Raw genomic sequence first — 57,671 nt, 5'->3', positions numbered from 1 at the left:
CAGCAACAGTGCGTCGCCGGCCGCGATCCTGGCCGGTCAGTCGACCCCGGCGGTCGTGGCCAGTGCGCCGGTTCCGACGCCCGCGCCGACCCCGGCGCTGCAGGACAACCCGCGTCCGGCCATGCCCAGCGACGCCTCGCGCGTGAAGATGCGCGCCGGCATGCGTCCACTGGTGATCGCGATCGATCCCGGCCATGGCGGCCAGGATCCCGGCGCGGTCGGCCCGACCGGCAAGCGCGAAAAAGACATCACTCTGGCGGTGGCACGCGAACTGGCCCGCCAGATCAATGCAACGCCCGGCCTGAAGGCCTACCTGACCCGCGACAGCGACGTGTTCATTCCGCTGCCGATGCGCGCGCAGAAGGCGCGTGCGGCCAAGGCCGACATGTTCATCTCGATCCATGCCGATGCCGCCGAGAACCGGGCAGCAACCGGCTCGTCGGTGTACGTGCTCTCCACCAAGGGCGCCTCCTCGCAGCGTGCGCGCTGGCTGGCCGACAAGGAAAACGCCGCCGATCTGGTGGGTGGCGTGCGCCTGCAGCAGACCGAAGGCACCTTGGCCAACGTGCTGCTGGATCTGGCCCAGAGCGGTTACATGAAGGCTTCTGAGGACGCGGCCGGACATGTGCTGGGCGGCCTGAAGCGGATCGGCAAGAACCACAAGCCCAATATCGAACGTGCGAACTTCGCGGTGCTGCGCACCTCGGACATGCCGGCGATGCTGGTCGAAACCGCGTTCATCTCCAACCCGGATGAAGAGCGCCGCCTGATCGATCCGGCCTACCAGCGCCAGATCGCCGGCGCAGTGCTGGACGGTGTGCATACCTTCTTCAGCCGTCAGCCGCCGCCGGGCACCCTGTACGCTGCGCGCGCCCAGGCAGAAATCGATGCCGCCAGCACCGTGGCCGGCGGCAGCAAGTAACCCCTCCAGGCTGCACCGCCCGGCGCACGCTATCATCACGGGATGACGTCCGTTTCCCGAATTCCCTACGCTGCCACGCCTGCCACCTCCCTTGCCCGGAGGTGCGCATGAGCATCCGCCAACTCCCCGAGATCCTGATCAACCAGATCGCCGCCGGCGAAGTGGTCGAACGCCCTGCGTCCGTGGTCAAGGAACTGGTCGAAAATGCGCTGGACGCCGGTGCCACCCGCGTGGATATCGACCTGGAAGAGGGCGGTGTGCGGCTGATCCGCATCCGCGACGACGGCGGTGGCATCGCCCCGGAAGAGCTGCCGCTGGCGGTATCGCGGCATGCAACCAGCAAGATCGCCAGCCTGGACGATCTGGAATCGGTGGCGACGCTCGGCTTCCGCGGCGAGGCGCTGCCGTCGATCGCCTCGGTCAGCCGCTTCACCCTGAGCTCGCGCCGCGCCATCGACGAGCACGGTTCGGCCCTGCAGATCGAGGGCGGCCGGCTGGGCGAAGTCACCCCGCGTGCGCATGCGCCCGGCACCACGGTGGAAGTGCGCGAGCTGTTCTACAACGTGCCAGCGCGCCGCAAGTTTCTGCGCGCCGAGCGCACCGAGCTGGGCCATATCGAAGAGTGGCTGCGCTCGCTCGCGCTGGCGCGTCCGGATGTGGAGCTGCGCGTCTCGCACAACGGCAAACCCTCGCGCCGCTACAAGCCTGGCGATCTGTACTCGGATGCGCGCCTTGGCGAAACACTGGGCGAAGACTTCGCCAACCAGGCGCTGCGCGTGGACCACAGCGGGGCCGGCCTGCGCCTGCACGGCTGGATTGCGCAGCCGCACTATTCGCGGGCCAGCACCGATCAGCAGTACCTGTACGTCAACGGCCGTTCGGTGCGCGATCGCAGTGTCGCCCATGCGGTGAAAATGGCCTACGGCGACGTGCTGTTCCACGGTCGTCAGCCCGCGTACGTGCTGTTCCTGGAACTCGACCCGACCCGCGTCGATGTCAACGTGCATCCGGCCAAGCACGAGGTTCGCTTCCGCGACTCGCGCCTGATCCACGATTTCGTCTACCGCACGCTCAAGGAAGCACTGGCCGAAACCCGTGCCGGCATGACCGCGGCCGGCGCCCAGGTGCATGCCACCGAGAGTGTCGCTACCGCAGCGCCGGCCTACGGCCTGCCGTCCGCCGGCAGCACCGGCTATGCGCTCGCCGGCAACGGAGCAGGCGGCGGCCTGGGCGGCGACTGGCGCCCGCAGCAATCACCGTTGGGGCTGCGGGTGGCCGATGCGCCGTCCGCCTATGCAGCGCTGTATGCCGCGCCGGGCGGCACTGCAGCGGCCAGCAGCCTGCCGCCGATGCCGACCGACAACGGCCTGCCGGTGACCGCAGCCGACAGTGGCGTACCGCCGCTGGGCTATGCGATCGCACAGCTGCATGGCATCTACATCCTCGCCGAAAACGCCGAAGGCCTGATCGTGGTGGACATGCACGCCGCGCACGAGCGCATCGGTTACGAGCGCCTGAAAACCGCGCACGATGGCATGGGCCTGCATGCGCAGCCGCTGCTGGTGCCGATCACCCTGGCGGTGGGCGAACGCGATGCCGACACCGCTGAGCGCGAGGCCGAGACCTTGACCTCGCTGGGCTTTGAGATCACCCGCGCCGGCCCCGGTTCACTGCACGTACGCAGCATTCCGGCGTTGCTGGCCAATGCCGAACCCGAAGCGCTGCTGCGCGACGTGCTCACCGACCTGCGCGAGCATGGCCAGAGCCGGCGCATCGCCAGTGCCCGCGACGAACTGCTGTCGACCATGGCCTGCCACGGTGCGGTGCGCGCCAACCGGCGCCTGACCGTGCCGGAAATGAACGGCCTGCTGCGCGACATGGAAATCACCGAACGCTCGGGTCAGTGCAATCACGGCCGACCGACCTGGGCCCGTTTTTCGCTGGCGGAAATCGACCGCTGGTTCCTGCGTGGACGCTGAGAGGAAGGTCATGGGGAAGCGCTGGGGAGTGTGGGCGACTGCGTTGCTGCTGGCAGTGAGCATCTCGGGGTGTGGCGAAAAGAACGAGGCCGCACCGGCGAAGGTGGCGATCGATCCGGCCTTCGAGGCCGAACAGCAGCAGTGGCGCCAACAGCGCTACGAAGCGCTGCACGCCGCCGATGGCTGGACCAGCCTGGTCGGTCTGCACTGGCTGGAGTACAAGGCGCACTACATCGGGCATGGGCCGGGCAGCGGCATCCGCTTGGCGGTCGGCCCGGACAAGCTCGGCATGGTCGCGCGCGAGGGCAGCACCGTCTGGTTCACGCCGGAGCGTGGCGTGCCGGTGCGCGTGGAGGGCAAGCCGGTCACCGGCCGCATCCGCTTCTTCAGTGATCGCGATCCAACCCCGACAGTCATCGCCTTCGATGACGACAAGGGCCGGCTCAGCCTGATCCATCGCGGTGAGCGCTTCGCGCTGCGGGTCAAGCACGCCGATGCCCCCTCACGGACGAACTTCACCGGCCTGACGTACTGGCCGGGTGGTCCGGCCTGGCGCATCACCGCGCGCTTCGTGCCACATCCGGCCGGCAAGACGCTGCCGATCGTGGACATCACCGGCCTGACCACGAACATGCCCAATGCCGGCACGCTGGAATTCGAGCGCGATGGCCGCACCTGGCGGCTGGAGGCGATCGGCGAGCCTGGGCGCGAGCTGTTCGTGATCTTTGGTGATCGCACCAGCGGCCACGGCAGCTATCCGGCCGGCCGCTATCTCGATCTGCCCGCGCCCGACGCGCAGGGCGGGGTGGTGATCGATTTCAATCACGCCTACAACCCCCCATGCGCGTTCACCCCGTTCGCGACGTGTCCGCTGACACCCCCTGAAAACCGCCTGGACCTGCGTGTGGACGCAGGCGAGCAGGCGTACCACGCCCCTGAAGGAGAGGCTTGATGATCTCGATGTTGTCGCGTGTCGTGTCCCCGTTGCTGATCGCTGCGAGCCTGTGGGTCGGTACGGGCAGCGCCGAAGCGCGCCCGGTGGCGCCGAGCGCGCCGACAGCGGCCAAGGCCACCCCGCCCGTGCCGCTGCTGTGGAAGGTCACCGGCCCGGGCGACAGTCGCCTGTACCTGCTGGGTTCGTTCCATCTCCTGCAGCCCACCGATTACCCGCTGTCGCCGGACATCGACCAGGCCTTTGCGGCCTCGCAGCGGGTGGTGTTCGAGCTGTCGCCGCAGGACATGGAATCGCCGCAGTTGGCGCAGAAAATGGTGCAGGCCGCGATGCGCACCGATGGCTCGGAGCTGAAACGCGACCTGGACGCCGCGACCTGGACCAAACTGCAGGCCTATGCGCAGGAGAACAAGCTGCCGCTGGCCCAGTTGCAGGGCATGAAGCCGTGGTTCGTCGGCCTGACCATCACCCTGAGCCAGTTCACCAAGATGGGCCTGGACCCGGCGCTTGGGCTGGATCGCCATTTCATGACCCGCGCGGCCAGCGCAGGCAAGGCCACCGCCGGGCTGGAAGACATCGACACCCAGATCGCGGTGCTGTCGGGGATGACGGCCAAGGAGCAGCAGCAGATGGTCGCCGAGGCGCTTGAGCAGGCCGGCAAGGGCGACGAGATGGGCCGCAAGCTGCACGACGCGTGGCGCCGCGGCGACGACAAGCTGCTGTGGACCTCGATGGCTACCGAAATGCGCGGCCAGTACCCGCAGCTGTACAAGCGCATCAACACCGACCGCAACGATGCCTGGGTGCCCAAGCTGCAGCAGCATCTGCAGGCCGGGCAGGGGGGCACGATGGTGGTGGTGGGGACGTTGCACCTGCTCGGCAACGACGGTGTGGTCGAAAAGCTGCGCGCCAAGGGCTACAAGGTGGAGCGCGTCTGCACCGGCTGCGCCAAGCCCAAGCGCTGATGCGCGCGGCTGGAGGGCGATAGGGTCGACCGGATGGCGTCGATCACGTCGCCGGTCCCTGAAACGAGAAAAGGCGCGGCCCGAGGGCTGCGCCTTTTTCTTTACTGCGCCGAGCGTGGGCTCAGCGGCGGGTCTTGCCCGCGCCCGGTGCCGGCGTTTCCGGCTTCTTGCCGGTACCCGCACCCGTGCCCGCGCCGGTACCCGTTCCAGTGCCACCCGGACGGCCACCGAAGCCGCCGCCCATGTTGCGCTGGAAGTCCTGCCACATCTCCATGTTGCGCTCGGTCAGCTGGTTCATCATCGCCCAAGGGGTCTGGCCGAGGAGATTGCCCATCTGCTGGCGGAACTGCTGCTGCTGGTCCAGGAAGACCTGCATGCTGCGCTCCAGATAGTTGCCCATGAAGCCCTGCAGCGAGTCGCCATAGAAGCGGATCAGCTGGCTGAGCAGCTGGGTGGACAGCATCGGTTCGCCGTCCTGCTCCTGGTCGGCGATGATCTGCAGCAGCACCGAGCGGGTCAGGTCATCGCCGCTCTTGGCGTCACGCACCTCGAAGTCCTCACCGTCCAGGATCAGCTGGCGCACATCCTCTATGGTGATGTAGCTGGAGATTTCCGTGTCGTAGAGCCGGCGGTTCGGGTACTTCTTGATAATGCGGGTCGCAGCCATGAAGCAGTCACTCATCACAGTAGGCGCGCAGCATGGCGCAGTGCAGCAGCCTATGCAACCGCCATAGGTAGCAAGGGGCCGCATTTATGTTGCGCAACATGGAGTGCAGCATTTTTGGCGCTTACCACCCCATGTGGTGGCCGCCGTTGATGTCCAGGTTGGAGCCGGTGATCCAGGACGCTTCCTCGTTGACCAGGAAGGCCACTGCGTAGGCGATTTCCTCCGGCTTGCCGAGGCGGCCGGTGGGGATGTCGGCGATGATCTTGGCGCGCACTTCATCCGGCACGGCCATCACCATGTCGGTGGCCACATAGCCCGGCGAAATGGTGTTAACGGTGATGCCGAAGCCGGCATTCTCACGCGCCAGCGAAATGGTGAAGCCGTGCATGCCGGCTTTGGCGGCGGCGTAGTTGGCCTGGCCGTACTGGCCCTTCAGGCCGTTGATGGAGCTGATCTGGATGACCCGGCCCCAGCCGCGGCGGCGCATGCCCTCGATGACCGGACGGGTGACGTTGAACACCGAATTGAGGTTGGTGTTGATCACGTCGTGCCACTGGTCCGCGCGCATGCGGTGGAAGGTGGTATCGCGGGTGATGCCCGCGTTGTTGACCAGGATCTCGACCGGCCCCAGCGCCGCTTCGACCGCCTGCACCATGCTTTCGGCGGTGCCGGGATCGGACACATCGCCCGGGAAAATCGCTACGTCGCAGCCGCGCGCCAGCATCTTCTCGCGCCAGGCCCTGGCTTTGGCTTCGTCACGGTAGTTGGTGGCGACCCGATGGCCCTGGTCGGCCAGGCGTTGGCAGATGGCAGTACCGATACCGCCGGTACCACCGGTGACCAGTGCGACGCGAGATGTCATGAGCAGCTACTCCGAAAGGCAGGGCCAACAAGGGGGAAAGCGATTCTGCAACATCAGGGGGCAAAAGGGGCAGCCTCGCCAGCGGCGTGCAGGGGGGAAATGTCGCCCGGTGGCAACCGGTCCGGATCGAAGCCGGCGGCGGCCTGCTGAAGCCACCGGCCCACGTCATCGGCCCCTGCACCGATCGCCGGCTCCTGGCCCAGCTGCGCCCATGCCCGGCGCAGGGCCGGCAGCGGCCGGGCCGGATCCACTGGCAGCGCCGCCTCGGACTTGGAGAGCTTGCGCCCTTCCGGGCCGAGCAGCAGCGGCAGATGCAGGTAGCGCGGTGTCGGCAAACCCAGGGCCTGCTGCAGCAGGATCTGACGCGGTGTGGAATCGAGCAGGTCCGCCCCACGCACCACATCGGTCACCTGCTGCGCGCCATCGTCCACCACGACCGCCAGCTGGTAGGCCCAATAGCCGTCGGCGCGGCGCAGCACGAAGTCGCCAACCTCGGCGTGCACGTCCTGCACGATGCGGCCCTGCAATCCGTCATCGAACCCCACGACGCTGCCGGGCGGCACCCGCAGCCGCACGGCAGGCTGCGCACGCGCGGCACGGGCGACACACTGGTGGTGGATGCCGCCCTGAGCGGACAGCTCACTGCGGCTGCAGTGGCACGCAAACGCCTTGCCCTCGCGCAGCAGCCGGTCCAGCGCCGCCTGATACAGCGCATCGCGCTGGCTCTGATGCACGACCGGCCCATCACTGTTCAGGCCGAATGCCGCCAATGTGGCCAGTTGGCCGCTGACCGCGCCGGGCACCGTTCGAGGAGGATCGACGTCCTCCACCCGTACCAGCCAGCGGCCGCCCGCGTGCCGCGCGAGCAGCCAGCTGCCCAGCGCGGCCAGCAGCGAGCCGGGGTGCAGGGCGCCGGTAGGCGAGGGCGCAAAGCGTCCGCAATAGAAGGAATCAGACATGAACTATGAATCGTCGGTCAGTTTGCGACTTGAATTCAAGCTGAAGTCACCGCAGATTTGCATTCATCAACCTCCCATGAGCGTCCTTTTCCCATGTTCAGTCGCATTGCTCTCTTCCTGCTGACCAACTTTGCGGTGCTGATCCTGGCCGGCATCGTGATGTCGGTACTGGGCGTCAATCCCAACCAGATGAGCGGCCTGCTGGTCTTCGCGGCCATCTTCGGGTTCGGCGGCTCGTTCATCTCGCTGCTGCTCTCCAAGTTCATGGCCAAGCGCTCGACCGGCGCCGTCGTGATCACCGAGCCGCGCAACCCCACCGAACGCTGGCTGCTGGCCACCGTTGAACGCCAGGCCCGCGAAGCCGGCATCGGCATGCCCGAAGTGGCGGTGTACGAAGGCCCGGAAATCAACGCCTTCGCCACCGGCGCCAACCGCAACAAGGCCCTGGTCGCCGTCTCCACCGGCCTGCTGCACAACATGAGCGAAGACGAAGCCGAAGCCGTGCTCGGCCATGAAATCGCCCACGTCGCCAACGGTGACATGATCACCATGGCCCTGCTGCAGGGCGTGCTCAACACCTTCGTGATCGTCCTGGCCCGCATCGTCGGCGGCTTCATCGACAGCGCCCTGTCCGGCAACCGCGAAGGCGGCGGCCGCGGCTTTGCCTATTACATCATCGTGTTCGTCCTGGAAATGGTGTTCGGCCTGTTCGCCACCATGATCTCCATGTGGTTCTCCCGTCACCGCGAGTTCCGCGCCGACGCCGGTGGCGCCCACCTGGCCGGCCGCCAGAAGATGATCGCCGCCCTCGAGCGCCTCAAGGTCAACCACGGCCAGAGCACCCTGCCGACCCAGATCGCCGCCTTCGGCATCGCCGGCGGCGCCGCCAAGAAGCTGTTCATGAGCCATCCCCCGCTGGACGAGCGCATCGCCGCCCTGCGCGCCGCCAACAACACCGTGGTGTAACCCACACCGCAGTGCGCAGAACAGAACGCCCGGCTTCCGCCGGGCGTTTTTTGTTGGGCGAGCGCCCGCGATCAAAAAATGTCAGTGCCGTCCAATAGATGTCAGGAGCGTTGAGTTCTTCCATCCGCCACGCCAAGGTCTGTCGAGAGGTCGGCGGATAGCCCGGGCCAAGACCGTCAAGCGGCATGGATGCCGCTTGTCGAGCCCCCATGGACGGGTTTACGGCGTGTCTTGGCCCGGGCTATCCGCCGGCCTCAGCGCCTCAGCAATGGAAGCGCTGCCGCTGCCGTTGCCGCTGCCGTTGCCGTTACCGTTACCGTTACCGTTGCCAGCATTCAACAGCAGCCGACCAGCGGTCGGCACTACCGAAGCACGACTAGCCAGGCTCGCTATGACGCGTCCAGCACGTCGCACGATGACAGCCCACAAACAACAACGGCGCCCGAAGGCGCCGTCATGGTGCAGATCAGATCCAGCCCGATCAGAACTTCGCGTCGAACTCCGCCGCGTAGCCCGTATTGACCAGCACCTTCTGCAGCGCATCGCTGATCTTCACATTGCCAGCCACGATCTGCTGCGTCTCCGGACCACGGCTGTCCATACGGGCCGGCGTAGCACCCTTGAAATCACAGACCCGGCCACCGGCCTCACGGACCAGCAGCACACCGGCGGCGATGTCCCAGGCCTTCACACCGGCCTCGAAGTACGCATCGGCACGGCCACAGGCAACATAGGCCAGATCCAGCGCCGCCGACCCCGTGCGGCGCACGTCTTCGGCCTGCACCAGCAGCGCATCCACCGCCTTCAGCTGCGCGCTCGTGCGCTGACGCTCACGCGGTGCAAAACCGGTATGGATCATCGCGCCGCCCAGATCCTTGCGCTCGGCAATACGGATACGGCGGTCATTGAACACCGCGCCCGCACCACGGCTGGCGGTGAACAACTCATTGCGGAGCGGATCGAAAATCACCGCGTCGATCGGCTCACCGTTCTCGACCAGGGCGATGGACACGCAGTAATGCGGGAAGCCGCGCAGGTAGTTGCTGGTGCCGTCCAGCGGATCGATGACCCACATGTAACGGTTGACCGACTGCACGCCACCTTCCTCACCCATGATCCCGTACTCGGGATAGGCGCGCTTGAGTTCCTTGACGATGACCTTTTCCGCATCTGCATCGACTTCACTGGCATAGTCCATGCGGCCCTTCTGCACGACGTTCAACGCCTCGAGCTTGTTGATGTTGCGCAACAGGACGTTGCCGGCGAGGCGGGCGGCCTTGACCATGACGGTGACGGCGGGTTTCTGCATGGCGAAAAGCTCCCGTAAAGGCAGAGTAGGGGTTTGGCGGGGGAAAAGAGCGGTCCCGGCGCAGAGGCCGGTCGCACAGTTTACCATTTGTCGCTGTCCTGCTCGCATTTGGCCTGTTCATGTCCGTTCAAACCGCTCCCGCCCGCATCCGCTTCGTCCTGGTCGGCACCCAGCACCCCGGAAACATGGGGGCGGCCGCTCGTGCCATGAAAACCATGGGGCTGGGCCGCCTGGTCCTGGTCGCCCCGGAAAAACCGCTGGATGAAGAGGCCTTCCGTCGCTCGGCCGGCGCCGAAGACGTCCTCGGCGACGCGCCGGTCGTGGCGACCCTGGCCGAGGCCGTGGCCGACTGCCGCTTCGTGCTGGGCTGTACCGCCCGCTCGCGCCGGGTCCAGCTGGAAGAACTGCTGCCGGCCGTGGCCGCCCAGCGCGTACTGGCCAAGGCTGCCGAGCCGGCCGAAGTGGCCTTCGTATTCGGACGTGAGCGCACGGGCCTGACCAATGAAGAGCTGCAGCTCTGCCACGCCGCCGTGCATATTCCGTCCAATCCGGACTTCAGTTCCTTGAACCTGGCCGCCGCCGTCCAGGTGCTGGCCTATGAAGTGCGCATGGCCATCCTCGGGGCGGGCGATGCCCCCGTCGCCGCCCCGGCCGACCCCGGCTTCGGTGAAGCGCCGGCCAGCCATGCCCAGGTGGAAGGCCTGTTCGGCCAGCTCGGCGACACCTTGGATGAGATCGATTTCCACAAGGGCCGCGCGCCCGAGTCGGCCATGCGCAAGCTGCGCCGCCTGTTCCTGCGCACCGAGCTGAGCGAGCAGGAAGTGCGGCTGCTGCGCGGCATTCTGTCCGATGCACAGCGCATGGCGAGATTGGCGACAAATAAGCCCCTGTAAGCCGACGCAGTTCTCACTTTTTCGGGTAGTCTGTCTCGATTCCTTGGGGGGAGTGATGGGCTTGTCGGGACTGCGAAGGCTGCTGCAGAGCGTATTGCTGTGTCTGGCCATCGCCGCGACGACGGGGTCGGCGTGGGCCGGTCCCGCCCACGAACTGGTGCTGGGAAGGATCAGCGACGACCCGAAGTCTCACTATGCACAGCTGCAGCCCCTGCTGGATTACGTGATCCCGCGCATGCGCGATGTCGGCATTACCGAAGGCCGCATCCTGATGGCGCGGGACGCCCAGCAGATGGGCAGCTATCTGCGCCGCGGCCGGGTCGACTGGGTCACTGAAACCTCCGGCACTGCCGTCGCGCTGGGCCTGCGCAGCGGCGCCAGGCCGCTGCTGCTGACCGAACGCAGTGGCGTGCGGGAGTACCACACGGTGTTCTTCGTGCGCCGCGACAGCCCCATCCAGACCCTGGAAGATCTGCGCGGGCATACGCTGGCGCTGCAGAACGTGGCCTCCACCAGCGCCTACCTGGTGCCGGTGATGACGTTGTTGCAGCATGGCGAAACCCCGGAAATTCTGGCGTCGCTGGGCGACACGGCGGCACCGGACAGCGTGGGCTATGTGTTCGCGCGGTCCGAATCCAACATCGCCACCTTCGTCCACAAGGGCCTGGTCGATGCCGGGGCGGTGAGCAGCGTGGACTGGGCCGACGGCAAGCGTATCCCGGCCAACTTCGTGCGTGACTTCCGGGTCATCCACCGCACCGAGCCGTATCCACGCGCTGTGGAAATGGTGCGCGAAGGGCTCGACCCGCGGGTGCGTGACCGCCTGCAGGAGGTGCTGCTGGAGGCCGCCTCGGACCCGCAGGGACGCAGTGCATTGAACGTGTTTTTTGGTACCTCCGGGTTCCACCGGGTGGATGCACAGATGCAGCACCGGCTGGATGAATTGAAACAGGGCTTGACGCGCGTGCGGATGGAAGTGGAATGAGTCGGTTGGGTTCCGGAATGCAGGCAAAGTTCGTGCTTGCGATGAGCGGCGCGATGCTGGTGGTGGTGGCCATCGTGGCGGTGGTGCTGGGGCGTCAGGCGACGATGCAGGGCGAGGTCCAGCACCTCAGCGGCAACGTCATCCATGACCTGTTCGACCGCAGCGTGCGCAGCCGGGGTGAGGCCTTGGCGCGCGAGCTGTCCGATGCGCTGGCCAATCCGCTGTACTACAACGACCTGGAGCAGGTCGGCGCGCTGGTGCGCAACACCTCGCGGCAGCAGGTGGTGCGCTATGTGCTGGTGTTCGACGAGAATGGCCGGCTGATCCACGATGGCTCGGTGGACGTGCTCGAGTTCGGTCAGCCGATGCGCGATCCGCTGGCGAACGGTGCGGTCGGTGCGCGCGAGCTGGTCGTCCAGCAGTCGCCCAAGGTGCTCGACAACGCGATGCCGATCATGATCGGCAACCAGCGCATCGGCGGCGTCCGCGTGGGCATGGCGCTGGATGATGTCCAGGCGATGGAAAGGAAAGCCAACCAGACCCTGGGCGAGCGGCTGCAGCAGGTCGGCAAGCGGCATCTGGGCTGGCTGCTGCTGATGCTGGGCCTGCTGGTCGGCATTGGCGCAGTGGTGATCATCTATGTGCAGCGAACGCTGGTCACGCCGATCCGCTGGCTGGCTGGCGCCGCCCGCCAGATCGAGGCGGGCGACTACAACCTGCAGATGCGCCAGAGTCATCGCCAGGATGAAGTCGGCGAGCTGGTGCGGGCGTTCGGCCGGATGAGCCAGGCCATCGCCCGGCATGACCGTGAAGTGCGGCACATGGCCTATACCGACGCGCTGACCGGTCTGACCAACCGTCTGGCCTTCCGTGAGGCGCTGGATCACCGGCTGATGGCCGCGCGTGCGTCCGGGCATCGCCTGGGGCTGCTGTTCGCCGACATGGATGACTTCAAGCGCGTCAATGACACGCTCGGCCATGAAGCCGGCGATGAAGCGCTGCTGCAGTTCGCCCAGCGCATCAGCGCCGCCGTCGCGCAGGCCGGTGGCGATGAGGCCTTGCTGGCCCGCTTCGGTGGCGATGAATTCGTGATCCTGATCGGTGAAGGTGATGTGGCCGCCCGCGCCCGCGAACTTGCCGAACTCCTGGTGCGCGAGCTGGGGCAGCCGCTGGTCGTGCAGGGCAGGGAGCTGTTCCTGGGCACCTCAATCGGTGTGACCCTGTTCCCGGACGATGCCGCCGATGCCACCACGCTGCTCAAGAACGGCGACATCGCGATGTACCAGGCCAAGATGGCCGGTAAAAACTGTTACCGCTACTACAGCCGCGCCATGGATCACGCCGTCGAGCGCCGCGTGCACATGGAGCAGGAGCTGCGCGGCGCCTGGGAGCGCGGCGAGCTGCGGCTGGCCTATCAGCCGATCTACCGGACCCGCGACCGTCGCATGGTCGGCGTGGAGGTGCTGCTGCGCTGGCAGCACCCGACCCTGGGCACGATTCCGCCTTCGGTGTTCATCGAAGTGGCCGAGCAGAGCGGCCTGATCGAAGTGATCGGTCCCAAGGTGCTGCGCGCCGCCTGTACCGAGGCGGTGCAGTGGCCGTCAGGTGCCGATGGCGAAGGCCTGTTCGTCTCGGTCAACGTGTCACCGCGCCAGCTGCGCGGTGGCGAACTGCCGACCCTGGTCGCCGACTGCCTGCGCGACACCGGGCTGCCGGCGTCGCGCCTGCATCTGGAGCTGACCGAAACGGCGGTGATCGGCGATGAAATGCTGGCCGCCGCATTGCTGGACAAGCTGCACCGGACGGGCGTGAAGGTCTGGCTGGATGATTTCGGCACCGGCTTCTCCGGCCTGAGCCACCTGCGCCAGGTGCCGGTGGACGGGGTCAAGATCGACAAGAGCTTCGTGGCCGACATGCAGCGTGACCCGGACGATCTGGCGTTGACCACGGCGATCATCGCCATGGCCCATGCGCTGGGGATCACCGTGGTGGCCGAAGGCATCGAGCAGGAAGTGCAGTTCGATCTGCTGGCCCAGCGCGGCTGCGACCTGGCCCAGGGCTACTGGTTGAGCCACCCGGTCAGCGCCACGGACGTGGTGCAGCTGCTCGAGGCCGGCAGCTGACGCTAGACCGGGCGCTTGCTGCTGTCGCCGGAGATCTCGCGGACCAGCTTGGGGACCAGATAGCCGGACAGGCGTGCGGTCAGCTGTGCATGCAGGTCCTTGGCGGTGTCGTCGGCCACTTCGAAATGGGCGACACCTTCGACCCGGTCCACCTGATACAGGTAATAGGGCAGTACGCCCGCCGCGAAACTGCGCTCGCTCAACGCCTGCAGCGCCTCGATCGAATCGTTGACCCCGCGCAGCAGCACGGCCTGGTTGAGCAGGGTGGCGCCGGCCGCGCGCAGGCGCGCCATCGCAGCGTCCACGGTCGCATCGAATTCGTTGGCGTGGTTGGCATGGATCACGAACGCCACCGGCCACGGCAGCGAGGCGATCCACTGCACCAGCTCCTCATCCACGCGCTCGGGCAGGACCACGGGCAGACGGCTGTGGATGCGCAGGCGGCGCAGGTGCGGAATCTGCTTCAGGGCCTGGGTCAGCTCCACCAGCTTGTGGGTCGCCAGCGACAGCGGGTCGCCGCCGGACAGGATCACCTCGTCGATGTCCGGGTCCTGCGCGATCGCATCGACCGCATCGCGCCAGCCTTCGCGGGCCGCGTTCTCGGTGCCGTAGTCGAAATGGCGGCGGAAACAGTACCGGCAGTTGATCGCGCAGCTGCCGGTGGTGACCAGCAGGGCACGGCCACGGTACTTCTGGATGACCCCGGTGGCCTTCTTGGCCGCGCCATCGCCGACCGCGTCCAGGCTGAAGCCGGGCACGACCTTCAGCTCGTCGGTGATCGGCAGGACCTGGCGGAGCAGGGGATCATGCCGGTCGCCATGGCGCATCCGCGCCGCGAAGCCCTGCGGCACGCGCACTGCGAACTGGCTGGCCGCCTCGTCAGAGACCCCCAGTGCCACCGGATCCAGCCCCAGCTGCCGAAGCAGCTCGCGGGGGTCGCGGATCGCCTCGCGCCACCGTTGCTGCCAGCGGACGGGGGCGGCCAGGGGCGTGGCGGAAAGCTGCATGGAATGGGGGCCTGCGGTTATCATGTGGGTCAGAAATATCGAGTCACCCCACCGGTGTCGGTGGGATTTCCCATTCTATCCGGCTCGCCGCGCCTGCGCGGCGTTTGCCCATTCAGGAGTTTCAGCATGGCCACTGTTGGCATGAACGATGTCAAGAACGGGATGAAGATCCTGATCAACAACGAACCGGCCGTCATCACTGAGACCGAGTACGTCAAGCCGGGCAAGGGCCAGGCCTTCACCCGCATGAAGTACCGCTTCATCAAGTCGGGCCGCGTGGTCGAAATGACCATGAAGGCGACCGATGACGTGGAGAAGGCCGATGTTGTCGATACCAACATGGACTTCATGTACAGCGATGGCGAGTTCTGGCACTTCATGGACCCGGAAACCTTCGAGCAGGTCCAGGCCACCAAGGCCGGCATGGGCGGTGCTGACAAGTGGCTGAAGGGCGAGGAAGTCTGCATCGTGACGCTGTGGAACGGCGAGCCGATCTTCGTGCAGCCGCCGAACTTCGTGGAACTGAAGATCACCGAAACCGATCCGGGCGTCCGTGGCGACACCTCGGGCGGCGGCGGCAAGCCGGCCACCCTGGAAACCGGCGCCGTGGTCCGCGTGCCGCTGTTCGTCAACCAGGATGAAATCATCAAGGTCGACACCCGCTCGGGCGAATACTCCGCACGCGCAGGCAAGTAATCCGGGTACGCGGCAGCGCATTCGCGCTGGCGCTCCCACGATCCGCGCCGCGGATCGTGGGCCCCAACTCACCAGCATCCACACCCCGCCGCTTCGCGGCCGCCCCTGACTCAGGGGCCAGTCCTCCAGAAGCATCGCGGTAGCCGTCCAGCATGGGACCGGTCTTCTGAAGGTTCGAGGTAGGCCCTGCCGTAGGCTGACCTGTTTCTCCAGCAAAGTGAGCCCGCATGACCGACACCGCCCGCATTCCCGAAGCCTGTGACCTGTTGATCGAAGCCGGTTACGTGGTCCCGATCGAACCGCATGCGGTGGTGCTGGAAGACCATGCCGTGGCCGTACGTGGCAGTGAGATCATCGCGATCCTGCCGCGTGCGCAAGCGCGGGAGCGCTTTACGCCCAAGCAGACCGTGTCCCGCCCGGACGCGGCACTGATGCCGGGTCTGGTCAACGCGCATACCCACAATCCCATGACCCTGCTGCGGGGCGTCGCCGACGACCTGCCGCTGATGGTCTGGCTGCAGCAGCACATCTGGCCGGTGGAAGCGGCGGTGATCGGCCCGGAGTTCGTGGCCGACGGCACCACCCTGGCGATCGCCGAGATGCTGCGCGGCGGTACCACCTGCGCCAACGAAAACTACTTCTTCTCCGACGTCCAGGCCGCCGTCTACAAGCAGCACGGATTCCGTGCGCTGGTCGGTGCGGTGATCATCGATTTCCCGACCGCCTGGGCCAAGACCGATGACGAGTACTTCGCCAAGGCCGGCGAGCTGCACGACCAGTGGCGCAATGATCCGCTGATCGGCACCTCGTTCGCCCCGCACGCGCCGTACACCGTCAACGACGCGAACTTCGAACGCGTGCGCATGCTGTCCGACCAGCTGGACATGCAGGTGCACCTGCACACGCATGAAACCGCGCAGGAAATCAGCGACTCGATCAAGCTGCATGGCCAGCGTCCGCTGGCGCGTCTGGACCGGCTCGGCCTGGTCAACGACCGCCTGATCGCGGTGCACATGACCCAGCTGACCGAAGCCGAAATCCACCTGTGCGCCGAGCGCGGCGTCAGCGTGGTGCACTGCCCGGAATCCAACCTCAAGCTGGCCTCCGGGTTCTGCCCGGCCTGCGCGCTGCAGCGCGCCGGTGTGAACCTGGCGATCGGCACGGACGGCTGCGCCAGCAACAACGACCTGGACATGTTCAGCGAGAACCGCACCGCGGCGATCCTGGCCAAGGCCGTGGCCAACGACGCCACCGCGCTGGACGCGGCCACCACGCTGCGTGCGGCCACCCTGGGCGGCGCACGCGCGCTGGGTTTCGGTGACCGTATCGGCTCGATCGAGGTCGGCAAGCAGGCCGATCTGGTCTGCGTGGATCTCTCCGCGCTGGAAACCCAACCGCTGCACCATGTGCTCTCGCAGCTTGTCTACGCCGCCGGCCGCCACCAGGTCAGCGATGTCTGGATCGCCGGCCAGCCCAAGCTGGTCCAGCGCGAACTGGTCGGCATGGACACCGCCGCGATCGTCGCCAACGCCCGCCAGTGGCGCGAGCGTATCCGACACATCCGTGCTTGATGCATCAAGGATCCCCATGAACACCCCCCATGCTTCCACCAATTTCGATCAGGCCGAACTGGACAAGTTCGCCGCGCTCGCCAACCGCTGGTGGGACGTCGATGGCCCGCAGAAGCCGCTGCATGCGTTGAACCCGGTGCGCCTGCAGTACGTCGCCCAGCGCGTCACCCTGCGCGGCGCCCGCGTACTTGATATCGGCTGCGGTGGCGGCCTGCTCAGCGAAGCGCTGGCCAAGGAAGGCGCGGACGTCACCGCGATCGACCTGGCCCCGGAACTGGTCAAGGTCGCCCGCCTGCACGGGCTGGAGTCGGGCGTCACGGTCGACTACCGCGTGCAGGCCGCGGAAGACCTGGCCGCCGAACAGCCGGGCAGCTTCGATGTGGTGACCTGCATGGAAATGCTCGAGCATGTGCCGGACCCGGGCGCGATCATCGCCGCCTGCCACCGTCTGCTCAAGCCGGGCGGCCAGCTGTTCCTGTCGACCGTGAACCGCACCCCGGCCGCGTTCGCCGTGGCGATCGTCGGTGCCGAATACGTGGCGCGGCTGCTGCCCAAGGGCACGCACCACTACCAGGATTTCATCAAGCCGGCCGAGCTGGGCAAGTGGCTGCGTGAGGCTGATTTCAACCTGCGCGATGTCAGTGGCATGGCCTATGAGCCGTGGCGCAACCGTGCCCGCCTGAGCACGCGCACCGACATCAATTACCTGGCCCACGCGGTCAAGCCGGACGACGCGGCACGTGTCTGAGTTCAGTTTCCCGCCGGCGGTGCTGTTCGATCTGGACGGCACCCTGCTGGACAGCGCACCGGACATGCTGGCCACCGCCAACGCGATGCTGGCCGCGCGCGGGCGCGCGCCGATCACCCTGGGCGCGCTGCGCCCGGTGGTCTCCAAAGGCTCGCGTGCGATGGTCTCGGTAGCGTTTCCCGAGTTGGGGCAGGCCGAGCGTGATGCGCTGGTGCCGGAGTTCCTGGAGCGCTACGAAGGCCTGATCGGCCAGCATGCCGTGCTGTTCGATGGCATCGCCGGCATGCTCGACGCGCTCGATGCGGCCGGCTGCGCGTGGGGCATCGTCACCAACAAGCCCGAGTATCTGGCCCGGCTGATCGTGCCGCAGCTGGGCTGGGAACAGCGCTGCAAGGTGCTGATCGGCGGCGACACCCTGGCCCAGCGCAAGCCGCATCCACTGCCGCTGTTGGCCGCCGCCGAGCGCATGGGCATCGCCCCGGGCACCTGCATCTACGTGGGCGATGACGAGCGCGACATCGTCGCCGCCAACGCCGCGGGCATGGCCTCGGTCGCCGCGCTGTGGGGCTATCGGCTCGATGCCGACGATCCCATGGCCTGGGGCGCCGATACGCTGACCGCACGTCCCGAACACCTGCAACATGCCAAGGCGTGGCCGCTTCCGCGCACGCTCTAGCCTTTCAAGGAATACACCGTGAGTACTCCCAGCGCCCTGGACAGTTTCCTGGACAAGTGGCGGACCCGTTGGCCCGAGTGGCAGGTGGCCGAACGCTTCGTGCCCGAGAACCAGCGCACCCTGGTGGTGGCGTGGTTCTCGCTGCTGCAGGAGTTCGACGACATCCTCAATACTGCCGGCGACCCGATGCCCTCCGATGCCAAACTGGCGTGGTGGGGCGAAGAGCTGCGCAGCTGGTCCGCACAGCGCTCGCGCCATCCGCTGGGCCGCGTGCTCGAGCCGGTGCGCGCGCCGTGGGCGCAGCTGGCCGAGACGCTGCCGGATCTGATCGAAGCGCGTGCGGTGCCGGTCGATCCGGCGCAGGCGCTGCGCTCGCTGCAGGCGTATGCGGCCGCTGTGGCCGCGGTCGAGGCGGTGATGTTCGATACCCCGGCGCGTGGCGATGTCGCCACCCCGGTGCTGGTGCAGACCCTGGCCCAGCGCCTGCATGAGAGTGGCGTCGCGGCGATTCCGCGTTCGCTGCTGGCCGAGGATGACACTGCCGCGCCGGGCCGGTGGGCGCAGCAGCTGCTGGCCAAGTGGCCGGCCCGGGTTGCCGGCCCGCGTCCGCGCCGCCTGTACGCTGCGCTGGCCCGTGCCCGCCAGCAGACCTGGGCGCAGGACCGCCAGTACCAGGCCACGCCGATGCGGACGCTGTGGCTTACCTGGTGGGCTGCGCGAGGCTGAGCGTGCGTGCCGGCCAGCGGCCGGCACTCCGTTACTTGCCGCGTTCCAGCACCAGCAGCGGGTCGATGCGGGTATCGAACCAGTTCATGCCCCAGTGCAGATGCGGGCCGGTCGCGCGACCGGTCGCCCCGACAGCGGCGATCACCTGACCCTGCTCGACGCGGTCGCCGACGTTCACGTCGATGCGCGACAGGTGCAGGAAATTCGAACTGATCCCGAAGCCGTGATCCAGCAGCAGCGTGCCGCCGGTCAGATACAGGTCCGGGCCCGCGAAGGTGACCACCCCTGCCGCCGGTGCCTTCACCGGGGTGCCGGTGGGCACCGCGATGTCCATGCCGGAGTGGCCCGAACCGGGTTGGCCGTTATAGACGCGCGCATTGCCGAAGCGTCCGCTGATGCGGCCCTGCACCGGCCAGATGAAGGCCTGTGCGAAGTCGGCGCGATTGTCATCGCGGGCACGCGCGGCGGTGACCTGCGCCTGCTCACGCTTGATCCGCTCGGCAATCGCCGGCGGCGGATTGACCGTCTTCGGCGGCACGCCGTTGACGCGCTCGGTCGGCCAGTCGCGCGGGGTGACCGCGACACTGACCGTTTCACTGCCGCCGTCCGGGCGCGTCACCTGCACCTGCAGCGGACCTTTCTCATCGCGGCCGATACCGAACACCACGCTGCCGTACCCGCTCACGCGCAGGGTGCGGCCGCCGTACTTCACGACGCTGCCGGCCGGCACCTTGCCGATCACCATCGCGCCCTGCGAGGCGCTGGCCGGAAACACCACGCGCGCATCGGCCTGGGCCACGGCGGGCGAGGGCAGTAGACTGCCCATCGCCACGACGCCTGCGGCCGCCAGGGCCGCGCTCAACACCCGTGCCCGCATCAGCGGTCGAAGCTCATGCGCTGGCCGTTCGGCGAACCCACCAGCTTCTCGCCATCCCACGCCAGCTGCCCGTTGACCCAGGTCGAGGCGATGCGCGAACGGAAGGTGGTGCCCTCAAACGGCGACCAGCCGCACTTGGACAGCACGTCTTCGCGCTTGACGGTGAAGGGCACATCTTCGACCAGCACCAGATCGGCGAAGTAGCCTTCGCGCAGGTAGCCACGCTGACTGACGTCGAACAGCTGCGCCGGCGCGTGCGCGAACTTCTGCACGACCTGGGTGATCTCCAGCTTGCCTTCGTGCACCAGTTCCAGCGCGGCGACCAGCGCGTACTGCACCAGCGGCAGGCCGGACGGCGCCTGTGCATAGGGCTTCTGTTTTTCTTCCCAGGTGTGCGGCGCATGATCGGTGGCGAGTACGTCGATCACGTCATCGGCCACGGCGCGGGTCAGCGCTTCGCGGTCGCTGGCTTCCTTGATCGCCGGGTTGCACTTGATCAGGTTGCCCAACCGCGCGTAATCGCTGCGGTCGAAACGCAGGAAGTGGATGCAGGTCTCGGCGGTGATCTGCTTGCGGCTGCCATCGGCGCGGATCAGCGGGCCGCGCTCGAACAGGGCCAGCTCATCGGCGGTGGAGATGTGCAGCACATGCAGGCGGGTGCCGTGCTTCTTCGCCAGCGAGACGGCCAGCTCGGACGACTTCAGGCAGGCCTCGCGCGAGCGGATGTCCGGGTGCTGTTCGGCACTCAGGGAATCGCCGTACTTTTCGGCGTACTCCTTGGCCTTGGCATCGATCATCGGCGTGTCTTCGCAGTGCGTGATGATCGGCGTGGGCGCGTCGCGGAAGATCGCGTCGAGCGTTTCCGGGTTGTCGACCAGCATGTTGCCGGTGGAGGCACCCATGAACACCTTGATGCCCGGCGCGGTCTTGGGATCCAGCGACTGGATGTGGGCCAGGTTGTCGTTGCTGGCGCCCATGTAGAAGCCGTAGTTGGCGCGTGCGCGGCCGGCGGCGGCATCGTATTTGGACTGCAGGATCTCGGCGTTGAGCGTGGGCGGGTTGGTGTTGGGCATGTCCATGAAGCTGGTCAGGCCCCCGGCGACGGCCGCGGCCGATTCGGTCGCGATGTCGCCCTTGTGGGTCAAGCCGGGCTCACGGAAATGGACCTGGTCGTCGATCATGCCCGGCAGCAGCCAGCGGCCGGCGGCGTCGACCACGGTTTCGCCGGGGCGGGTCTCCAGGCCGGGACCGATCTGCGCGATGCGGCCATCTTCGATGCGCAGGTCACCCTGGGTGATGATGCCTTCGTTGACCAGGCGGGCGTTGACGATGAGCGTGGAGGACATTCAGTGTTTTCCTGTGCAGCGGCAGGTGGCGTCGTGCGCGGCGCGCGGTGGCACCTCGTCGATGCCACCGGGATGGAAGGGATGGCAGCGGCCCAGCCGGCGCGCGGCCAGCCAGCTGCCGCGCGCGGGGCCATGGGTGGCGATGGCTTGCATGGCGTATTCAGAACAGCTGGGCATGAAGCGGCAACGCGGCCCCAGCAGCGGGCTGATGAAGCGCTTGTAGAAGCGCAGCAGGGCGATGAGCAGGCGTGAGATCACCCCCCAATCTTATTCCAGTTGGCATGAAGGGCGCATTTGTCGCAGGATGGGGCGTTGGACCCGTCCGCACCCACGCGCGCGACGGGCCGCCCCGGCGGTGTCGCCGGGTCAGGTACCGAACTGCGCACGTTGGCCCGCCTGCCAGGCGGGCCGGTCGCACGCCTTGCGACTCCGGGGCTGAACGGAGTAGGCGGTGTGGTTGCTGCTGCTGGTCGGGTAGGCTATAAAGGCCCGCTTTCCCGGGCCCCGGGGAATCCAAGGAAGAGCGTTTCGTGGCTGCTAAAAAAACTGCAAAGAAGGCCGTCAAGGCCGCCAAGAAAACCGCCAAGCCTGTTGTAAAGAAGTTGGCGGCCAAGTCCGTTGCCAAGAAGCCGGCCGCCAAGCCGGCTGGCAAGCCTGCATCCAAACAACCGGCGGCCAGGACGGCACCCGTTAAAAAGGCGGCCAGCACGTCGCCGGCCAAGACCGTCAAGAAGGCTGTCGCCAAGAAGCCTGCTGCCAAGACGGTGGTGGCCAAAAAGACCGTCGCCAAGAAGGTCGTTGCCAAGAAGTCGACGGTCGCCAAGCCGGTTGCCACGCCCGCCAAGCGCGCGGCAGGCAAGCCGGTGAGCAAGGCGCCCGTCAGGAAAGCCGCTGCCAGCAAGACGGCAGCCAAGAAGACCGTGACGCCTGCTGTCGCCAAACCGGCGGCCAAGCCGGCACCGGCGAAGAAGACCGCAGTCAAGCAGGCACCGGCCACGCCGGCCAAGGCCAGCAAGACCGCCAGCAAGCCCGTGGCACCCAAGCCGGCCACCAAGCCGGTTGCAGCACCTGTAGTCAAGTCCGCACCGAAGCCGGCATCGCCGGCCCCGGCCAAGTCTGTCCCGGCCAAGAGCGCGGCCAAACCTGTTACCTCTCCGGCCTCCGCGCCGGCGCCGGTCGCAGCGGCCCCCGCCTCCAAGGCCCCGCAAAACAAGAATCCCGTGCCCGTTTCGAAATCGCCTGCAAAAACCCCCGCCAAGTCCGAGTCCGCCCCCAAGCCCGTGTCGCGTCCGGTCGGCAAGGTCGCCGTTGCCGTGGCAGCGCGCTCGTCCGCCCCGGCACCGCGCACCAAGGTCAAGGTGGTGGAATACAAGACTGACGAAGCCACCGGTCGTCCGATCCTGCCCGACGGTTACAAGCCGAGCGCGGAAGAGGAATACATGAGCCCGCTGCAGCTGGAGTATTTCCGCCAGCGCCTGCAGCACTGGCGCAATGATCTGGTGGAGGAATCCAAGCAGACCATCGCGAATCTGCAGGAAGAAGTGCGTGATATCGGCGATGAGGCCGAGCGCGCCACCCGCGAGACCGAGAACTCGCTGGAACTGCGTACCCGCGATCGTTATCGCAAGCTGATCGGCAAGATCAACAGCACGCTGAAGCGTCTGGAAGATGGCGATTACGGTTTCTGTGTGGATACGGGCGAAGAGATTGGCCTGGATCGTCTGGAAGCCCGCCTGACCGCTGAGCGCACGATCGATGCGCAGGAGCGTTGGGAGCATCTGCAGAAGCAGCAGGGCGACTGATCGCGCTGTTGGTTGTGCTGTTCTACGAAAAACCCGGCTTCGGCCGGGTTTTTTTTGGCCGTTCGCTTTTGGTTTGTGTTGGTTCGGGGTTGGACACGAAGGGCGTTGGCGCCTTGCCACTTGGCGTTTGAGTGGGTCGGGCAGCCCGGTCCGGGACCCGCCGTAAACCCATCCATGGGGGCTCGTAGTGCGGCTTGCTCGTGCGTGCAATCCTGCACGCACGGCAAGGCCGGGGTTGGGCGTCCTGCCCAACCCGTCCGGCGCATGCGCCGGACCCATGCCGCACACGGTCCCGGACCGGGCTACCCGACCCACTCCCGACAGGTTCATGGGTGGGCGGCAGGAAGAGCCTGGACTCCCGCTTCCGACACGCTGTGAGTCAGTTGCCAGGGTTGCCTGGGCCATCAGGAACTACCGAACGCTGGTCTGGATGCCTGTCCAGCGGTGCGCGCGATATCCACGCATGGCTTGAATCTACAGGCGAGGCGGGCGCACCGAGAATTACGCAATCTGCAATCCGCAATCCGCTGGCACCCGGAAGGAAAGCCGAAGCCGCAAGCCGCAAGCCGTAAGCCGTAAGCCGTAAGCCGTAAGCCGCAAGCCCTAAGCCGCAAGCCCTAAGCCAGCAGCTAACAGCCAAAAGCCAAGCGCTGACAGCCAACAGCTGCCAGCTGACAGCCATCAACCGGCGCCGTACGCCGTGAGTGATAAGCGGTAAGAGGCCGGGCATTTGCTGTTTGCCTGCCGCCGTTCGCTCTTCGCCGTTGATTCCGCGCAAGCAACCCACTGTCCATGGGGGGACGGGTAGCGCAGTGAAGGACCGTGTGCGGCATGGATGCCGCACTACGAGCCCCCATGGATGGGTTCACGGCGGGTCCTGCACTGCGCTGCCCGGCCGCCCAACCCCAGGCATAAGCAGGCGCCGACTCACAGCCCCGGCAACCCAACCGCGCAGCGCCAGCCAATCGGCCAACGGGCAAACGGCCAAACGGCCAACCAACCGATCAGCTGATCAGCCGATCAGCCAGGCAGGAAATCCATCAATGCAGATCGCGCAGATTCAACCTCCGCAGCGTCGGATTCTTCCAGGCCGTAATGCCCGCCACGCTCAACACCGCGAAGCCACCCAGCACCACCGCCGGGACCAGCCCCAACAGCTTGGCCATCGTGCCCGCATAGAACGCACCCAACTCATTCGACGAACTGATGAAAATGCCATTGATCGACGACACCCGGCCACGCATCTCCTCCGGCGTCGCCAACTGCAGAATCGTCGAGCGCACCACCACCGACACACCGTCGAACGCACCGTAGAACAACAGGATCGCCGCCGACAGCCAGAAATTCGACGACAGTCCGAAACCGATCACGCACAGACCAAAGCCGGCCACCGCGAACAACAGCACACGCCCCGCATTGCGCTGCAGCGGCCGACGCGCCAACCACAGCCCCACGCACACCGAGCCCAGCGCCGGTGCCGCGCGCAGCACGCCCAGCCCCTCCGGCCCATGGTGCAGGATCTCGTGCAGGAAGGCCGGCAGCATCGCCACCACCCCGCCGAGCAACACCGAGAACATGTCCAGCGCCATCGCCCCGACCATGATCCTGTTGCCCAGCACGAAACGGCCACCCTCGGCGATGCTCTTGAAGATCGGCGCCGCCGGACCGGTGTGCACCGGCTCGGAGACGCGCAGCGCCGCCAGGCAACCCAGCGCGATGAGCGACACGCCGACCGCCACGCCATAGGCAACGCCCTTGCCGCCCCACGCCACCAGCGCGCCGCCCAGTGCCGGTCCGACCACCATGCCGGTCTGGAAGACCACCGCGCCCAGTCCCGCGCCACGCGCGTACTGCGTGCGCTCCAGCACGCGGGCGAACAGTGCGTTGTAGATCGGCGAGAGGAACGCGCGGACCATGCCGGTCAGTGCGATCGCCGCATAGATCGGCCACACCCCGTGGAACGGCAGCCAGCCCTGCGCGACGGCGGTCAAAACCAATGCGGTCATCACCAGCCCGCTGCAGGCGACCATGCCCAGCCGGCGGCGGGGCAGGTGGTCGACCAGATAGCCGGCGAACGGCGCCACACAGAAGAACGGGAGCACCTCGGCCAGGCCGACCAGGCCCAGCGAGAACGGATTGCGGGTGACTTCGTAGATATGCCAGCCGACCGTCACCGCAACGATCTGGTAGGAGAGCATCGCGAAGATGCGGTACGCCAGCACCAGCGAAAAGCCCGGGCGGGCCAGCAGCTGCAGGGCGCTGTCCGGCTCCTGCGGATCGGCGGAGAGCGTCACGACTGCGCTTGAGCGGTGTCGCGGATGAAGGCCAGCATCGCCGCCACGCCGTTGCTGCGGGTCGGCGACAGGTGGCGCGACAGCCCGATGTCCTGGATGTAGCTCGGCTCGGTGGCCAGGATCTCGGCCGCCGAACGGCCCGAGTACACGCGCAGGGCCAGGTAGATCAGCCCGGAGACGATCGCCGAATCACTGATGGCGTGGAAGCGCAGCGCCTCGGCATTGCCGTCCGGCACGATCCAGACCATCGACTGGCAGCCGAGCAGGCGGTGCTCCTCGGTCTTCCACTCCTCCGGGAAGGTGGGCAGTTTGCGGCCGAGGTCGATCAGGTACTGGTAGCGCTCGGACCAGTCACCGAAGAAGGCGAATTCCTCGGCGATGGCGGCCTGGGCTTCAGCAGCGGTGGGTTCGAGCGGGAACGGGGAGGTGGGGGTCATGGGGGCTCCGGGCCGGTGTTCGCCGTCCGTGGGTGACCGTGCAATTGCGGGGGAGGCAGCCTGGCCGTCCGTGGCCGGGGCGATGTCATGGCAATGCCCAGTGGATCGGGCGGTGTCGGGTAGCGCCCGACGGTCAGCCGGGCGGTCTTTCAGCGCTTGCGCGACCAGCGCACGCCTTGAGCGGTGTCTTCCAGCACGATGCCCTCGGCGGCCAACTGGTCGCGGATCGCATCGGCGCGGGCGAAGTCGCGGGCCTGCTTGGCAGCGGCGCGTTCGTCGATCAGGGCCTGGATGCGCGTGCCTTCGGCGTCGTCAGCCGCTTCGCTACCAAACCACGCCGCCGGTGTCTGCTGTAGCAGGCCCAGGGCCAGTCCGGCGCCGAGCAACTCGCCCTTGAGGAGGGACAGCTGGGCCAGCGTATCGCCCTCGCGCGGCAGGTCCGGCCCGCCCGGAGGGGCGCTGGCGTGGCGGAGCTTCCTCACCAGATCCGGAAGGATCGCCAGCGCACGCGGCGTGTTGAGGTCGTCATCAAGCACCTCTTCGATGCTGGCCGGAATGGTCGCGGTGGCCGGGACCGATTCGAACTCGCGCAGGGCGCCGTACAGCCCATCCAGGGTGCGTACCGACTGCTCGATCAGCGCATCGGACCAGTCCAGCGGCTGCCGGTAGTGGGCCGACAGCAGCGCATAGCGCAGCGCCTCGGGGGCATGCTGGCGGACCAGATCGTGCACGCGCTCGATGTTGCCGATCGACTTGCTCATCTTGGCGCCGCCGAAGTTGAGCATGCCGTTGTGCAGCCAGAACCGGGCGAAGGTCTGCCCGCCATGTGCGCACTCGCTCTGGGCGATCTCGTTCTCGTGGTGCGGGAACTGCAGGTCCACACCACCGGCATGGATATCGATGGTCGGCCCCAGGTGCGCGGCAGCCATCGCCGAGCACTCGATGTGCCAGCCCGGACGGCCACGGCCCCAGGGCGATGCCCAGCCCGGCAGATCGTCGCTGGACGGCTTCCACAGCACGAAATCGCCCGGGTCGCGCTTGTACGGGGCGACATCCACGCGCGCACCGGCCAGCATCTCGTCCGGGTCACGGCGCGAGAGCTTGCCGTAGTCGGCGTAGGAGCTCACCGAGAACAGCACGTGGCCTTCGGCCGCATAGGCGTGCCCGTTGGCGATCAGCTGCTCGATCATGGTGACGATGTGCGGGATGTGCGCGGTGGCTTCCGGCTCGATATCCGGCGGCACCACGCCCAGCGCGGCCATGTCCTCGCGGTAGGCGGCGGCGAAGCGGTCGGTGATGGTGCTGATCGGAACCTGCTGCTCGCGTGCGGCCGTGTTGATCTTGTCATCCACGTCGGTGATGTTGCGGGCATAGCGCAGGCCGCCGAAGCGGCGCCGCAGCAGATCGGCCAGGACCCCGAACACCACCGGCCCACGGGCATTGCCGATGTGGACGTAGTTGTAGACCGTGGGGCCACACACATACAGGGTCGGACAGGTCGGATCGAGCGGAGTGAACGGTTCGAGCTGGCGTGTCAGGTTGTTGTGCAGGCGCAGGGTCATGAGGGTCTGGGGCGGGGATAAGCGGTCGATTTTAGAACGTGTCGGGGGCTTTGGGGGGATGTGGCCGAAGCGGGGCTGTCGGCGGGTATCTGACTGAAACGACACCGGTACACCTGTGGCGCTCGGGGCAACAGGCCCGCCGTTGCGGGCTTCCGGCCGGCGGGCCGGTCCGGACTATGGGCAGAAACGTCACGGACGGGTAATGTTCAGCCCCTTGTGCCTGCCACTGCCTACACTATCCCCCTTGTCCTTTTCCCTGTTGCCAATGAAATCCGCTTCGTTGTTGACGCTGGTCTGCGTGCTCGGAAGTGCCGCCTTCGGGGCGTGCGCCCAGGACAGTGAGGTGCGCAACCGGGTCGTGATCGTGGAGAACGTGAAGTTCGACTACGCCCAGGTGCTCAACGTGGAGCCCATCTTCCAGACCCTGCGGGCGACGCGCACCGAGGAACACTGCGAGCCGGTCTCCACCCGTACCCTGGCACCGGTCAACGTCACCGGCGAGGAGCCGCAGGAAGACAAGGGCCGCTTCGGCCGCTTCATGGATTCGGTGCGCTCGATCTTCCGCCGGGAGGATGGCAGTACCGACGAGAGCGCCTATCAGGAGACCGTCGTGGTCGAGAAGCCGCCGGCCAACACCGGGCCGCTGCTGACCCGCGATTGCAAGATCATCCCGGTCGGCCGCGAGTTCCGCCGCCCGATCGCCTACGACGTGGACTACGTCTACAAGGGCACCAAGTACCGCTCCCGCCTGCCGGAAGACCCGGGCAACCGGCTCAAGATCCGGGTCTCGATCACCCCTTGGGTGGGCAACGAGCAGGCCGGTGGCGCCAACCCGTGACACCTTCCGTCGCCTCACGGGCGACGCCTTCAACCTGAATTTCCATTCAGGCCTTGCACCCACCCCGGGTGCATGCAAAGATGGGCGGCCATGAAACTCACCGACTTCCAGCACGACACCAGCGCCGCCCGTATGGCTACGGGCATGACGTCGCGTGCCCGCCGACCGGAACCCCACATTTTCGCTGGGTAACCGGAGCTTCGTGCTGTCTGTTCGGAAAACCCAGCCCCCGTGCTGGGTTTTTTCGTTTCTACGATCTGAAAAGTTTCATCTGTATACGTTTTGTTGAGCCCTGAACGCGCCCCGGCGCCCCCAACCTCCGCCGGAAACGGTGGAAAACCAGCCGCAAAGGATCGATCGATGTCCCTGAAGCACTTCCTGAACACCCAGGACTGGAGCCGCACCGACCTGGATGCCCTGTTGACCCAGGCCGCGTTGTTCAAGCGCAACAAACTGGGCGACGAGCTCAAGGGCAAGTCGATTGCCCTGGTGTTCTTCAACCCCTCCATGCGTACCCGCACCAGCTTCGAGCTGGGCGCGTTCCAGCTGGGTGGCCACGCGATCGTGCTGCAGCCGGGCAAAGACGCCTGGCCGATCGAGTTCAACCTGGGCTCGGTGATGGACGGGGACACCGAGGAGCACATCGCCGAAGTGGCCAAGGTGCTGGGCCGCTATGTGGACCTGATCGGCGTGCGTGCCTTCCCGAAGTTCATCGACTGGACCAAGGACCGCGAAGACGTAGTGCTCAAGAGCTTCGCCAAATACTCGCCGGTGCCGGTGATCAACATGGAAACCATCACCCACCCGTGCCAGGAACTGGCCCACGTGATGGCGCTGCAGGAACACTTCGGTACCCAGCACCTGCGCGGCAAGAAGTACGTGCTGACCTGGACCTACCATCCCAAGCCGCTGAACACCGCCGTGGCCAACTCGGCCCTGACCATCGCCACCCGCATGGGCATGGACGTGACCCTGCTGTGCCCGACCCCGGATTACATCCTGGATGAGCGCTACATGGGCTGGGCCGAGCAGAACGTCGCCGAGAGCGGCGGTTCGCTGCAGGTCAGCCATGACATCGCCAGCGCCTACGCCGGTGCGGACGTGGTGTACGCCAAGAGCTGGGGCGCGCTGCCGTTCTTCGGCAACTGGGAGCCTGAGAAGCCGATCCGCGACCAGTACAAGCACTTCATCGTCGACGAAGCCAAGATGGCGCTCACCAACAACGGTGTCTTCAGCCACTGCCTGCCGCTGCGCCGCAACGTGAAGGCGACCGACGGCGTGATGGATTCGGCGCAGTGCATCGCGATCGACGAAGCCGAAAACCGCCTGCATGTGCAGAAGGCGATCATGTCGGCGCTGATCGGCCGGTAATCGAACGAATCCAACGGTGCAGCCACGCATGGCGTGGCTCTACCGGCTCCAGAACCCAATCAATACCGCATTTCCAATTGGACCCTGACCCCATGAGCAAGAAAGACATCGTCCTGGCCTTCTCCGGCGGACTCGACACCAGCTTCTGCGTGCCTTACCTGCAGGAGCGCGGCTACAACGTGCACACCGTGTTCGCCGATACCGGCGGCGTGGATGACGAAGAGCGCGATTTCATCGAGCAGCGTGCCGCTGAGCTGGGCGTCACCACCCACGTCACCGTCGATGGTGGCCCGGCGATCTGGAGTGGCTTCGTCAAGCCGTTCGTGTGGGCCGGCGAAGGCTACCAGGGTCAGTACCCGCTGCTGGTCTCCGATCGCTACCTGATCGTGGATGCCGCGCTCAAGCGCGCCGCCGAACTGGGCACCAACATCATTGCCCACGGCTGCACCGGCATGGGCAACGACCAGGTCCGTTTCGATCTGGCCGTGAAGGCATTGGGCGACTACCAGATCGTCGCGCCGATCCGCGAAATCCAGAAGGAACACACCCAGACCCGCGCCTACGAGCAGAAGTACCTGGAAGAGCGTGGCTTCGGCGTGCGTGCCAAGCAGCAGGCCTACACCATCAACGAGAACCTGCTCGGCCTGACCATGTCCGGCGGCGAGATCGACCGTTGGGAAGCGCCGGGCGAGGGTGCCCGCGGCTGGTGCGCGCCGCGCAGCGAATGGCCGGAACAGGCACTGACGGTCACCCTGAAGTTCGTCGAAGGCGAAGCCGTCGAGCTGGACGGCAAAGCGCTGCCCGGTGAGCAGATCCTGGCCAAGCTCAACAAGCTGTTCGCCCCGTACGGCGTCGGCCGTGGCGTCTACACCGGTGACACCGTGATCGGCCTGAAGGGCCGCATCGTGTTCGAAGCGCCGGGCCTGGTCTCGCTGCTGGCCGCGCACCGCGCGCTGGAAGATGCGGTGCTGACCAAGCAGCAGAACCGCTTCAAGCCGGACGTGGCGCGCAAGTGGGTGGAGCTGGTGTACGAAGGCTTCTACCACGACCCGCTCAAGACCGACATCGAGGCCTTCCTGAAGTCCTCGCAGACCAAGGTCAACGGCGAAGTGGTGCTGGAAACCCGCGGTGGCCGTGTGGATGCCGTGGCCGTGAAGTCGCCGCACCTGCTCAACGCCAAGGGCGCCACCTATGCGCAGTCGGCGGACTGGGGCGTGGAAGAAGCCGAAGGCTTCATCAAGCTGTTCGGCATGAGCTCGACGCTTTACGCGCAAGTCAATCGCTGAGCGATTGAATTGCGCGCGCGTCTCCCGCGCATTCTTCCTCAACCCCGCGCCGTTGGCGCGCCCCCTTGAACACCAAGGGGGCTCTCCACCAGACGCATTCCGGTAGCGCCTGGCCATGCCCGGCGGAATTCCACAGGATTGTTGATTCATGCTTGAACAGACACTCGATCACCTGCAGCAGCTTGTGTCCTTCGACACGCGCAATCCGCCGCGTGCGATCACCACCGGCGGCATCTTCGATTACCTGCGTGCGAACCTGCCCGGGTTCAATGTGGAAGTGATCGACCATGGCGACGGTGCAGTCAGCCTGTATGCGGTGCGTGGCGCCCCGAAGTACCTGTTCAACGTGCACCTGGATACCGTGCCGGATTCGCCGCATTGGACGGCCGACCCGCACGTGATGCGGCGCGCCGAGGACCGCGTGATCGGACTGGGCGTGTGTGACATCAAGGGCGCCGCGGCTGCGTTGGTGGCGGCTGCGAACGCCAGCGATGGCGACGCCGCGTTTCTGTTCTCCAGCGACGAGGAGGCCAACGACCCGCGCTGCATCGCCGCCTTCCTCGCCCGCGGCATTGCGTATGAAGCGGTGCTGGTGGCCGAGCCGACGATGAGCGAAGCGGTACTCGCGCACCGTGGCATCAGCTCGGTGCTGATGCAGTTCAAGGGCCGCGCCGGGCATGCCTCGGGCAAGCAGGATGCGGCCGCCAGCGCACTGCATCAGGCGATGCGCTGGGGCAACCGCGCGTTGGACCATGTCGAGTCGTTGTCGCATGCGCGCTTTGGTGGGCTGACCGGCCTGCGCTTCAACATCGGGCGCGTGGAAGGCGGCATCAAGGCCAACATGATCGCGCCCGCCGCCGAGGTGCGCTTCGGCTTCCGCCCGCTGCCGTCGATGGATATCGATGCGCTGCTGGCCACCTTTGCCGGTTTCGCCGAACCGGAGGCCGCGGTGTTCACCGAGACCTTCCGAGGGCCCAGCTTCCCGGCCGGCGATATTGCCGAAGCAGAAAACCGCCGTCTGGCTGCGCGTGACGTGGCCGATGCGCTGGACATCCCGATCGGCAACGCAGTGGATTTCTGGACCGAGGCCTCGCTGTTCTCGGCCGGGGGTTACACCACGCTGGTGTACGGCCCGGGCGACATCGCCCAGGCCCACACTGCCGATGAGTTCGTGACGCTGGAGCAGCTGCAGCGTTACGCCGCGTCCGTGCACCGCATCATCGCGCACGGCGCCTGATCGAATGACGCCGTCGTGGTCCCCCACTGACGGAACACCCATCGCGGCCCCGGCCGCCTGCGACGATATCGAAATGCCTTCTTCCCAGCCCCACCGCCAGACCCGTCAGACCATCGTGCGCCTGCTCTCGAGCATGGCCAGCGCGAAGGAGATCAGCCAGTACCTCAAGCGTTTCTCGCAGCTGGACGCCAAACGCTTTGCCGTGGTCAAAGTCGGCGGCGCGGTGCTGCGCGATGACCTGGAGGCGCTGACCTCCTCGCTGTCGTTCCTGCAGGAAGTCGGCCTGACCCCGATCGTGCTGCATGGCGCCGGCCCGCAGCTGGACGCCGAACTGTCGGCGGCCGGCATCGAGAAGCAGACCGTCAACGGCCTGCGCGTGACCTCGGCCGAAGGCCTGGCGATCGTGCGCCGGGTGTTCCAGGCCTCCAATCTGCAGCTGGTCGAAGCGCTGCAGCAGAACGGTGCGCGCGCAACCTCGATCACCGGCGGCGTGTTCGAAGCCGAGTACCTGGATCAGGACACCTACGGCCTGGTCGGTGAGGTCAAGAAGGTCAACCTGGCTCCGATCGAAGCCAGCCTGCGTGCCGGCTCGATCCCGGTGATCACCAGCCTGGGCGAAACCCGCTGCGGGCAGATCCTCAACGTCAACGCCGACTTCGCCGCCAATGAGCTGGTGCAGGAGCTGCAGCCCTACAAGATCATCTTCCTGACCGGTACCGGCGGCCTGCTCGATGAAGAGGGCAAGGTGATCGACTCGATCAACCTCTCCACCGAGTACGATCAGCTGATGCAGCAGCCGTGGATCCATGGCGGCATGCGGGTCAAGATCGAACAGATCAAGGACCTGCTGGATCGGCTGCCACTGGAGTCCTCGGTGTCGATCACGCGGCCGGCGGACCTGGCCAAGGAACTGTTCACCCACAAGGGCTCCGGCACGCTGGTGCGCAAGGGCGAGAAAGTGCTGCGTGCCACCGCGTGGGATGCGCTCGATCTGCCGCGCCTGAAGCAGCTGATCGAATCCAGCTTCGGCCGTACCCTGGTGCCGGATTATTTCCAGAAGACCAAGCTGCTGCGCGCCTACGTGAGCGAGAACTATCGCACCGCAGTGATCCTCACCGACGAGCCCGAAGGCGTCTACCTGGACAAGTTCGCAGTGCTCGACGATGCGCAGGGCGAAGGCCTGGGCCGCGCGGTCTGGAATGTCATGCTGGACGAAACCCCGCAGCTGTTCTGGCGCTCGCGCAACGGCAACCCGATCAATCACTTCTACTACGCGCAATCCGATGGCTGCTACAAGCAAGGCCACTGGAAAGCGTTCTGGTTCGGCGCCGATGGCTTCGACCGCATCAAAGCGTACGTCGAGCATTGCGCCGCTCGCACCCCCAGCCTGGAGGGCTGAACCTCATGAATCTCGCCGATTGGACCAAGGTCCCCACACTGGCCGGCACACATGCCCGGCTGGAGCCGCTGCAGATGGCGCACATCGATGGCCTGCGCGGTGCACTGGGGGATGGCACCTTGTCCAAGCTCTGGTACACCCAGGTGCCCAGTGCGAAGACCATGACGGCCTATGTCCAGGCCGCGCTGCAGGCGCAGGCCGAGGGCAAGGTGTTGCCGTTCGCGGTCCTCAACGAGGCCGATGAAGTGGTCGGCACCACCCGCTACTACGATCTGGACGCCGAGGTGCCGCGCCTGAGCATCGGCTACACCTGGTATGGCGAGGCCGCCCAGCGCACCGGCATCAACACCGAGACCAAGCTGATGCTGCTCACCCACGCCTTCGAGCGGCTGGAATGCCTGAGCGTGGTGTTCGAGACCAGCTGGTTCAACCTCACCTCGCGCACCGCGATCGCGCGGTTGGGGGCGAAGCAGGACGGCGTGCTGCGCAACCACAAGCGCCACCCGGATGGCACCCCGCGAGACACCGTCATCTTCTCCATCATCGATGCGGAATGGCAGGGGGTGAAACGCCACCTGCAGCACCGCCTGGACGCACACGCATGAGCACCAAGACCTTCACCGTCGGCATCGTCGGCGCCCGCGGCCACACCGGTGCCGAGCTGATCAAGCTGATCGCCGCCCACCCGCACCTGCAGCTGGGCTTCGTGTCCTCGCGCGAACTGGCCGGCCAGCGCGTGAGCGATCACCACAGCGACTGGCACGGTGAACTGCAGTTCGAGAACCTGGATGCGGACGCTGTCGCCGCCAAGGGCATGGACGCCGTGATCCTGGCGTTGCCCAATGGCCTGTCCGCGCCGTTCGTGGCCGCGCTGGATGCGGCCAGGCCGGAGACGGTGATCGTGGATCTGTCGGCCGATCAGCGCTTTGAGCCGAGCTGGTACTACGGCCTGCCGGAGCTGACCCGGGGCGATTACCTGGGCCAGAAGCACATCAGCAACCCGGGCTGCTACGCCACCGCGATGCAGCTGGCGATCAGCCCGCTGCTGCAGCAGCTGGCCGGCCCGCCGCAGTGCTTTGGTGTCTCTGGTTACTCCGGCGCGGGCACCACGCCCTCGGACAAGAACAATCCCGAACTGCTGCGCGACAACCTGATGCCGTATGCGCTGACCAACCATGTGCACGAGCGTGAAGTGACCGCGCACCTGCGCGTGCCGGTCGAGTTCATGCCGCATGTGGCGCCGCACTTCCGCGGCATCACCATGACCGTGAACCTGTGGCTCAACACGGTGGTCACGCGCGAGGACGTGATCGCGCTCTATCAGAAGTACTACGCCAACGAAGCGTTGGTCGACGTGATCGACGAAGCGCCATGGGTGAGCCAGATTGCGGGCCGGCACGGCGTGCAGATCGGCGGCTTCGACGTGGCCCCGGGCGGCAAGCGCGTGGTGGTGGTGGCGACTCTGGACAACCTGCTCAAGGGCGCGGCCACCCAGGCGATGCAGAACCTCAACCTGGCGCTGGGCCTGGACGAACTGGCCTCCATCCCGCACTGAATTCCCACGGCGCAGCGCGGCCCCCTGCGCGCGCCCTGACAACCCGGCGGAGCGAATCCGCCTACGGAGCAAGACATGGCAGACCTTCTGTGGCAGAAGCCCGGCGTGGCGGTAGACGCCAAGATCCAGACCTTCCTGGCCGGCGATGATGTGATCCTGGACCGCGCGTTCTTCCTGTACGACGTGGCGGCCAGCAAGGCGCATGCGCAGGGCCTGGAGAACATCGGCATCCTCGGCAACGACGAGCGCATCGGCCTGCAGCGCGAGCTGGATGTGCTGGCCGAGGATTTCCGCAGCGGCACATTCGTGCTGGATGAGCGCTTCGAGGATTGCCACTCGGCGATCGAAGCGCGCCTGACCGAGCGCCTCGGCGATGCCGGCCGCAAAATCCACACCGGCCGCAGCCGCAACGACCAGATCCTGGTGGCGACCCGGCTGTGGCTGAAGGACAAGCTGCTGCGCGTGGCCGAGCTGAGCCGCGAGATCGCCAAGGTCGCGCTGGATCGCGCCGAGGCCGAAAAAGACCTGCCGGTGCCGGGCTACACCCACATCCAGCGCGCCGTGGTGTCCTCGGCGGGCATGTGGTGGGCCGGCTGGGCCGAAGCCTTCATCGACAACGCGATCCGCGCGCACGACACCTTCAACCTGGTCGATGCCAATCCGCTCGGCACGGCCGCCGGTTATGGCGTGAACCTGCCGCTGGACCGCGCGCACACCACCGAGGCACTCGGTTTCGCACGGATGCAGATCTCGCCGATCTACGCGCAGCTCTCGCGCGGCAAGTTCGAGCTGGCCGCCCTGGAAGCGCTTGGCGGCGCCACGCTGGATCTGCGCCGCATCGCGTGGGACCTGTCGCTGTTCACCAGCGGCGAGTTCGGCTTCGTCGCGCTGCCGGCGCAGTACACCACCGGCAGTTCGATCATGCCGAACAAGCGCAACCCGGACGTGATCGAACTGATGCGTGCGACCCACGCCAGCGTGGCCGCGGCCCGCACCGAGATCGAGCAGCTGCTGTCGCTGCCGTCGGGCTATCACCGCGATCTGCAGAGCAGCAAGGGCGCGATCTTCCATGGCTTCGGCCGCGGTCTGGCCGCGCTGGAACTGCTGCCGGCGCTGCTGGCCAACCTGGAATGGCGCGACGACAAGCTGCGTGCGGCGATCGACTCGGGCATGTACGCCACCGATGTCGCCGTGGAAGCGGCGGTGGCCGGTGTGCCGTTCCGCGAGGCCTACAAGGCCGCCGCCGCGGCGGCGGATACGGCCGGGCAGGGGCGTACCCCCGAAGGCAGCCTGGCCGCGCGCGTGTCGCCCGGCGCGGCGGCCGACCTGCGGCTGGATGAACTGCGCGCCCGCTGGGCCGCACTGGTGTAATCACGACGGCGGCCGCAAGGTCGCCGTTTTTGTAACGTCTTGCCGGGTGCGCCCGGGAAAAGGACTCACATGAAAACCTGTTATCTGGTGATGGTCACCCGCACCCCGGACTTCCGCGATGACGTGGGTGCCGAGCACGTGCGCTTTCTCGATGCGGTGCGGGCCCGCGGGCAGCTGCTGCTGACCGGGGGTTTCACCGACAAGAGCGGTGGCGCCTACGTGCTGCAGGATATTGCCGACCTGGCCGCCGCGCAGGCGCTGGTCGACACTGATCCGCTGCTGGTGCACGGCAGTGCCACCGCCCGCATCCACGAATGGAGCACGCGCTGAGCGCGCCGATCACATGAACCAGTCCGTGCCTTCGCCGTTCACCGAACAAGCCGTTCCGCAGTGGAAACGTGCCGTCCTCAAAGTGGGCAGCAGCCTGCTGGCCGCTGACGGCGGCGGTCTCTCGCCACGCCACGCGTTGGGTCTGGCCCAGTTCGTCTCGGCCAATGTCCTGGCCGGGCGTGAAGTGGTGATCGTGTCCTCCGGCGCGGTGGCGGCGGGCCGGGCGATCGTGCCGCGCGCGCTGGAAGCCGGGGCAGCGATGGCCGCGCGGCAGGCACTGGCCGCCCTCGGCCAGGCGCAGCTGATCGGGTTGTGGCAGCGCTTCTTCGAACGTCCGGTGGCGCAGGTGCTGCTGACCCATGACGACCTGCGCAACCGCCGCCGCTATCTCAATGCCCGCGCCACGCTCAACGAACTGCTGCGGCTGGGCGCGCTGCCGGTGGTCAACGAGAACGACACCGTCTCGGTGGATGAGCTCAAGCTCGGCGACAACGACAATCTGGCCGCGACCGTCGCTGCGCTGATCGACGCCGATGTACTGTTCATCGCCACCGATATCGACGGCCTGTACAGCGCCGATCCGCGGCGTGATCCGCAGGCACGGCCGATCCACGATGTGCCCGAGTTGACCGTCGAGGTGCTGGCGATGGCCGGGGGGGCCGGCAGCGGCGCCGGCACCGGCGGCATGCATACCAAGCTGGAGGCCGCGGCCAAGGCCGGGCGTGTCGGCATCGAGACCTGCCTGTTCAACGGGCGCAGCGCCGAGGTGGTGCGCGCGCTCAGCCAGGGCCGCCTCTTCGGCACCCGCATCCACGCCGCGCAGACCCGCGTGGCCGCGCGCAAGTACTGGCTGCGGCACGCACCGCTGGAACCGGGCGCGATCCTGGTCGATAGCGGCGCGGCCGATGCGCTGCGTGGCAAGGGCGCCTCGCTGCTGCCCGGCGGCGTGGTCGGCGCGGAGGGGGACTTCCGCCGTGGCGACATGATCGAGATCCGGCAACGCACCGAGGCCGGCGAGGTCTGCCTGGCCCGTGGCGTCAGCCAGTACTCGGCCAGCGACATCCGCCGCGTCGCCGGGCGCCACTCGCGCGACATCGAAAGCGTGCTCGGCTACAACTACGGTGGCAACGTCATCCACCGTGACGATCTGGTGCTGTTGTGATCGCGTCTCCACCGTGTTTTTCCAAGGATATTGAGATGGTCGCCAGCTCCACTACCGACATCCGCACCCAGGCGCTGGCCTGCCGCGAGGCTGCCCAGCAACTCGCGCAGCTGTCCTCCGCCGCCAAGGCCGAGCTGCTCGAAGCGATGGCCGCCGCGCTCGACGCGGATACCGATGCGATTCTCGCCGCCAACGCCCGCGATCTTACGGCGGCCACGGAGAAGGGCGTCGGCACGGCGATGCTGGATCGCCTGGCCTTGAACCCGCAGCGCCTGGCCGGCATCGCCGCCGCGCTGCGTGAGGTCGCCGCGTTGCCCGATCCGGTCGGCCAGGTGACCCGCGATGATGTGCGCCCCAATGGCATCCGCGTGCAGAAGGTGCGCGTGCCGCTGGGCGTCATCGCGATGATCTACGAGGCGCGCCCGAACGTGACCGCCGATGCCGCCGCGCTGTGCATCAAGGCCGGCAACGGGGTGATCCTGCGCGGCGGCTCGGAGGCGATCCACTCCAATACCGCGATTGCCGCCTCGCTCAAGCGCGCGCTGCGCGAGGCCGGCATTGCCGATGCGGCGTTGACGCTGGTCGAGGATCTGCGCCGCGAGACCATGCTGGCGCTGCTGCAGCTCAACGACCTGATCGATCTGGCGATTCCGCGCGGCGGGGAGGGGCTGATCCGCTTCGTGGCCGAGCATGCCCGCGTACCGGTGATCAAGCATTACAAGGGCGTCTGCCATCTGTACGTAGACCGCGCCGCTGATCCAGCACTGGCGCTGCGCCTGCTGGTGGACGGCAAGTGCAGCCGGCCGTCGGCCTGCAACTCGCTGGAGACACTGCTGGTCCATGCCGACCTCGCGCCGACCTTCCTGCCCCTGGCGGCGAAAGCGCTGGCCGAGCGTGGCGTGCAGCTACGCGCCGATGCGGTGGCACGCCACTGGCTGCCCGACGCCGAGGCGGCCAGCGACGATGATTACGCCGCCGAGTATCTGGATCTGATCATCGCCGTGCGCGTGGTGGATGACCTGGAGGACGCCCTCGCGCATATCCAGCAGTACAGCTCGGACCACACCGAAGTGATAGCGACCGAGGATGCCGCGGCGGCCGAGCGCTTCGTGCACGCGTTGCGTTCGGCGGTGGTGATGGTGAACGCCTCCTCGCGTTTCTCCGATGGTGGCGAGCTCGGCCTGGGTGCGGAGATCGGCATCTCCACCACCCGCCTGCATGCCTACGGCCCGATGGGACTGGAAGCGCTCACCGTGGAGCGCTTCGTCGTCCGCGGCGAAGGCCAGACGCGCACGTAGTGGGTCATGCCGGCCAGCGGCCGGCACCACCCTCAGCCGGCCAGCGCCTGCGCGGTCACCCGCACCGGCCGCGCGTGGTCATCCATGTGCAGGGTCACGGCCTTGCCGTCAGCCAGCGAGGCCGCCACGCCGGCACTCGCGCCAAGGTCATGCGCCATTTCTTCGCGGGTCACATCGTCATGTGGCAGCCGACGTTCCTTGCCCGAAAACCGCATGCGGTTGTACTCGGCCCAGGCGATCAGCAGCGCCGCGCAGCAGACCAGCATCACCGGCAGTGCGATCACCACGAACGGATCGACCGTCTGCTTCTGCTCATACAGTTGCGTCCAGGCCATCTGCCCGCCCAGCAGCCAGGAGACCAGCGTCACCAGCGGCGCCCACAGGTAGAAGTAGAATGCCCAGAAGGCGATGGTCACAAAGCCCCAGGCGGTACGCTGCAGCCGCGGCTGCTTGCGTGGTTTCTGGATCAGCCGCGAGTCGAAGCGGCGGGTGGATTTGACAGTGTTCATCGGATACCCCGGTCAGGACTGACCCAGACCGCGCGCTTGCCACGACGTTTGAAGATCGTCTTGGGGAACGCCACCAGGGTCGTGAACAGACTGATGAGCCAGTACGCCATCGGGTACCAGATCACCCAGAAGTAATTACGTCCAATATGCGTTTCGTAACGGCGGTCGATGATCAGGCTGCTGGCGAACTGCAGCAGACAGACCAGGGCCAGGATCACGCCATGCCATTGCGGCAGCAGTGTGGCGATGTACAGCTCCGGTGGCAGCGCCATGAACTTGCCCAGCGCCCATAGCACGATGATGGCCAGCATCGTGTACGCCCAGAGCACGCTGAGGATGTACTCCAGCAGCACGCCCCACATCCGCCGCTTGCGCCAGTGGAACAGCGAGCCGCCATGCCGCAGCAGCACTTCCACGCCGCCTTGCGCCCAGCGCAGGCGCTGTCGCCACAGCCCCTTCAGCGTTTCCGGCATCAGGATGAAACACAGCGCGTTGGGTTCGTAGCGGATGTCCCAATGATCCAGCTGCAGGCGCCAGCTGATGTCGATGTCTTCGGTCACCATGTCATCGGCCCAGTAGCCGATCCGGTGCAGCGCGGTGCGACGGAATGCGGCGATCACGCCGGAGATGGTGAAGATGCGCCCGTACACCCGTTGCGCGCGTTTGATCATGCCGATGATCGAGGAGAACTCGGCCACCTGCAGCCGGCCCAGCAGGGTGGAGCGGTTGCGGATGCGCGGGTTGCCGGTCACCGCACCCACGCGCGGGCCGGAGGTCAGGTGCCAGACCATCCAGTGCGTGGCGTATTCCTCCAGCATCGCATCGCCATCGATGCACACCAGGAACTCCGAGCGTGCGGCGAGCGCGCCCATGCGCAGCGCATTGGCTTTGCCCAGGTTGCGGTCCAGGTGTACCACCCGCAGCCGCGGGTGCAGGGCGGCCAGGGCATCCAGGCGTGCGCCGGTGTCGTCGCTGCTGCCATCGTTGATGGCGATCACTTCGAAATCCGGGTAGTTCTGCTTGAGCGCCGAGCCGAGCGTGTCGTCCAGGTTCTCCGCCTCGTTATGGCAGGGAATCAGGATCGACGCGAACGGGTACTCGTCCATCGGCGGTGGATCATCGCGGTCGCGCGCCTTGCGTTCGCGCCGGAAGAAGTAATACAGGCCGCCGGACATCCAGAAGAAGGCCATCACCATCGGGTAGAAGAAGGCGAACTGGAACAGGATATAGAGAAGAGGATGCATGGCGACCTCACTTTTCCTCGTACGGGAAGCTGCGGGCCGACATGGCCGCGCGCGCGTCATACGTGGAGGGACGTCCGGCGATGAAGTCATCCGGATACCAGGCGAAATGACGCACGCCCTGCGCCTGTAGACGGCGGATCTGCGCGCGCAGGCGGTCGCCGGGGATCGGCTTGCCGGTGCGCCAGTCCAGCGTCTGCAGCTCGAACATCGTCTGCGACAACTGCGGATCGTGTTGCTTCACCGCCACCACCAGCCGGTCCAGCCAGCGTTCCGGGCTGCGGCTGCCTTCCATCCACGGCATCGCCATCAAAGCGGTGTGGTCGTAGGCCTTGTTGAACAGGTCCAGGCGCTGGGCGAACCAACTCGCGCTCTGCGGTTCCAGCACGGGCTGGGCATACAGGTTGCGCACGGTGCCCAGCTTCGGCCGCCAGCGCTGCGCGGCGGTGCGCAGCTCCAGGGTGAAGTCGATCAGGGCCTGGGTACGTGCACCGTCATCGCCTTCCTGCGGCAACTGGGTCAGCTCGGTGTCGCGCAGGTAGGCGTCATCGTGGAAGAGCAGGCCCTCGAAGTACGAGTTGATCGCCAGGTCTTCGTAGATGTCATCGATGATCTTGCGAACCTCAGGCCGGGTGAAATCCAGCCGGAAGATGCCGTCGCTTTCCGGGCTCTCGATGGCCAGCGCCTTGCGGATGGCCGGGTCCTTGAGCTCGTAGCCCAGCACCGGCAGCCACGCGAACACCTTCACTCCGGCGCGCGTCTTGAGCTGCCACGCCACGCGGTTGAACAGGTCCGCACGCATCGGCAGATGGCGGTTGGGGAAGTACAACGCATCGGCCGAGCCGTTGCCATCCGGATCGGCGAAGGCCTGCAGGAAGACGTGGGTCGGGCCGATCTTCTTGACCCGGTCGATCAGCGCATCCAGGTTCTTGCCCTGTTGCACCGGGTCGGCATCGTAGACCGCATCCAGGTCGATCTGCAGCGCCCGCATGCCATCGCGCTCGACATCGCGGCGCAGCTCGTAGGCCAGCTGCACCACGGTCGGGTTGTTGGTCACCAGCAACCGGGCCAGACCGTGCAGATCACGCTTGACCGGCGTGCTGCGGCCTTCCAGATCGAACGAGACCGGCATGCCCAGCTGCTCGGCGATGTCGTTGCTCAGCGCGTTGTAGGCCGCGTACGGCCACACGATCGCCTTGGGGCTGACGCCGACATTGCGCTGGATGCGTTCCACGCTGCGGCCCAGGTCGGCGCGCAGGCGGGCTTCGTACTCGGCCGCGGTTTCATAGGTCCTGCGCGCCGGATCGTAGGTCCGGGTGATCACCGCCGGGGTGGAGTTGCCCTGCGGATTGGACTGCACGCCATGGTGCAGGTTGTCGGTGTGGCTGGCCAGTTCGATCAGCCCGCTCTTCTGCATCTCGCGCAGCTGCGCCCAGGTCAGGAAATCATCGCGGGTGAAGGGGCGGTAGCCGTAGTCGATCTGACGCCCGGCCGGCATGTCCACGTAGTCGGTGATCACCGCGACCAGCGCCGGATAGTTGTAGGCGCGCAGCAGCGGGAAGACCTTGCTGTACACGCTGCGCAGGCCGTCATCGAAGGTCAGCAGTACCGGCTTGGGGGGCAGCGGCGTGCCGCCCTTCGAGGCGGTGATCAGCTGCGACAGCGACACCGGGTGATACCCATGCGCGGACAGCCAGTCCAGGTGTGCGGCGAAGTTCTGCGTGCTCACGGCATACGCGTCCGGGTCGCCGCGGGCGGCGACCTCGTCGCGGATGTCGTGGTAGCTGAGCACCAGCAGCCCGTTGTCGGCGGCATCAAGTACGGCCGTTGGTTGCTGTGCCTGTACCGGCAGCACCGCGGTGAGCAGGGCCAGCAACAGCCAGCGGGTCCAGCGCTTCAAGTCCATGTGCCGCATGTCATTCTCCCCACCGCAGGCCGGCATCCAAGCCGATGTGTCGTTCACGCTGTCCGTCATAGACCGGTCGCGACCAGCGGATGCCGTACTCGAAAATGCGGCCTTCGCCGAGCTGCCACTCGTGGCGGTACTCGGCCGAGGGCACGATCGCGCTGCCATAGCCCTGCTGCCAGTACTGGCCCACGGAGACGGTCAGGCGATGCCGGAAGTGGCGCTCGTAGTGGCGCCACAACTGCTGATCCACGCGCAGGCCGACCTCCACCGAGTGATCCTCGGTGGGATTGAAATAGGGCACGTCATCGCGGCTGCCGCGGCTGGCATACACGCTGCCCAGACCGTCCAGGAACACCGTCGGCCGGGTCAACAGGCGCTGCTCGATGGCGGTGCTGACGGTATCGCGACGGTTGCCGTCGTCGTAGCGGAACTGGCTGGCCCCCACGCTCCAGTGGGTGCGCTCGTCGCGGCGATAGTCGGCCGCCAGTGCGATGCTGTCGGCCGTGATGCCGGAGACGCGTGCCTGCATCGAGGCATCCGGGTCATTGCGTGCGGCAGTGATGCCGGCATGCCATTGATCGCTGAACTGCCAGCCGAACCCGGCGCTGAGGCCGGTATCGCCGATGTGGTCGTTGGCGCGGTTGACGAAGGCTTCGGCATCGGCGCGGCCGTAGCGGTAGCGCGTCCCCGCACCGATCCGCAACGGGTCGATGGTCTGGTCCTGGAAATCCACGCTGCGCCGATCGGCGAACGCGACCAGGCGCCAGCGGTCGTCCAGCACCGGGGACTGCACTTCCACGCCGTAGCGGCCGTCATCGTTGCCCAGCGGCGATGCACCGCCACCGCCCGAGCTGCGCCCACCTTCGGCGTAGGCATGCCATTGCCAGCCACGGTGCGCACGCCAGCTGCGGTCCATGCGTTGCACGGAGGGCTGGTTCGGATAGGCGGCGAGCAGGGTGTCACGAACCGGCCGCGCCAGGTCATCGCGTTGCAGCTGCAGGTAGGCATCGTACTGACCGAGACGCGCCGGTACGTCGCGCGGGTCCAGCGTGTTGGCCATGCTGTAGCGCTCCAGCGCCCGTCGCGGCCAGCCACGCATCAGGTAGATGTTGCCGAGCGACGACTGCGTGCCGGTGTTGCCCGGGCCGATCTCGACCATCTTCTCCAGATCGCGCTGGGCGGTGGGCAGGTCGCCACTGTAGGCACGCACCATGGCCAGGTTGAGGTCGGCCTCGTAGCGCGGCCAGTTCGCATAGGGTGCCTTGGCACCATTGGCCCAGCGCCACGCGGGCTCATCGGTCTGCCACTTCTTCAGCAGGGCGATCGCGGTGTCGGCCTGCTCGTCCTCCAGATACGCATAAGCCAGTTCCGAGCGCGCCTGCGGCAGCGACGGATCGGCGTTGAGTGCGGCTTCCAGCACCGGGATCGCCTCGGCCGGATGCTGTGTGGCCATCAGCGAATCGCCGACGGCGGCCAGCAGATAGTTCGGTACCGGGTGGCCCTCGGCGAGCAGCGTGCGGTACTCCTCGCGCACCTGTGCATGGCGGCCCAGTCGATTGAGCAGGATCAGGCGGTCATAGCGGATCCGCAGTGGCGCCTGATGCACCGTGGTGCCATCGCGCTCGAGGTACTGCTGCATCTGCACCAGCGCGGCATCGGCTTCATCCAGGCGGGTGTCCTCGCTGGGGCCATAGGCCAGGCTCCAGCCCACCAGCTTGGCCAGGTAATTGCCTTCCAGCCGTTCTTTCTGTGCCGCATCGAACAGGGTGGGGCGCGCCAGGTACAGCTGCCAGGCGCGGTGCGCGTTGCCGATGTCCGCCAGGGTCAGCACCTGCAGGCGATACAGCAGTTCGTCGTCGGGCGACTGGACCCGTGCCCGCTCGATCGCCGCCAGTGCATCCAGCCATTGGGCGTGGTCCCGGAACTGGCCGATCTCGGCCAATGCGTTGTCCCGCGCAGTGGCTGCAGCGGCCGCCGGAGCGGAAAAAGCGAGTGTGGCGCATGCCAGGCCGACGCAGAGCGCCAGCGGCCGATGGTCGTACATGGAACCCCCCTTGGAGCATCCTTTCAAAGGTGTGTTGCGTCAAAAGTGTGACGCACATCACATGCCAATCGTGCCTGACTGCGCAGTTGTTGCCAAATCGTTATGGGCCGGGTACGGCCGATCAGCCCCCGGGCGGAACCCGGAGGAGAGGGGCAAGTCATTGAATTGCTACAGATTCAGACCATGTCGCCAACATGGGAAAGCGCACTCCGTCGCCATGAAGCTGTTCAGCCACCTGGCGGTGCCAGGGGCTCCGAACACCGCCCGATGTCTGGCATCGGGTCAGTTAGCGACACGCTACGTCAGCAGTTGCGCACAGCGCGTGTAGATGGACGCGCCGGGGCGATCACCACTGGTCTTCGAGCTTCTGCGGTTTGCAGGCGACCCAGGAGGCGCTGAGCAGCACTACCGCGCACAGCACCAGGAAGGCGAACGGCAGGTGCCAGCCACCGCTGACCGCGTGCAGCCAGCCGAACAGGAACGGCCCCAGGCAGCTGAAGGCATAGCCCACGCCCTGCATGAAGCCGGACAATGCCGCCGAGCCGGCCGGCGTACGCGTGCGCAGGTTGATCAGGGTCAACGCCAACGGGAACGTGGACGGGCCGATGCCAAGCAGCACCGCCCACAGCCAGGGAGCCTTCATCGGTGCGTACAGCAGGCCGGCGAAAGCGATCAGGAAGGCACTGAAACCGATCAGCACCAGCGGGAAGGGATTGCGCAGACGCACGGCCAGGGCCGGCATGGTCAGCGACGGCAGCAGGCCGCAGGCGGCGAAGATGGCGACCATGATGCCGCCGAAGGCCGGCGTGGCACCGGCTTCGACCACGATGCGCGGCAACCAGGTGAACATCGAATAGGTCATCAACGAGGTCATGCCGAACATCAGGGTCATGCCCCAGGCCAGCGGCGTCTTCCAGACCTTGCCGTGCGGCGCGCTGGCAGGATCGTTTGCGGCGCTGATCGTGTCCGGGTGCGGGCGGGCACGGGAGAGCATGAGCCACGGCAGCGCCGCCGCCAGCGACATCAGTGCCCAGATGCCCAGCGATACGCGCCAGCCCGCCTGCTGCGCGACGGGTACCGCCAGCAGGGCCGGCATCATCGTGCCGATCTGCAGCACGGTGATGTAGAGCGTGCTCATGGTGCCCACGCGGTTGGCGAAGTAACGCTTCACCAGCGGCGGTACGACCACGTTGCCGATGCCCATGCCGGCCAGCGCCACCACCGAGCCGAACAGCAGGCTGCCCACGCCGCCGGCCATCGAGCGCAGCAGCAGGCCTACGGTGGCCAGGCTCATGGCCAGCAGGGCGGTGCGCTCCAGGCCCAGCCGGCGCGCCACTGCCGGGGTGGTCACGCCGAACAGCGCGAAGGCGGCCGTCGGCAGCATGCCGAGCACTCCGGTCATGGTGGTGCCGAAGCCGAAGGTCTGGCCGAGCACATCCAACAGCGGGGTCAGCGAGGTGACCGCGGTGCGCAGGTTCAAGGCGGCCAGCAGGATCGCGGCAAAGGCCAGCAGGCGCCCGTGAAGCAGGGACTGGGACGGTGAGGTGGGGTGAGTCATCAGCATGTTTCCTGACAGGTGGCGCACCGCGGCCTCAGGCACGCGGGTGCAACGGCAGAGACCGGCCAGCGGCCGGCATCTGCGGGGTAGGGGACTGGGCCGTCGCCGAAGGCGGGGCCAGGACCGGCCATTGTACGGGTTCGATCCCGGCAGGTCCCTCATCGAGCCCTTCGGCAGGCGCTACGTGTGAAAACGTGTTCACAACAAGGGTCGCGCGATCCCCTCCCATGTGAGCTGCGTCAAAAAAATGACTATTTAGGAAAATACCTACATGCAGGTGGGTGGTTGTCCTACCCGACGAGTGGGGTTTTTGACGGTTTTCATGTCGCGAATAGCTCTTAAATTGGCGGGCCTCCATAGGGGCGGTCTATAGCGAACGATGGTTCGTGCCAGCCCACGTTCGAGATCCTGCATGCCAAACCACGTACTACCCACCCCGGCTCGCGCCGGTTCTCATGGCGCTTCCCGGCGCACCCTCCTTCTGGCCCCGCTGGCGGCCGCGCTGGCCCTGATCTGTCTGCCGGCCAGTGCCCAGCAGCTGCCGGCCCCCGATCAGGAACTGCTCCGCCAGCAGGAGCGCGAACGCGCGCTGCGCGAGCAGCTTGAAACACGGCCCGATGCGCGCCTGCAGGACGCCCCGGTGGCGGCCCCGGAGCGGCTGCCCCAGGACGAGGCACCGTGTTTCGTGATCGAGCGCATCACCTTGGGCGGCGAGCAGGCCGAACGCTTCCAGTGGGCGTTGGCTGCGGCCAACGTCAACGGCGATCCGGCGCTTGGCCGTTGCCTGGGCACCACCGGGATCAACGTGGTGATGTCGCGCGTGCAGAACGCCATCGTGGAGCGCGGCTTCGTCACCACGCGCGTGCTGGCCCAGCCGCAGGACCTGACCACCGGCGCGCTGGAACTGACGCTGGTGCCCGGCACGCTGCGTCAGATCCGCTTCGCCGAAGGCACCCACCGCGATGCCACGATGTGGAACGCGATCCCGGCGCGGAGCGGCGACCTGCTCAACCTGCGTGACATCGAACAGGGGCTGGAGAACTTCAAGCGGGTGCCGACCGCCGAGGCCGACATCCAGATCAGCCCGGCCGAAGGCGCCGATGCCGCGCCCGGGCAGAGCGACCTGGTCGTGCAGTGGTCGCAGCAGCGGCTGGTGCGCTTCAACCTGAGCCTGGACGATTCCGGCAGCAAAGCCACCGGCAAGACCCAGGCCGGCGCGACGATGTCGCTGGACCACGCACTGCGCCAGAACGACCTGTTCTACGTCAACCTCAACCACGACGTGTTCAGTGGCGGCAAGCGCGGCACCAAGGGCTTCACCTTCCACTACTCCGTGCCCGTCGGTTACTGGCTGTTCGGCGCCACCCGCAGCGGCTACGAGTACGAGCAGACCGTGGCCGGCAACCAGCAGTCGTATCTGTACAGCGGCGAGAGTTACAACGCCGAAGTACGGGCCACGCGCCTGCTGTTCCGCACTGCGAGCAGCAAGACCAGCATGTACCTGCGTGCATGGGAGCGCGACTCGCGCAACTTCATCGACGATACCGAAATCCTGGTGCAGCGCCGGCGCATGGGCGGCTGGGAACTCGGCCTGAACCACCGTCATTTCATTGGCCAGGCGACGCTGGATGGCACGTTCGGCTTCCGCCGCGGCACCGGGGCATTCGGCTCGATCGCAGCGCCCGAGGAGCTGTTCGGTGAAGCCACTTCGCACCCGAAAATCTACTTCGCCGATGCGCAGCTGAGCGTCCCGTTCCAGCTTGGCCAGCAGCGCCTGCGCTACACCGGCAGCTGGCGCGCGCAGTGGAACCGTGGCGGCCTGGTGCCGCAGGACCGCTTCGCGATCGGTGGCCGCTACACCGTGCGCGGCTTCGATGGCGAGATGTCGCTGATGGGCGAGCGCGGTTGGCTCATCCGCAACGACATCGGCCTGGCACTCGGCGGTGGCCAGGAGTTCTACGTCGGCGCCGATTACGGTCATGTCGGCGGCAGCGCCACGCAATGGCAGCTGGGCAATGACCTGGCAGGCACCGTGATCGGCCTGCGCGGGTCCTATCGCGGCCTTTACTGGGACGGCTTCGTCGGCGCCCCGTTGAACAAGCCCTCTGGTTTCCAGAATGCGTACACCGTCACCGGATTCAACCTGAGCTGGTCGTTCTGATTCCAGCGCTGGCGCCTGCGCGCCGCGCCGACCGCACGCACACAAAGGAACTGTCATGAACAAGCATCTGTACCGCCTCGTGTTCAACCACGCCCTCAAGCTCTGGCAGGTCGCCGCGGAGATCACCCCGCGCCCCGGCGGGCTTGGTACCGGACAGGGCGGTGACCGCACGGCGGCACTGCGTCCGATGGCCTTCGCGTTGTGGGTGATGCTCGGCTGGGTCGGGGTGACCGGCATGGCCGCGGCGCAGGTAGTGGCCGATCCGAATGCGCCGGGCAACCAGCGGCCCACGGTGCTGGAAACGGCGAACGGCACGCCGCAGATCAACATCCAGACCCCGAGTGCGGCCGGTGTCTCGCGCAACACCTACCAGCGTTTCGATGTCGACCAGCAGGGCGCCATCCTCAACAATTCGCGCGGCAACACGCAGTCCCAGCTCGGCGGCTGGGTACAGGGCAACCCGTGGCTGGCCGGTGGCACCGCGCGGGTGATCCTCAACGAGGTCAACGGAGCGAACCCGAGCCAGCTGCGCGGCTACGTGGAAGTGGCCGGCGACCGCGCGCAGGTGGTGATCGCCAACCCCGCCGGCATCGATTGCGACGGCTGCGGCTTCATCAACGCCAACCGCATCACTCTGACCACCGGCACGCCGATGTTCAACGGCGGTGCGCTGGAGGGATACCGCGTGCAGGGCGGTGCCATCCGTATCTTCGGCGCCGGCATGGATGCCAGCCGGGTCGACTACACCGATCTGATCGCGCGCTCGGTGCAGCTCAACGCAGGCCTGTGGGCACAGCAACTGCAGCTCACCACTGGCGCAAACACGGTCAGTGCCGATCTGAGCCGCGTGCAGGCGCAGGCCGCGGAAGGCAGTGCGCCGCAGTACGCGCTGGACGTCGCGCAGCTCGGCGGCATGTATGCCAACAAGATTCTGTTGATGGGCACCGAGCACGGTGTGGGTGTGCGCAACGCCGGCAACCTCGGCGCGCAGACCGGTGAGCTGGTGGTCACTGTCGATGGCCGGCTGGAAAACACCGGCAAGCTGCAGGCGCGTGACGACACCCGCATCGCGGCCAGCGGCGGTGTGCGCAATGAAGGTCTGGTCAGCGCGGGTCGCGAGTTGAACCTTCGCACCGGCCAGGATCTGGACAATACGGGGGGCCAGCTCAACGGCACCCGTCTGGATGTGGAAGCCGCCTCGCTGGTCAACCGCGACGGGCGCATCGAGCAGGCGGGTGTGCAGGCGCTGGCAGTAGTGAGCGGGCAGCTGCAGAACCGCGACAAGGGCAGCATCGGCGCGCTGGCCCAGCAGGATGTGACCGCACCGACGACGCCAGGCACGGGGGAAGGCACGGGCAGCCCAGCAACGCCGGGCACCGGCAACGGCGGCACCGACGGCAGCGCGCCGGGCGTGATTCCGCCGACCACCGCGCCGCTCGCGCAGGGCCGCGTGGTGATTGCCGGCCTGCTCGACAACGATACCGGCGCGGTGCTTGCCGGTGGCGATATCGATCTGCGCGCCAGTGCGTTGGACAACGACGGCGGCAGCATCGGCGTGCGCGACCTGAGCGTGAACGGTGGCGCGCTGTCCAATCGGCGGGGCGAGCTGACCACCCAGCGCGACCTGCGCGTGCAGGGTCAGGCACTGCACAACGACGCCGGCGCATTGAACGTGGGCGGCGCCCTTGATGTAAGCACCACGCAGCTGTCCAACCGCAGTGGCACGATCACCCACAGCGGCACTGCACCCGCCCAGCTGCGGGTGCAAGGCACGCTCGACAACACCGACGGCAGTCTCGCCAGCAATGCCACCTCACTGGCGCTGACCAGTGCAGTGCTGGTCAACACCGACGGCACGCTGATGCATGCCGGCAGCGATGGCCTGCAGCTCACCACCGGCACGCTGGACGGCCAGCGCGGCGAGATCGCCACGGCAGGCACGCTCAGCCTGCGCGCGGGGCAGGTCGATCATCGCCAGGCGGAACTGCAGGCCGGCACGCTCGATCTCCAGGTCGATACGTTCGACAACCGGGGCGGCCAGCTGCTGGCGACCGGCAGCCAGGCCAACCGCATCGAGGCGGCGGCCGCGCTGGACAACAGCGGTGGCACGCTCGCCAGCAACGGCGATCTGGCCATCGGCACAGCGCTGTTCAACAACGCCGGCGGGCAGGTGCAGCAGGCCGGCAGCGGCCGCCTGGACATCACCGCAGCGACGCTGGCCGGGGCAGGCGGCAAGCTGCTCAGCAACGGCGCGCTGCACCTGCAGGGACAGCGCATCGACGTCTCCGGCGGTATCACCTCGGCGGTGCGCATGGAGATCGATGCCGGGCAGCTGGACAACCGCCGTGGCGAGTTGATCGCCACCGGTACCGATACGCTTGGCCTGCGTGTGACCCACGGGCTGCTCAACGACAACGGCCAGATCATCGGCAACGGTGCGCTCGCCGTGCAGGCGGGCAGCCTCTCCAACCGCGACGGCAAACTGCTGGCGGCAGGCGATGCGGCTTCCACGCTGCAGGTGACCGGCGCGTTCGACAACCAGCGCGGTACGCTGGCCAGCGCTGGCGATCTGATGCTGCGGGCTGGTCAGCTGGACAACCAGGCTGGCACGCTCCAGGCGGCCGGCGACAGGGCGCTGCAGCTCACCGTGGACGGCCTGCTCGATAACCGCCAGGGCGGCATGATCGCCTCCGGTGGTGCGCAGCAGCTGCGCGTCGGCAGCCTCGACAACCGCGGTGGCACCGTCAACGCAGGCGATACGCTGGACGCGGCGGTCGCCCAGACCCTCGACAACAGCGCCGGCACCCTCGCCGCCAACGACACGCTGCAGGTGCAGGCCGGGCGCATCATCAACCGTGACGCGGGCACGCTGGCGTCGGTCGACGGCGACGTCTCGCTCGACAGTGCGAGCGAGATCGACAACACCGCCGGTGTGATCCAGGCCGAGCGTGCGCTGTCGGTGACCAGCCAAGGGCTGACCAATGTGGGTGGCACGCTGGCCGGCGCCTCCGTCGCCTTGGATACGGGTCTGGGCGGGGTGGACAACAGTGAAGGCATCATCGCCGCCACCGCCGGCACGCTGGATACCCGCAGTGGTGCGCTGGAGAACCGCGCTGGCCTGCTGCAGTCCAGTGGCGGGATGAGCATCGATACGCACGGCCAGCGGCTGGGCAATACCGACGCGGGCGCGCGTGGCGGCATCGTCAGCGGTGCCGGGCTGACCCTGCGTGCCGGTGAGCTGGACAACCGTGCCGGCCTTGTCCAGGCGCAGACGGCGCTGGACGCGCGGCTGGCCTCGCTGGACAACCGCAGCGGCGGGCAGGTCGGCAGCGGCACCTCGCTGCTGCTGCAGGCGCAGCGCGTGGACAACAGCGGTGGCCGTCTCCAGGCCGCCCAGAATCTGACCCTCGATCTGAGCGGTGAGCTGGTCAACCAGGCCGGGCTGGCCGTGGCCGGTGGCGATCTGGTCGCCCAGGCCGCGCGCATCGACAACCGCGCCACGAGCGGTGGCAGCACCGCGCTCGGCCTGCAGGGCCGCAGCGTGGACCTCACTGCCGCGCAGATCGACAACAGCAGCGGCATGATCGCTGCCGACCAGCGCATTGCGCTGCAGGCGACCGATGCACTGCTCAACCAGCAGGGACTGGTGTCCTCGGCGGGCAGTCTGGACGTGCGCGCCGGTCAGGTCGGCAACACCGACGGCACGCTGCTGTCGGCGGGCAACCAGACGCTGCATGCCAACGCGCTCAACGGCACGGGCCGGGTGCTGTCGCAGGGCGATCTGGTGCTGGCCCTGCAGCAGGACTACCGCAACGATGGCCAGATCACCGCCAATGGCAAGGCCACCGTTTCCACGCAGGGGCTGTGGACCAATGCAGGCAAAGTGCAGGCCGGCGATCTGAACCTGCATGCACGCCAGATCGACAACCTCGCCACGGGTGAGATCAGCGGCATAAGCACGCAGGTGCGCGCCGACGGCGTACTCGGCAACCGGGGCCTGATCGACGGCGTGGATACCCGCGTCGATGCCGATGTGATCCTCAACGTAGGCACCGGTCGCATCTATGGCGACCGCCTGTCGATCGGTGCCACCACCCTGGTCAACAGCGACGAAACGCTGGAGGGCGTTACCCGCGCCGCCACCATTGCCGCGCGTGAGCGCCTGGACATCGGCGCCGGCACCGTGGTCAACCGCGAGCAGGCGCTGATCTTCAGTGCCGGCGGTGGCGACAATGCACTCAACATCGGCGGTGCGCTGGATGCGCAGGGGCATGCAGTCGGTCGCGCCGGCTCGGTGCACAATGCCAGCGCGACCATCGAATCGCTGGGCGGCTTGAGCATCGACGCCACGCGCCTGCTCAACAGCAACGAGCATTTTGCCACCACTGAAGTCATGGTGGTCGGGCCGACCAAGAAGCTGTACATCCAGCCCAAGGGCACGCCGGGCATGCACGATGCCAGCGAGTTCACCTGGTCCAGCTGGAGCCGCGCCGGCAAGTACTGGTGGAAGAACGGCAGCGGCGACGTCAAGGCATGGACCCAGTACGACGTCACCCATACCGAGTACGAAACCCAGGTCACCTCCAGCGCGCCGGGCCGGATCATCTCGGGCGGCAGCATGACCCTGCGTGGGGATGAGCTGATCAACGACAAGAGCCAGATACTGGCCGGCGGCGCGTTGCTGGGCGACCTTGGCAACCTCCGCAACATCGATGCATTCGGCGAGTACCGTGTGCACGAGGAAGGCACCAGCCAGTACACCTACAGCCGCTGGCGCGGTGGCTTCAAGCGCTATCACGAACGCAAGTGGGACGGGAAGATCGCCTATCGCCCGGCCGATGAAGTGCGCACCATCAATCTGGGCGTGACCCGCACCGAACAGAACACCCGCGATGGTGGCAGCGGCTACCAGGTGGGCGGCGTCAGTACCGGTACCGTCGGTGGGCAGGTCGGCGGCGCAGCCGACGCTGGCGCCATAGCTGGGCAGCGCCAGGTGACCGAGGTCAGCGCGAGCGTCGCCTCGCTGGCGGGCCCGGGCAGCAACACCGGCACCGGCGCGCAGGGCGCGGCGGGCAACCAGCCGACGGTGATCCGCACCATCGGCGTGGATGCCGAACTGCCGCAGAGCAGCCTGTTCCAGAGCGGCCCAGGTGCCGGCCAGTACCTGGTCGAGACCGATCCACGCTTTGCCGACTACCGCAGTTGGCTCGGTTCGGAGTACCTGCTGCAGAAGATGGGCGTGGACCCGGCCAACGTACAGAAGCGGTTGGGCGATGGGTTCTACGAACAGACGCTGGTCCGCGATCAGGTCGCCCAGCTCACCGGCCGCCGCTTCCTGGACGGCTATGCCGACGATGAAGCGCAGTACCGCGCGCTGCTCGACAACGCGGCCACCATCGCCGACGCATGGGGCCTGCGCCCCGGCGTGGCGCTGACCGCGGCGCAGATGGCCCAGCTCACCAGCGACATCGTCTGGCTGGTCGAGCAGCGCGTCACCCTGGCCGATGGCAGCACCACCACCGCGCTGGTCCCGCAGGTGTATGTCCGCGTACGCCCCGGTGATATCGACGGCACCGGCACGCTGTTGGCCGGTCGCTCGGTGGAGCTGAATCTGCGCGGCGACCTGGTCAACAGTGGCACCATCGCCGGCCGCACCGCGGTCAAGATCGACGCGCAGAACCTGCGCAACCTCGACGGCCGCATCAGTGGCGACACGGTCAGTGCCAACGCGCGTACCGATCTGGACAACCTCGGCGGCCTGATCGATGCGCACAGCGTGCTGGTGGCCAGCGCCGGCCGTGATCTCAACATGGTCACCACCACCCGCAGCGGTCAGAACACGGCGGGACTGAGCGACTTCAGCCGGACCAATATCGATCGCGTGGCCGGGTTGTTCGTGAGTGACCAGGGCGCCACGTTGCTGGCCAAGGCCGGCCGCGATCTGCGCATGGACGGCGCGCAGGTGGTCAACACCGGTGCACAGGGCCAGACCCTGCTCGCGGCGGGTCGGGATCTCTCCCTGGGCACGGTCACCGAGGCGCGCCAGGAAAACAATGTCCGCAACAACGACAACTACCTGCGCCAAGGCTACGAGCGCGAGGTCGGCACTACCATCGATACCGCCGGGGCGGTACAGCTGCAGGCCGGGCATGACGTGAACCTGCGTGCAGCGCAGGTCTACAGCAGCGATGGCGCGGTCTCGGTGATGGCCGACAACGACGTCAGCATCGCCAGCGGCGAGCAGAGCAACAACTGGAGCGAGGGCCGCAAGCACACCCATCGCGGGCTGTTGAAGTCCACCACCAACACCACGCGCGACAGCCTGGAGGAAACCCAGGCCATCGCCAGCACGCTGAGCGGGCACCAGGTGGCGGTACGTGGCAACAACATCACCGTTACCGGCAGCAACGTGGTCTCCGATGCGGGCACCGTGTTGCTGGCCGACAACGATCTGACCGTGCAGGCCGCGACCAACACCCGTGGTGAGAGTCACTTCAAGCGTAAGGATGAAAGCGGCTTCCTCTACAACGGCGGCGTCGCGTTCACGGTCGGTACGCAGATGCAGAGCCGCGATGCCAAGGACGTGAGTACCAGTGCTGCGGCGTCTACCATCGGCTCCACCGCGGGCAACGTGGTGATGGTGGCGGGCAACAACTACCGACAGGTCGGCAGCCACGTCGTCGCGCCCGTGGGCGATGTCGACATCCACGCGCGCAAGGTCGATATCGTCGAAGCCCGCGAGACCGGCGTGGCCACCCAGGAAGACAAATTCCGCCAGGCCGGCCTGACGGTGGCGTTGACCGCGCCGGTGATCTCGGCGATCCAGAGCGCCGAGCAGATGAAGAAGGCGGCCAGCCAGACCGACGACAGCCGCATGAAGACCTTGGCGGCAGCGACCACCGTGCTCAACACGGCGGCAGCGGTCGGTGCGGTGCAGGCTGATCCAGGCGCAGCGGGTGGCATCAACATTTCCATCACCGTGGGCGGCGCACGCAGCGACAGCAAGACCACCACCACGCACGACAACGCGGCCGGTTCCAGCATCACCGCCGGTGGCGACGTGCGCATCAGCGCCACCGGCGCGGGCAAGGGCTCGGATCTGACCGTGGTTGGCAGCACCATCAACGCCGGCAACAATGCTTACCTGCGGGCCGATGGCGATATCGCCCTGCTGGCGGCGCAGAACACGCTGGAGACCGATCGCAAGAGCAGTGCGGCCAGTGGCGGTGTCGGCGTGGCGATCAGCATCGGCTCCGGGGGTGCCAGCGCCGGCATCACCGCCAATGCCAGTGGCTCCAAGGGCAAGGGCGAGGGCACCGACGTGAACTGGACCAACAGCCACGTCAACGCCGGCAACACGCTGGTCCTGCAATCCGGCGGCGACACCACCCTGCGTGGCGCAGTGGCCAGTGGTCGCCAGGTGATCGGCGATATCGGCGGTGACCTCAACATCGAGAGCCTGCAGGACACCTCCACCTTCCACAGCAAGGACACCAGTGTCGGCGGCAGTGTCACGGTCGGATTGGGCTTCTCCGGCAGCGCCAGCTACGGCAACACGAAGGTCGATGGTGACTACGCCAGTGTTGTCGAGCAGAGCGGGATCAAGGCGGGCGACGGTGGCTACCAGGTGCGCGTAGGCGGCAATACCGATCTGATCGGTGGCGTGATCGCCTCCAGCGAACAGGCCATCGCCGACGGCCGCAACCAGCTGATCACCAGCACATTGAGCGTGCGCGATCTGGACAACCGCAGCGACTACAAGGCCAGCAGCCTGAGCCTGTCCGGCGGCTTCAGCAAGAGCGGCGCAGGCGGCCCGTCCAGTGGCGGCAACAGCGGCCGTGGCAACGACGGCACGCCCGGGTCCACCGGTGCAGCCGGGCAGGGCAGCAGCTGGTCGTGGCAGAACTATGGCAACGATGCCAGCGCCGCCGCACCCGGCTATGCCAGCGACAAGGGCAGCGATGCCAGCACCACCCGCAGCGGCATCAGCGCAGGCGCGCTGACCATCACCGATGGCAACGCGCAGCTGGCCAGGACCGGCAAGAGCATCGACGACACCCTGGCCAGCCTCAACCGCGGTGTGCTCAGTGGCGACGATGCCAACGGGCTGATCCGCAACTGGGATCCGGTGGAACTGGCGCAGAAGGTGCAGGCCGAAGCGCAGATCAGCGCGGCCTTCACCCAGCAGGCCCACAGTGCGGTGGGCAGCTATGTGGCCAGCCGCGGCGCCAGCATCAAGGAGCGTTACGAGGACGCCGACACGCCGGAGCAGAAGGCGGCGCTGCAGGCTGAAGCCGATGAACTGCGCACGCAGGAGAAGATGCTCAACATCCTGATCGGCGCAGTGACCGGCTCGGCGACCAGTGCGGTATCCAAGGAGGCGCTGGCCAGTGCGGCGGACTGGATGCGGCAGGAGATGGTCAAGAATTCCAGCATCTTTGCCGGCGTGGTGGACCCTGCCAATCCCGAGGTCGACCCGACCTCGAAGGACCCCACGGTGCTCAACAACATCAACGGGATCAGCGTGGGTGTTGACGGCGATGGGATCAAGCTGGGCGGCACGCGCGTTGACCTGGATCAGCTGTGTGGGGAGAGCAACGAACGCTGCATGACGCTGCCGGGGAGCAAGACACTCGCCCTCGACGACAAGGGGCGCGTGCAGTGGGATTCGGCCAAGGCGAAGATGACGCTGTCGGAGTTTCTGCAGAGCCCGGCAGGCAAGGGCATGGGCGGGCTGACCGGTGGCATCCAGGGCATCGAGGGCACCTTGAAGGGTACGCCGTATGCGTCTGGTGCGTGGCAGGACAGGCTGATCGAGTACTTCGCCGGCCCGCACGACATGATCGGCGGCCAATGGGGTGGCCTGTACGATGAGCAGGGCAATGCGACCCGCGATCGCCCGTCGCCACTGAAGATGGTGCACGAAGGGTGGAGCGTGGTGGCCATTCCGGTGGCTGCGCCGTTTGCGATGGCCAAGGCACTTCCGCCGCAGGTATGGGAAGCGATCTCCATCCTTGCACGCGCTTCGCGGTGAGGATGGCACGCTGTCCATGGACGATTTTCAGGAGGTGGTAATGA

At 67.0% G+C, this 57,671-nt stretch carries 44 protein-coding genes (2 of these 44 only partly in view); 28 read left to right on the top strand and 16 right to left on the bottom strand.

What is annotated here, in order from left to right; translation table 11 throughout:
• From K4043_RS05050 to K4043_RS05035, 4 genes are all read left to right on the top strand, one after another.
• Positions 1-922, top strand: the 3' portion of a protein-coding gene (locus K4043_RS05050) for an N-acetylmuramoyl-L-alanine amidase (protein WP_265308553.1). The gene continues 671 nt to the left of window position 1, outside the view; 922 of the gene's 1,593 nt are visible here — the last part of the coding sequence; the start codon falls outside the window, past its left edge; its stop codon occupies positions 920-922.
• Between the two features lie 107 nt (positions 923-1,029).
• Positions 1,030-2,901, top strand: a complete 1,872-nt coding sequence (mutL, locus tag K4043_RS05045; protein ID WP_265308399.1) for a DNA mismatch repair endonuclease MutL — start codon at positions 1,030-1,032, stop codon at positions 2,899-2,901.
• A gap of 10 nt (positions 2,902-2,911) precedes the next feature.
• On the top strand, positions 2,912-3,853 hold the full coding sequence (locus K4043_RS05040; protein WP_265308398.1) for a DUF1684 domain-containing protein: 942 nt from the start codon (positions 2,912-2,914) through the stop codon (positions 3,851-3,853).
• Positions 3,853-4,818 carry a TraB/GumN family protein gene (locus K4043_RS05035; protein ID WP_265308397.1) on the top strand — a complete coding sequence of 322 codons (966 nt, stop codon included), beginning with the start codon at positions 3,853-3,855 and terminating at the stop codon, positions 4,816-4,818. Before K4043_RS05040 ends, K4043_RS05035 begins: the two co-directional genes overlap by 1 nt.
• A 121-nt stretch (positions 4,819-4,939) precedes the next feature.
• Here K4043_RS05035 and phaR read toward each other — a convergent pair whose 3' ends face one another.
• From phaR to gluQRS, 3 genes are all read right to left on the bottom strand, one after another.
• Entirely contained in the window at positions 4,940-5,485 is a 546-nt protein-coding gene (gene phaR / locus K4043_RS05030) for a polyhydroxyalkanoate synthesis repressor PhaR (protein ID WP_265308396.1), read from the bottom strand.
• Between the two features lie 121 nt (positions 5,486-5,606).
• Positions 5,607-6,347, bottom strand: coding sequence for an acetoacetyl-CoA reductase (gene phbB / locus K4043_RS05025; RefSeq protein WP_123730702.1), 741 nt, complete (start codon positions 6,345-6,347; stop codon positions 5,607-5,609).
• Between the two features lie 53 nt (positions 6,348-6,400).
• Positions 6,401-7,306 (bottom strand): tRNA glutamyl-Q(34) synthetase GluQRS, encoded by a 906-nt coding sequence (gene gluQRS / locus K4043_RS05020; RefSeq protein ID WP_265308395.1) that lies wholly within the window; start codon positions 7,304-7,306, stop codon positions 6,401-6,403.
• Positions 7,307-7,399: 93 nt separating this feature from the next.
• On the opposite strand from gluQRS, the gene htpX reads away from it, so the two are divergent.
• The gene (gene htpX, locus K4043_RS05015) at positions 7,400-8,272 is read left to right on the top strand and encodes a protease HtpX (RefSeq protein ID WP_121038240.1); all 873 of its coding nucleotides are present in this window, start codon (positions 7,400-7,402) and stop codon (positions 8,270-8,272) included.
• 481 nt (positions 8,273-8,753) lie between these two features.
• Here the strand turns inward: htpX and K4043_RS05010 are convergent, their stop codons facing one another.
• Positions 8,754-9,581 carry an inositol monophosphatase family protein gene (locus K4043_RS05010; protein ID WP_019182815.1) on the bottom strand — a complete coding sequence of 276 codons (828 nt, stop codon included), beginning with the start codon at positions 9,579-9,581 and terminating at the stop codon, positions 8,754-8,756.
• Between the two features lie 119 nt (positions 9,582-9,700).
• Between K4043_RS05010 and K4043_RS05005 the strand changes: the two genes are divergently transcribed.
• From K4043_RS05005 to K4043_RS04995, 3 genes are read left to right on the top strand one after another with little or no spacing between them, the layout of a single operon-like run.
• Entirely contained in the window at positions 9,701-10,474 is a 774-nt protein-coding gene (locus K4043_RS05005; RefSeq protein WP_123730704.1) for an RNA methyltransferase, read from the top strand.
• A gap of 52 nt (positions 10,475-10,526) precedes the next feature.
• The gene (locus K4043_RS05000) at positions 10,527-11,459 is read left to right on the top strand and encodes a phosphate/phosphite/phosphonate ABC transporter substrate-binding protein (protein ID WP_123730705.1); all 933 of its coding nucleotides are present in this window, start codon (positions 10,527-10,529) and stop codon (positions 11,457-11,459) included.
• Positions 11,456-13,582, top strand: coding sequence for an EAL domain-containing protein (locus tag K4043_RS04995; protein ID WP_265308393.1), 2,127 nt, complete (start codon positions 11,456-11,458; stop codon positions 13,580-13,582). Before K4043_RS05000 ends, K4043_RS04995 begins: the two co-directional genes overlap by 4 nt.
• 2 nt (positions 13,583-13,584) lie before the next feature.
• Here K4043_RS04995 and epmB read toward each other — a convergent pair whose 3' ends face one another.
• Positions 13,585-14,589 carry an EF-P beta-lysylation protein EpmB gene (epmB, locus tag K4043_RS04990; protein WP_265308392.1) on the bottom strand — a complete coding sequence of 335 codons (1,005 nt, stop codon included), beginning with the start codon at positions 14,587-14,589 and terminating at the stop codon, positions 13,585-13,587.
• Between the two features lie 126 nt (positions 14,590-14,715).
• On the opposite strand from epmB, the gene efp reads away from it, so the two are divergent.
• The 5 genes from efp (at position 14,716) to K4043_RS04965 (ending at position 19,006) form a co-directional block, all read left to right on the top strand.
• Positions 14,716-15,285, top strand: coding sequence for an elongation factor P (gene efp, locus K4043_RS04985; RefSeq protein ID WP_123730708.1), 570 nt, complete (start codon positions 14,716-14,718; stop codon positions 15,283-15,285).
• Between the two features lie 227 nt (positions 15,286-15,512).
• Entirely contained in the window at positions 15,513-16,856 is a 1,344-nt protein-coding gene (locus K4043_RS04980) for a TRZ/ATZ family hydrolase (RefSeq protein ID WP_265308390.1), read from the top strand.
• 16 nt (positions 16,857-16,872) lie between these two features.
• Positions 16,873-17,604: a bifunctional 2-polyprenyl-6-hydroxyphenol methylase/3-demethylubiquinol 3-O-methyltransferase UbiG gene (ubiG, locus tag K4043_RS04975; RefSeq protein WP_121038225.1), complete on the top strand. Its 732-nt coding sequence runs from the start codon at positions 16,873-16,875 to the stop codon at positions 17,602-17,604.
• On the top strand, positions 17,597-18,280 hold the full coding sequence (locus K4043_RS04970; RefSeq protein ID WP_265308389.1) for a phosphoglycolate phosphatase: 684 nt from the start codon (positions 17,597-17,599) through the stop codon (positions 18,278-18,280). Before ubiG ends, K4043_RS04970 begins: the two co-directional genes overlap by 8 nt.
• A gap of 18 nt (positions 18,281-18,298) precedes the next feature.
• Positions 18,299-19,006: a squalene/phytoene synthase family protein gene (locus K4043_RS04965; RefSeq protein WP_123730711.1), complete on the top strand. Its 708-nt coding sequence runs from the start codon at positions 18,299-18,301 to the stop codon at positions 19,004-19,006.
• A gap of 31 nt (positions 19,007-19,037) precedes the next feature.
• On the opposite strand, the gene K4043_RS04960 is transcribed toward K4043_RS04965, so the two are convergent.
• The 3 genes from K4043_RS04960 to yidD are packed head-to-tail and all read right to left on the bottom strand — an operon-like array spanning position 19,038 to position 21,487.
• Complete coding sequence (locus K4043_RS04960; RefSeq protein ID WP_184997249.1) at positions 19,038-19,883, bottom strand: M23 family metallopeptidase; 846 nt, start codon at positions 19,881-19,883, stop codon at positions 19,038-19,040.
• Positions 19,883-21,229, bottom strand: coding sequence for a dihydroorotase (locus tag K4043_RS04955; protein WP_265308387.1), 1,347 nt, complete (start codon positions 21,227-21,229; stop codon positions 19,883-19,885). The genes K4043_RS04960 and K4043_RS04955 overlap by 1 nt, the downstream gene beginning before the upstream one ends.
• The gene (gene yidD, locus K4043_RS04950; RefSeq protein ID WP_121038212.1) at positions 21,230-21,487 is read right to left on the bottom strand and encodes a membrane protein insertion efficiency factor YidD; all 258 of its coding nucleotides are present in this window, start codon (positions 21,485-21,487) and stop codon (positions 21,230-21,232) included.
• A 272-nt stretch (positions 21,488-21,759) separates the two neighbouring features.
• On the opposite strand from yidD, the gene dksA reads away from it, so the two are divergent.
• Entirely contained in the window at positions 21,760-23,031 is a 1,272-nt protein-coding gene (gene dksA, locus K4043_RS04945) for an RNA polymerase-binding protein DksA (protein WP_123730714.1), read from the top strand.
• Between the two features lie 1,040 nt (positions 23,032-24,071).
• On the opposite strand, the gene K4043_RS04940 is transcribed toward dksA, so the two are convergent.
• The 3 genes from K4043_RS04940 to cysS all read right to left on the bottom strand — a co-directional run bounded on the left by K4043_RS04940 (position 24,072) and on the right by cysS (position 27,324).
• Positions 24,072-25,325, bottom strand: a complete 1,254-nt coding sequence (locus K4043_RS04940) for an MFS transporter (RefSeq protein WP_123730715.1) — start codon at positions 25,323-25,325, stop codon at positions 24,072-24,074.
• Positions 25,322-25,762, bottom strand: a complete 441-nt coding sequence (locus K4043_RS04935) for a SufE family protein (RefSeq protein WP_265308386.1) — start codon at positions 25,760-25,762, stop codon at positions 25,322-25,324. Before K4043_RS04935 ends, K4043_RS04940 begins: the two co-directional genes overlap by 4 nt.
• Before the next feature lie 149 nt (positions 25,763-25,911).
• Positions 25,912-27,324: a cysteine--tRNA ligase gene (gene cysS / locus K4043_RS04930; protein WP_265308385.1), complete on the bottom strand. Its 1,413-nt coding sequence runs from the start codon at positions 27,322-27,324 to the stop codon at positions 25,912-25,914.
• Positions 27,325-27,589: 265 nt separating this feature from the next.
• Here cysS and K4043_RS04925 point away from each other — a divergent pair, with 265 nt between their 5' ends.
• The 11 genes from K4043_RS04925 (at position 27,590) to K4043_RS04875 (ending at position 39,171) form a co-directional block, all read left to right on the top strand.
• Positions 27,590-28,162, top strand: a complete 573-nt coding sequence (locus tag K4043_RS04925) for a hypothetical protein (protein ID WP_123730718.1) — start codon at positions 27,590-27,592, stop codon at positions 28,160-28,162.
• A gap of 360 nt (positions 28,163-28,522) precedes the next feature.
• Positions 28,523-29,533, top strand: coding sequence for an N-acetylornithine carbamoyltransferase (locus tag K4043_RS04920; RefSeq protein ID WP_265308384.1), 1,011 nt, complete (start codon positions 28,523-28,525; stop codon positions 29,531-29,533).
• Positions 29,534-29,625: 92 nt separating this feature from the next.
• Complete coding sequence (locus tag K4043_RS04915) at positions 29,626-30,819, top strand: argininosuccinate synthase (RefSeq protein WP_265308382.1); 1,194 nt, start codon at positions 29,626-29,628, stop codon at positions 30,817-30,819.
• 148 nt (positions 30,820-30,967) lie between these two features.
• Positions 30,968-32,056, top strand: a complete 1,089-nt coding sequence (locus K4043_RS04910) for an acetylornithine deacetylase (RefSeq protein ID WP_259261504.1) — start codon at positions 30,968-30,970, stop codon at positions 32,054-32,056.
• A gap of 73 nt (positions 32,057-32,129) precedes the next feature.
• The gene (locus K4043_RS04905; RefSeq protein ID WP_265308381.1) at positions 32,130-33,455 is read left to right on the top strand and encodes an acetylglutamate kinase; all 1,326 of its coding nucleotides are present in this window, start codon (positions 32,130-32,132) and stop codon (positions 33,453-33,455) included.
• A gap of 5 nt (positions 33,456-33,460) precedes the next feature.
• Positions 33,461-34,060 (top strand): GNAT family protein, encoded by a 600-nt coding sequence (locus K4043_RS04900; protein WP_259261505.1) that lies wholly within the window; start codon positions 33,461-33,463, stop codon positions 34,058-34,060.
• On the top strand, positions 34,057-35,010 hold the full coding sequence (argC, locus tag K4043_RS04895) for an N-acetyl-gamma-glutamyl-phosphate reductase (protein WP_265308379.1): 954 nt from the start codon (positions 34,057-34,059) through the stop codon (positions 35,008-35,010). Before K4043_RS04900 ends, argC begins: the two co-directional genes overlap by 4 nt.
• Positions 35,011-35,085: 75 nt before the next feature.
• A complete protein-coding gene (gene argH, locus K4043_RS04890) occupies positions 35,086-36,381 on the top strand; it encodes an argininosuccinate lyase (protein WP_265308377.1) in 1,296 nt (431 codons plus the stop codon).
• Positions 36,382-36,450: 69 nt separating this feature from the next.
• Entirely contained in the window at positions 36,451-36,711 is a 261-nt protein-coding gene (locus tag K4043_RS04885; protein ID WP_121038179.1) for a YciI family protein, read from the top strand.
• 13 nt (positions 36,712-36,724) lie between these two features.
• Entirely contained in the window at positions 36,725-37,873 is a 1,149-nt protein-coding gene (proB, locus tag K4043_RS04880; RefSeq protein ID WP_259261509.1) for a glutamate 5-kinase, read from the top strand.
• Positions 37,874-37,908: 35 nt separating this feature from the next.
• On the top strand, positions 37,909-39,171 hold the full coding sequence (locus K4043_RS04875) for a glutamate-5-semialdehyde dehydrogenase (RefSeq protein ID WP_265308375.1): 1,263 nt from the start codon (positions 37,909-37,911) through the stop codon (positions 39,169-39,171).
• Positions 39,172-39,203: 32 nt separating this feature from the next.
• On the opposite strand, the gene pgaD is transcribed toward K4043_RS04875, so the two are convergent.
• The 5 genes from pgaD to K4043_RS04850 all read right to left on the bottom strand — a co-directional run bounded on the left by pgaD (position 39,204) and on the right by K4043_RS04850 (position 46,432).
• On the bottom strand, positions 39,204-39,680 hold the full coding sequence (pgaD, locus tag K4043_RS04870) for a poly-beta-1,6-N-acetyl-D-glucosamine biosynthesis protein PgaD (protein WP_123730728.1): 477 nt from the start codon (positions 39,678-39,680) through the stop codon (positions 39,204-39,206).
• Complete coding sequence (gene pgaC / locus K4043_RS04865) at positions 39,677-40,924, bottom strand: poly-beta-1,6-N-acetyl-D-glucosamine synthase (RefSeq protein WP_259261511.1); 1,248 nt, start codon at positions 40,922-40,924, stop codon at positions 39,677-39,679. The genes pgaD and pgaC overlap by 4 nt, the downstream gene beginning before the upstream one ends.
• A gap of 7 nt (positions 40,925-40,931) precedes the next feature.
• Positions 40,932-42,827 (bottom strand): poly-beta-1,6-N-acetyl-D-glucosamine N-deacetylase PgaB, encoded by a 1,896-nt coding sequence (pgaB, locus tag K4043_RS04860; protein WP_259261649.1) that lies wholly within the window; start codon positions 42,825-42,827, stop codon positions 40,932-40,934.
• A gap of 10 nt (positions 42,828-42,837) precedes the next feature.
• A complete protein-coding gene (pgaA, locus tag K4043_RS04855; protein ID WP_265308374.1) occupies positions 42,838-44,874 on the bottom strand; it encodes a poly-beta-1,6 N-acetyl-D-glucosamine export porin PgaA in 2,037 nt (678 codons plus the stop codon).
• Positions 44,875-45,220: 346 nt separating this feature from the next.
• Positions 45,221-46,432: an MFS transporter gene (locus tag K4043_RS04850; protein ID WP_123730899.1), complete on the bottom strand. Its 1,212-nt coding sequence runs from the start codon at positions 46,430-46,432 to the stop codon at positions 45,221-45,223.
• A 412-nt stretch (positions 46,433-46,844) separates the two neighbouring features.
• Here K4043_RS04850 and K4043_RS04845 point away from each other — a divergent pair, with 412 nt between their 5' ends.
• The 3 genes in view from K4043_RS04845 to K4043_RS04835 are tightly spaced (at most 55 nt apart) and all read left to right on the top strand, a layout consistent with a single transcriptional unit that may run on beyond the window.
• Positions 46,845-48,593 (top strand): ShlB/FhaC/HecB family hemolysin secretion/activation protein, encoded by a 1,749-nt coding sequence (locus K4043_RS04845; RefSeq protein ID WP_265308373.1) that lies wholly within the window; start codon positions 46,845-46,847, stop codon positions 48,591-48,593.
• A 55-nt stretch (positions 48,594-48,648) separates the two neighbouring features.
• Positions 48,649-57,627, top strand: coding sequence for a hemagglutinin repeat-containing protein (locus K4043_RS04840; RefSeq protein ID WP_265308372.1), 8,979 nt, complete (start codon positions 48,649-48,651; stop codon positions 57,625-57,627).
• A 16-nt stretch (positions 57,628-57,643) separates the two neighbouring features.
• A protein-coding gene (locus K4043_RS04835; RefSeq protein ID WP_221180349.1) for a hypothetical protein crosses the window boundary here: on the top strand, positions 57,644-57,671 show its 5' portion. The gene runs 374 nt beyond the window's last position; 28 of the gene's 402 nt are visible here — the first part of the coding sequence; the start codon lies at positions 57,644-57,646; its stop codon lies beyond the right edge, outside the window.

Source organism: Stenotrophomonas sp. SRS1 (assembly GCF_026130205.1).
GTDB classification, from domain to species: domain Bacteria; phylum Pseudomonadota; class Gammaproteobacteria; order Xanthomonadales; family Xanthomonadaceae; genus Stenotrophomonas; species Stenotrophomonas rhizophila_B.
Note: the sequence above shows the minus strand (reverse complement) of the source record. Positions and strands in the feature narration are given on the sequence as shown.

Coding starts and splice junctions, on each gene's coding strand:
- mutL (WP_265308399.1), top strand. CDS start 1,030: ATGAGCATCCGCCAACTCCCCGAGATCCTGATCAACCAGATCGCCGCC.
- K4043_RS05040 (WP_265308398.1), top strand. CDS start 2,912: ATGGGGAAGCGCTGGGGAGTGTGGGCGACTGCGTTGCTGCTGGCAGTG.
- K4043_RS05035 (WP_265308397.1), top strand. CDS start 3,853: ATGATCTCGATGTTGTCGCGTGTCGTGTCCCCGTTGCTGATCGCTGCG.
- phaR (WP_265308396.1), bottom strand. CDS start 5,485: ATGGCTGCGACCCGCATTATCAAGAAGTACCCGAACCGCCGGCTCTAC.
- phbB (WP_123730702.1), bottom strand. CDS start 6,347: ATGACATCTCGCGTCGCACTGGTCACCGGTGGTACCGGCGGTATCGGT.
- gluQRS (WP_265308395.1), bottom strand. CDS start 7,306: ATGTCTGATTCCTTCTATTGCGGACGCTTTGCGCCCTCGCCTACCGGC.
- htpX (WP_121038240.1), top strand. CDS start 7,400: ATGTTCAGTCGCATTGCTCTCTTCCTGCTGACCAACTTTGCGGTGCTG.
- K4043_RS05010 (WP_019182815.1), bottom strand. CDS start 9,581: ATGCAGAAACCCGCCGTCACCGTCATGGTCAAGGCCGCCCGCCTCGCC.
- K4043_RS05005 (WP_123730704.1), top strand. CDS start 9,701: ATGTCCGTTCAAACCGCTCCCGCCCGCATCCGCTTCGTCCTGGTCGGC.
- K4043_RS04995 (WP_265308393.1), top strand. CDS start 11,456: ATGAGTCGGTTGGGTTCCGGAATGCAGGCAAAGTTCGTGCTTGCGATG.
- epmB (WP_265308392.1), bottom strand. CDS start 14,589: ATGCAGCTTTCCGCCACGCCCCTGGCCGCCCCCGTCCGCTGGCAGCAA.
- efp (WP_123730708.1), top strand. CDS start 14,716: ATGGCCACTGTTGGCATGAACGATGTCAAGAACGGGATGAAGATCCTG.
- K4043_RS04980 (WP_265308390.1), top strand. CDS start 15,513: ATGACCGACACCGCCCGCATTCCCGAAGCCTGTGACCTGTTGATCGAA.
- ubiG (WP_121038225.1), top strand. CDS start 16,873: ATGAACACCCCCCATGCTTCCACCAATTTCGATCAGGCCGAACTGGAC.
- K4043_RS04960 (WP_184997249.1), bottom strand. CDS start 19,883: ATGCGGGCACGGGTGTTGAGCGCGGCCCTGGCGGCCGCAGGCGTCGTG.
- K4043_RS04955 (WP_265308387.1), bottom strand. CDS start 21,229: ATGTCCTCCACGCTCATCGTCAACGCCCGCCTGGTCAACGAAGGCATC.
- K4043_RS04935 (WP_265308386.1), bottom strand. CDS start 25,762: ATGACCCCCACCTCCCCGTTCCCGCTCGAACCCACCGCTGCTGAAGCC.
- cysS (WP_265308385.1), bottom strand. CDS start 27,324: ATGACCCTGCGCCTGCACAACAACCTGACACGCCAGCTCGAACCGTTC.
- K4043_RS04925 (WP_123730718.1), top strand. CDS start 27,590: ATGAAATCCGCTTCGTTGTTGACGCTGGTCTGCGTGCTCGGAAGTGCC.
- K4043_RS04920 (WP_265308384.1), top strand. CDS start 28,523: ATGTCCCTGAAGCACTTCCTGAACACCCAGGACTGGAGCCGCACCGAC.
- K4043_RS04915 (WP_265308382.1), top strand. CDS start 29,626: ATGAGCAAGAAAGACATCGTCCTGGCCTTCTCCGGCGGACTCGACACC.
- K4043_RS04910 (WP_259261504.1), top strand. CDS start 30,968: ATGCTTGAACAGACACTCGATCACCTGCAGCAGCTTGTGTCCTTCGAC.
- K4043_RS04905 (WP_265308381.1), top strand. CDS start 32,130: ATGCCTTCTTCCCAGCCCCACCGCCAGACCCGTCAGACCATCGTGCGC.
- K4043_RS04900 (WP_259261505.1), top strand. CDS start 33,461: ATGAATCTCGCCGATTGGACCAAGGTCCCCACACTGGCCGGCACACAT.
- argC (WP_265308379.1), top strand. CDS start 34,057: ATGAGCACCAAGACCTTCACCGTCGGCATCGTCGGCGCCCGCGGCCAC.
- argH (WP_265308377.1), top strand. CDS start 35,086: ATGGCAGACCTTCTGTGGCAGAAGCCCGGCGTGGCGGTAGACGCCAAG.
- K4043_RS04885 (WP_121038179.1), top strand. CDS start 36,451: ATGAAAACCTGTTATCTGGTGATGGTCACCCGCACCCCGGACTTCCGC.
- proB (WP_259261509.1), top strand. CDS start 36,725: ATGAACCAGTCCGTGCCTTCGCCGTTCACCGAACAAGCCGTTCCGCAG.
- K4043_RS04875 (WP_265308375.1), top strand. CDS start 37,909: ATGGTCGCCAGCTCCACTACCGACATCCGCACCCAGGCGCTGGCCTGC.
- pgaD (WP_123730728.1), bottom strand. CDS start 39,680: ATGAACACTGTCAAATCCACCCGCCGCTTCGACTCGCGGCTGATCCAG.
- pgaC (WP_259261511.1), bottom strand. CDS start 40,924: ATGCATCCTCTTCTCTATATCCTGTTCCAGTTCGCCTTCTTCTACCCG.
- pgaB (WP_259261649.1), bottom strand. CDS start 42,827: ATGGACTTGAAGCGCTGGACCCGCTGGCTGTTGCTGGCCCTGCTCACC.
- pgaA (WP_265308374.1), bottom strand. CDS start 44,874: ATGTACGACCATCGGCCGCTGGCGCTCTGCGTCGGCCTGGCATGCGCC.
- K4043_RS04850 (WP_123730899.1), bottom strand. CDS start 46,432: ATGACTCACCCCACCTCACCGTCCCAGTCCCTGCTTCACGGGCGCCTG.
- K4043_RS04845 (WP_265308373.1), top strand. CDS start 46,845: ATGCCAAACCACGTACTACCCACCCCGGCTCGCGCCGGTTCTCATGGC.
- K4043_RS04840 (WP_265308372.1), top strand. CDS start 48,649: ATGAACAAGCATCTGTACCGCCTCGTGTTCAACCACGCCCTCAAGCTC.